This is a genomic window from Clostridium isatidis (genome assembly GCF_002285495.1).
GTDB lineage: Bacteria > Bacillota > Clostridia > Clostridiales > Clostridiaceae > Clostridium > Clostridium isatidis.
Map to the genome: position 1 here is coordinate 2,045,487 of NZ_CP016786.1, position 57,671 is coordinate 2,103,157.

The following is a 57,671-nucleotide window of genomic DNA, read 5'->3' on the forward strand; positions in this document are numbered from 1 at the left end:
TCTAAATTCTATATATTCTTTATTAAAGCCACTGACTTTATATAAATCTTTAATTAAGTTCTCATTGAAAGAAAAATTAAAGTGAATTCCAGAAATTAATTGTTTTTTTCCTCCATATTTCTTTAATAAATGTTTTCTATAGTTACTTGCTTTTTCTCCTTTATAAGCATCTTCTATATCATATTGAGCCAAAGGTATTTTTTTCTCTTCCGGTATATTACAAGGCATTGACTGAGGCCAAAGATATTCATTGTTTAATTCTAAAACTGTCATATCATAAAGGGCACTTAAAAAATTATAGGCTTCATCAACCGTGCTTAATGGAGGAGTTATAAGTTCTATTTGACTTTCTGAAAAATCAGTTGTTATATAAGGATTTGAAATTTTACTTCCAAAAGCCTTTGGATGCATTGTTAAAGCCAAATCTCCCTCTGGAGTTACTCTTAATGTTTCTCGTTCAATACCAAAACTTCCTTTTAATAATTTTTCTTTATAATTAAGAATTTTAATTAATTCTAACATTTTTGTATTTCCTCCATATTTTAAGTTCATATTTCATATAATGTAATTCCTTTCATTAATAATTAAAAATATTTTTACTACATATATTCAATTTTAAACAATAATTATTATGAAAATTAATTAAAAAAATAAGTTCATTAATTTGTTTATTATTCTTTCCCCTTTATTAAAATATCCAAGGCCACAAATACTTTTAATCTACAGTATATGAAATATATTATATGCAAATGATAAAAAGCATCTGCTATAATACTTTATTAATATACTTCTTTATTTACATCTACCTTACAATAATTATACTCATTTAAAAATTATTTTTATTAATATTATTGTTAGTTAATATATAATTAAAAAATCTTTTAACATTACAACAAGTTTCTTCATTTAAACTATAATAAGTTACGGTTTTATCTTTTCTATATTTAACAAGATTACAGTCTATTAAAACCTTCATATGATGTGATAAAGTAGGCTGGGTAAAATTAAACTCTTCAAGGAGCCTGCCTGCACATTTTTCACCAGTAGAAAGTATTCTAATAATTTTAGCCCTATTTATTTCCCCAATTGCTTTAAATATTTTTATATTCTTTTCAAAATCTTTAATAATATCTCCTCCTTATATAGATAATCATCTATATATGACATATTTAAATATAGATGATTACCTATATTTAGTCAATATATTAAAACTTATAAAAATTAAACTCCAAGCAGGAAGCAATAAAGCTCTCTACTTAGAGTTTTTTCATATCTTACGGCCTGTAATTTAACTTCCCCACTAATACTTATTACTTAAATATTGACGGAGCTCTTCTGTAGTTAATTGAGGATTATCTATCAACAAATTTGCAACTTCTCCTGTAACATATGCACAGGAAAAGGAAGTTCCATCAACACGATACATATTACCGTCATTTCCAATCACTTTAATATCTGTCCCTTTAACTAACACATCAACCCTGTTATTTTTTTGTGAAAATTCAGCTATATCTCCATTAATATCTAAAGAACCTACTGATATAACAGTATCATATCCTGCAGGATAATATATTTCTTCATTTCCATCATTCCCAGCACTTGAAATAACTACTACTCTTTTCTCTTCAGCATATTCTACCGCTGCTCTTAAATTTTCTATATCTTCAAGTACTCCTGAACTTATATTAATTATTTTACAGTTATATTTATCAATGGCATCTCTTATTGCTTGAGCTGCTAAAGAAGGAGTATTTTTCATCTCTTTACCATATTCATTAATCCCACTACAAACTAAAGGAATAAGATTTACTTTTTTTGACTTTCCCTTTATTTTTCCATCTTTAGAACCAACTATAAGACTAGATACCATTGTTCCATGACCATCTGGATCCTCAGTATTATCTGAACGAAGTACATAATTCCATCCATCTAAAACAGTATTTTTTCTTAACACTTCTTTATTTATTCCTGTATCTATTACAGCAATTCTAATTAAATCAGTATTATTTTTACAAGCTGTAAATAGATTTAATAGTATAAAAATTAATATAAATACTCTCAATTTCTTCATAAGTTCCTCCTTATAGAAGGAAAAGCCATGGATATTTCTACCCAGGCTTATTATCCTTTATTCAAAACTTACTGTAATAATTTTTGTCCATTTTGAAGTTTCATTAGTTGCAGAACGTTCTGGGAACTTAAGAGTTACTTCAATATTAGTACTTGTAACACCATCATTTTCCATAACTTCTTTTAAATTAGCTAAATTTATAGAAATGCTGTTAATTGTATAATCTAAATATTGATTATATTTATCTTTATCAGCTTCTATATACATTGATGGCGCATCATAGTGATCATAAGCATCATATGCATATTCTATATAACTATTTTCTCCATCAATAATTACTACTGGTAATGCATATTGATCTCTAACCTTTCCATTATACGTAAAAGTATAAACTTCGGCTAAATTTTCATTGTTTAAATTAATATTGGTTAGAATTCCATCTTCTCCTGTTGAACTGAAATTTCCAACTTCCTCAATTACTCTTTGGAAACCAGTAACATCATATATAATATTTTGATCACTATTAAACTTCTTATTTACATCAATTTGACTAGCTCTTATTCTTTGATCATTATATTCAACTAAAGGTTTTAAGTTTTCACATCCCCATCCTTGGCCAACAAGATGATCAAATTCTAATCTATACTTGCTAATCATCCAAGGATCATAATTTCCCCAACCTTTAATTGTGTAATAATCATCATCACCCTTTTCAAAATCATTTCCATTTCCGGTAAGCTTAGTTCTACTACTCCAATTTCCATCATAGAAACCATATGTTCCATGAATTGCTCTATCTGTTCCATCAAAAGTCTTTATTTGTATTCTTGGTTCCCACTTTGTATTTCCAGTAATAGAACCTGTAATTGCTGTTGCTACATTGCTTCCAATAGCAGGGGCTGCAAGATAATTTTCCCTCTCTGTTACACGAACAAAAACATAATAATTTGAACCAGACTTAAGATTCATAAAGCTTCTTGATTCTTGCCATCCTTCTGTAGGAATACTGCCTGAAGTTGAAATAGCATACTCTACTGTTCCATCTCCCTTATATATGTCTCTTGGTAATTCCGTTGCAAGAAGGTTCACCTTATATACATCTTTTACAGTTGGCGTCCAGCCTGAAATAGTTCTGCTGGACTTGCTAATTTCAAATACACTTGTAAACACTGCATCAAACTTTTGATAATCATTGCATTCATCTCTTACAAGACGAACATCGTAAATACCAGCACCATGAGCTGTGTCACTCCAATCTGTATCAATATTTTGACGCTTATACATTACTTTAAAGTCCTCAATACCTTCTGCTGAATAACTAATTTCAGGATATTTATCTTCAGCAAAGACAGAGTCTTCTGCACTAATAGTTATCATATCCTTCGTAATAATATCCTTTAAAATCCATTGAGCATAAAGTTTTTGATCTTTATCTAATTTAACAATAGTATCAGATGTAATTACTGTTCCACCTGCTCTTTCTGTAAACCAACCATTAAATCTATAGTTTTCACGGATTGGAGTTGGTAATTCACCATAAACTTCATCATATCTTACTAATTTTGAAGCTTCATTTTCATTTACGCTTCCTTCATTTCCATCAAAGTTTACTGTAAAAGATAAACTACTCCATTTTGCATAAAGAGTTAAATCATTTGAAGGCATTTTATCAAAGATATAAGGAATTTGTAAATTTTTATCTGAATACCAGCCTTCAAAACTATAACCTGTTCTCTTTGGTTGAGTTGGTTCAGTAATAACTGATCCTTCTGCAACAATCTGCTCAGCTATTTCACTTCCACCATTAGTAACGTAACTAATTTTATGTTTTGGTACTGATTTAATTTCACTATTTACTTCATAGCTTGCATCTCCAGTTACCAATCCAAGTTTAGGTGTTATACCTGTAATAATTACTGTATTAGGTGCTACTAGACTATCTAATTCTTCTTGACTTACTAGTTCCAATGGAGATGGGGCTTGACTTCCCTTTTTAACAGTTATCTTTTTATCCTCTAAATTAAGGCCTGGGAACTTATAAGTTATTGTTGCAGCATTATTTACATACTCTGCTTTAACGGCATATCCTTGACTTAAAAGATTTGCAAAGGATTTATCAATTATCTGTGTTAAATCACGTTTCTTATCAGCTTCTACTAAACTTGTAATCCCTTTATATTTTGTAAAGTTAGGTGCTATATTTGTACCTGTATCTTTTAATGAAGAGAAATCAAATCTTTCTCCAAAATGTGCTGATAATTCAACATTAGTTTTTGAACCATCTGAATTTTCTATATCATTTATTGTAATAGTATATTTTTTAGCTTTTGCTTCAATATAATAAGTTTCATCCTTATAAATAGATAAATCTTTTATCTTCATATCTCCATAACTTGGAGTCTTCTCATATTTATATTCATAATTACTTATTAAGCTCTCTTAATTTATCTTCTTCTGGTAAATCAAAAAGTTCATTCTTTCTAACACGCTTGCTCCAAATTGTTTCATATCCTGTTTCTTGAGAACCTACTTTTAAAGTAGCTAAATAAGTTTCATTTAGTTCTGCATCAGAAAGGTTTGTCCAAACAATTGGTACTACTATTTTTATTCCATGTTTTGAGAAAGTTAAACTATCTGGTATCCAATTAATTGTAAGCTCAGCTTCTAAGTACCTTGCATCTTCTGGTACATTTACTGTAATTTCGCCATTTTCATTTATACTAAAATTACTATTACTTATGCTATATGTGAATTTTTCTTCTGGGTAAATATCTTGTCCACGTGCCCCTTCACAAAGATCCATATAAGCCATAGTATAATATGTTTCTGGTAAATCCATAGTGTAACCATTACTTGCATCATTATCTTCGTCTATTATTCTTAAGACTTCATCACTTTCAATATCATAAGCAAAATCATAAACGTTATTTTTAACTCCTGCTGTTAGCAGAGGCCACTTCTTATCAACAAGGGTTGGCTGCCATTCATATAAACCAAATAGCACTTGTGCTTTAAAGTTTACTTCTAAATATAAGCCAAACTCTAAATATATAGCTCCCATCATTTTTTCATCTTTATAGACTATAGTGTTATTTGCTGGGCGATTCTGTGAATATTCATAGATAAAATATCCCCAAAGCTCTAAATAAGGTCCGAATTCTGCAGCTGCCCCTATACTTGCAAGTTTTGTAGAACCAATTCCAAAAGCAAATTCTACTTCAACTCCCATTTTTAATCCTAATTGTCCCATAATATAAAATTGGAAGCCGAATTTTTCATCTAATAAGTCTCTCTCAGATGATCCGCTCTTTTTATTTTTTAAATCAATCCATAAACTGTAGCGTTTACCAACTACATATTCCATATTAGCTCCAATTGCTAAATTTAGATTACCTTTTACTACAAAATTTGTTCCTAATTTAACTGCAAAGATATAAACCATTATATCTTTATCTATTATCTCTTTATTAACAAGCTCAATCCTGTCACTTTCAGTTTCAAGCATCTCACTATATCTATCCATTAAATCTGAAAGGCCTGCATCAATTTCATCATCCGACAAATGAAGTAATTCCCTTAATTGTTTAGATGCAGCTGTTTCGTCTAATTTCTCTCTGATTTCTAAGTATTCTTCATAGCTGACTTTATTTCCATCAAAAATAATTTCTGCTGATTCCCATGCATTCTTTGCATCATTGTAATAAGAGTCAAACAGCGTTTTATCCTCATCACTAAGTTCTGACATTTTTTCTTCAAGCTCAGAAATTTTATCTATAATTTCTGAATACTTGTCCATACCTTTGATGCCCTTTAATTTTTCCCAAAAACTCTTTTCTTCTTTTTCTACTGTATAAAGTTTTACATCAACAGATACAGCTGAATAACTCTTTAAATCTATATCAGTACTTACCCATAGTTCTTTCAAATATGGTATAATTACTTTCCAGCCTATTTTGCAATCACCATTAATCTTTAAACCAACAGATAATTCTTCTGCAAAGGAAGCTTTCAATACAATTTTCAATTCACCAGAATCTTGTACATCAACACTAAATTCTCCTTCTAATTGAATAGCAAATCTTATACCATCATTAAAATAAGTAGAACTTTTATCTAAAGTTACAGTAACCTTAATGTCATCTTCTCCAAAAGTCATTCCTCTCATTAACTTTAATTCTTCTGGAGATAATGGATTACCTTCACTATCAGTTACTGAATATTCTGCTAGGCCTGCCATAGCTGCATAACTTTGTGTATGGCTTGTTGCTTCTGCAAGATAATTAAGAGCATCTTTTGCCCAGCCACTTTCTATAACTTCTTTTTGAACCTGCATTTCCAATTCTTCTGTATCTATATTTTCTAGCAGAACATCTCCTGGTACATCTTGTTCTAAATAAAGATTAAGAGCTTTCTGCATTGCTTCTGCCATAGCTTCTTTAGTAGTCTTTGTAAAAGTTAATTCATCTCCATCTACTTTAGTAACTAAACCATAATATACTTCTGTATCATATGAAATATCATTAAAATCACAGGTATAAAATACTACATAATCACCTACAGAAAACTTTGGTTCTTCAATATTTGACTGCATGCTATTCCATGCATTTACATCATATTCTAAAGCTTTTACTGTTCCAGTTTCTTCAGTTGGAAGTACTTCCACCTTAAATGGAAGTGTATCTGGAAGTAATAATATTTCATCAATATTATCATTATCCAAAGCAGTGAATTTAATTGTGTCACCTTGTACATCTATAACTTTTACATATACTGCTTCATCATCATAATAAGTGTTATTTACATAATCACGATCTTTTGGATGTACATTTTCATAAATACAAAGAACTTCATCTTTTTCAAATTCAAGATCATTATTACTATATTTAAAGGTACCTACAACTGATTCATTGGCATTTTCTCTATCAGCCTCATTTCTTAAAGCTTCTGCTGTTAATACATCGTATGTGATACCGCCAATAGTATAGTTAATTTCCTCTGTATCTTTAATAAATTTTACATCTCCTTGAATTTCTGTCTCATTTACTTCTTCTTTAAATATACTAAAGGAAGCACTTCTAACAGATTCTTCTTTTCCAACAAAGTTATATCCTTCTGCAAGTTCAATATTATATGTCGCCCCCCTTTCAAATCCCTCAGGTGCACTTACCTTATATGTTCCATCCCCATCATCTACTATTGATAATGCAGGAACTTGTTTACCATTATTTGAGGTAACAATAATAGCTTCCTCTGAAGATAATTGTGCTAACTCTGTTCTAACAATATGGAAACTAATATTAGGTTCTTGATCTATTAATGCAAATGAGCTCGGTGTATATTCTTGTTTTACTTCAATTGGTTCGTATCCACTATATACAGTGATATTTCTTTCTATTGGATCATCATAATAAAATACTTCTGTTCCATTACTATCTAAATACCATCCCTTAAATATTTGATTATCTCTTCCTAAAGGATCCGGAAGGCTTCCGCCTCCAAGAACTTCTCCATTTTTAACTGTCCTTCTTGCAACAACTCTATCCCCATCTTTAAAAGTAACAGTGTATATATCATCCTCTTCAGATGGTTCTACATTTTTAGGGATAGCTTCTGATACAACATTATTTTTTGTATCTGTCTTTGTATCTTCTGCAAAAACAGTCTTTGGAATTAGCCCACAAAAAATACAAATACAAAGAATCATACTAATTATTCGATTTCTCATAGCTTATACTCCTATTTCCTCATTATTTTCTTTTCTCTTTTTATTAAAATAAAATTTTGTCCCAACCGCAGCAACAAGGATTAAAACTACAACTATAGCTATCCATACACCTGTAAAACTAGTTTTAACTTCTTTTTCTTCATCTTTGGAACTATCAACTTTTTTATCTTCGCTATTTGTATCTTTATTATCATTTTTATTTTTATCTTCTTTTCCATTTGAAAGTGGATTCTCCTCATCTCCAGCTCCAATTGTATCGCTTACAGAACTATCAGATTTGTTCTCATTTGAATTTTTATTACCTATATTTCCTTTATCTGTTTCATTATCATTTGAGTTGCCGTTATTTTTCTTTCCATCAGTTTCCTTGCCAGAACCTTCTTTACTTGGACTTTCATTAGATGGTTCCTCTTTTCCCGGCTCTTCTTTACTTGGATTTTCCTTTCCTGGTTCTTCTTTAGAAGGCTCTTCATCACCAGGATTTTCATTTCCAGCTTCTTCTTTATTAATTTTTATCAAACCATCAACTAAAGAACACTTTGAATTAAAATAATCACTAAAGAACATTTCTGCCTCTTCCTTAACAATTGTATAACCACTTCCTTCAGCTATTTTTAAACCTTTAGGATTACTATTTTCTGTTGTGATCCAAATCTCTGAATCCTTTAATTCTCCTGTAACTAATACTACTTTGTTATTTCCTACATTATCATTTTGAAGATACACATTATCCTTTATTTTTTTACTTTTATCTGAATTCACGCTATAGTTATCCTTTACAATAACAGTACCTTTAATATTTAACCTTGCATTATCTTGATCTATTATTGTATTTCCATTTTCCTCATAAGGTAAACAACGACCTGAAAGATAAATTCCTGCACCATGTCCCTTAGTATTATTTCCTTGATAATTCCAAACTACATTGTTTATTATACTTCCACCATATAAGTTAAAAGTGCTGTCTTCTGAAAGATATACCCCACCTCCAGAAACATTAGCAAAATTACTAGAAATTAGTCCACCAGTCATATTTACAATTGAACTCTTTGTTCTTATATGTAAGCCACCACCATTATTCCACTGTGAATTGTTCTTTGTAATTGCTCCACCTGCGAAGTTAAATCTTCCTCCTTCTATGTTGACACCGCCTCCGCTTCCACCTAATATTGCAGAGTTATTATGAATATTTCCTGCATTCATAGTAAAGCTAGATTTTTTCCCAACAACACTTACGCCTCCGCCATAGTAACTTACATTATAGGAAATATTTCCTCCATTCATAATAAAGCTGCCGTTGTTTATATAAACTCCACCACCTTTAATGGAATCATTATATCCTCCTGTTATTCTTCCACTTCCATCCTTTGATGAATCTTCTAAAATTAGTGTTCCTGCTACTTCTATAACATATCCATCTGTAAATGGATTATTATAATCTGAATTAGCTTTTCCTAAAAGATTACGATTGATAGTATATCCATTTAAGTCTATAGTTACTGTTTTATCTTTTGGTACCTTTAAAGCTATACTTGCAATTGTAGCAGTTGTACCGGTATAATGTATATCTTTCTTTAACTTTACACTTTCCCCCTTTGCAATGGCTTCTTTTAACTCTTCCCAATTCTTTGGTGACTTCATTTCTAAAGCCATTACTTTATTAACAGGAAGAAAAGTTAGTATAAATAATATTAATAATAGATTTAATAAAAACTTATTATGTTTTATTTTATATTTCATAACACAATCCCCCAATGTGCATATTTTTTATTATTATTACATAAAAGCTCATATCTTTTTTTATTTTGGAGTGAAATGTTATTTTTTAAGGATGAAAAGTTTAGTTTTTTATAAATATTTTGTTTTAGCTAGTACTTTCCAGTTTGTCTTTTATTGAAAAATAATGTTGATTTTTGTATAATGGAATTAAATTCTAATTGAAAGTGGTCTTAGATATGAATATAGCTATTTGTGATGATATGGAAGCTCATTTAACAACTACAAAAGAGATGATAGAAGAATGGAGTAAACTTAATAATATATCAATAAATGCACAATGCTTTAATAATGGTGATGATTTAATTGCTGCCCATCAAGAAAACCCTTCGACCTTATTATTCTTGATATTATCATGCCCCTTCTATCTGGAATTGATATAGCAAAAGAAATTAGAAATATAGATAAAATCACTAATATTATATTTCTTACGTCTTCCCCAGAATTTGCTCTTGCTTCTTATTCCGTAAGGGCCAATAATTATTTATTAAAACCTTTCACAGCTACTGAGCTTTTCAGAATACTAGATGATGTAGCTGAAATAATAATAAACTCTCAAAAATACATTATTGTAAAAGGAATAGATGCAACCTATAAAGTATTTTTAAGAGAAATTGAATATCTAGAAGCTCAAAATAAATATCTAATCATTAATCTATCAAACGGAAGTAATTTAAAAACAAAAGAGCCTTTATACTCTTTTAGCAATAAACTTCTATTGGAAGATGGCTTCTATAAATGCCATCGTAGTTTTTTAATAAATCTAAATAAAATAAAAAGTTTTACATCTAAAGATATTAAAATGCAATCTGGTGCCATTGTTCCTATTGCAAGAAGTGTTTCTAAAGTATTTGTTGATATTTATTTTTCTTTTAGCTTTAAAAATTAGATTGGAGATTCTATAATGACATCTTTTTTAAATTTGTTTTTGTTTGCAGTCCAACTAGTATTTGGAGTATTTGTTTCAGCATCCGTTCTTGATATAAAATTTAATAAAAAAAAATATATTAATACTTTTTATTGTCAGTTTCTTTTTATATGGTATTCAAGGAATTGTTTTTTTCACTTTTGATGGAGTTGCTGTACAACATAGTTATCCTATTATTACTCATCTTCCATTAATTTTATTTTTTGTTATATATTATAAACGTCATTTAATCTATTCTATTACGAGTGTTGCTCTTGCTTATTTTTGTTGCGGAATAGATGAATGGGTAGGAAGGTTCTTTGAAGCTATAACTGGCTCCCCTACCATATTTCTAATTTCTAGAATAATTTGTTCTATAATGGTTGGAATTATTTTTATAAGCTATGCAGGAAAATATGCTGCAAAGCTATTTTTACGCTCCAAAATTTCATCTATTACTTTTGGTATCATACCTATCGTATATTACTTTTTTGATTATATTACAACAACATATACAAACCTACTTTATAGTGGAAATCCTGTAGCTAGTGAATTTATGCCCTTTGTATGCTGTATTGGCTATTTAACCTTTATAATTTTTTATCTAAAAGAATATGAATTAAAATGTGATGCTGAACGTCGTGAGCAAATGATTCATTTTCAATATGAACATACTGCTAGCCAAATTGATGCTATTAGACATTCTGAATATGAAATGCAAATTCTTCGCCATGATCTTCGCCACATGCTGACTAATCTGGCAACATTAATGGACAACTATGACCTTGAAAAAAGCCGTGAATATTTAAATAAAATGCTTGATAAGGTTTCATCCATTAGAGTTCACCGTTATTGTGAAAATGAACTTATTAATGCTGTACTTTCATTTTATAATCATAAATGTAGTGAAACAGGTAATATTTCACTTCATATAGATGTAAAAATACCAAAAGACCTTTCATGTAATGATATGGAGTTTTCTTTTATTCTTTCCAATGGTTTAGAAAATGCTTATAATGCAGCATCTAAAAATGATAGTAAATCTACTATTTCAGTAAAGATATTAGTTGATGAAATGAACCATCTACTATTAACTATTAAAAATCCATTTAAAGAGAAACCTTCCTTTGTAAATAATCTTCCAACTACTTCTGCTCCTGGACATGGAATTGGAAGTCAAAGTATAAAATATTTAACTGAAAAAATGGGCGGTAGATGTCAATTTACTGCAGAAAATAATCTTTTTGTTTTAAGGGTTATAATTTAAAATGAGGCTATGTTTAATAATATTTTTAAATATATTTATCTACTAAAATGCCTCTCCAAATTAGTCTAATAATATAATTATGAACTCTATATTAATGTTTATTAAATATTACTGGATATTTTAATTTCAGTAATATTTTTCTTTATTTTTCTAGCTATCAATAGTTCCACAACAAGCCTTATTTTAGTTACAATGATTTTATACTTATTATTTTATTATATTTTAAAATATTTGCTTTAATACTATAATACCCTTCACCTAAATAGTATCTTTCATAATTCAACCTACTCTGAATTATATTATAATCACAGTTCTCCCAAATATCTTCTCTAAATATCTTAAAAGCATAATTGTAATTTATTATTAAACTTTTTTATTTCAAAAGTTCCTAACTTTAACCCCAAAATTATGTATCCTAATTCATCAATTGTTATATATAGATAAAAGCAATACAAGTCCTAAGATAAAAAAATTATATTACCCCCAACTAACATTATTATTGTACAAATAAAAATATTATAACTACTAAAAGACCTAAACTTAATTTATACTTCCCCAAATATAACTTAATCCATTTTTTAAATTAAATGGAGTGATTGTAAATTATTTTATTTTAATTACAAATATGTTGTTATACTTATTGTTATGCATTATACAATTATTTCTAGAAGAAAAACATCACCCTTGTTTTTTCTTTTTACCTTTCGGTAGTAATTTTATAATTAGATTAATTTATTCTTTCATAATTGCTTACTATACTAATTTTCATCCTTTAACTTCCTCTTCTAATATTGATTGAATTCTAATAATTTTTGATTATTTCCTAATACTATTATTGTATTACTATTTAGGAGGTAATCTTATGAAAAATGATAATAGAAGAACATATACAAAAGAAAATGGGCTAAGACATACAAATAAGACACAAAATCAAAGAGCAAATAATAGCTATAATTTCACTATTAAGGAACCTGAACTTAATGAAAGTGGAATAGAAGCAAAAAAAAGAGGATTTTAAAAAATAGGCTATGTTTTAATTAATATCTATATTAATTATAATAGTTAAATATAAATAAACTTATAAAACATAACCTAAATTTGTATTATGTAAAGCATAGAAAAAAATAAGTATTAGCTCATTTGAGTTAATACTTATTTTAATGCTAACTTATTAAATTATTTCCTTTTACCATTATTCATAGCATTAAGATACATAGCTAAAGATCTTAAATCGTTATTAATTGAATTGTTAGTGTTAGTATAATCTATTCCTGATGAGGTAAGCATACTCATCAATTTATCCATATCTACTGTAGCGCTTTTTCTTTTACTACTTGATTTTTTGCTTTGCTGATTATTAGGTGTATTCATACCACCCATAAACATATTTAGAAGAGGACCTAAACTACTTAATAAATTTCCACCATTCATACCACCCATTCCATTCATAAGAAATGAAAGAGGGTTATTCATCATATTTTGTCCAGCCATTGGATTGTTTTGCATTGGATTATTACCCATTTGTCCATTTCCCATTAGGCTTCCCATTAAATTGCCTAAATTAAGGTTTCCATTCATTGAATTGCCACCCATTTGATTTCCATTCATCTGGTTTCCACTCATTTGATTTCCACCTATCATAGAACTTAATAACATATTAAAAAGTGGATTTCCTCCAGCTTGACCACTCATCTGATTCCCAAAAGCCATATTGGGAATTCCACCATTCATATTAGGCATTCCGCTCCCCATTAAACCCTGGAGCAGCATATTTATCATTTCCATAAGATATCTCCTTTAAATTGTTCTTACTATATACATATTGCTGAAGGATTCTTTTGACACAATAATTTATAATATAAAAAAGGTATTATATAGATAGTAAATATCTATATAATACCTTTTAACTATATTATTTAAGTAATTGAACTATTTCTTCAAGCTTTTTACCACCAAAGTAAACTTTCTCATCATTTATTATTAATGCTGGAACACTCATTATTCTATGTTTATCCTTTATATCCTTAAAGTTTGATAAATCTAACATTTCTGTTTCAATGTTAGGGTTTTCTATAGCTATTCTTTGAGCTGCCATTACTACATCAGGGCAAACATGGCATGAAAGAGATACCCCAACTTTAATGTTAATTTTCTTATCAATTGACCTAATTTCATTTAGTAACTTTTCATCTATTGCTTGACCAGGACCAGCTAAATTATAAATTGCAATTATAAATGAATTTAATTCATGTCCCCCAGGAACTCCATGGAATTTCACTCCACTATAATTATTATCTTTATCTAGTAATGCTGCTACTGGATATTTATCTGCATTGATCTTAGCTTCCATTTCAGGATTTTCTCCCTTTTTATAAATTATTGCAGAAACTTTATCACTTAAGTCTGATATATCTAGAACTAGATCTCTTAATTCAATTGATTTTTTATTACTTTCATCCACTATTGAAACTAGGGAAATATTATTTTCTATCTTAGATAAAATAGCTTTTAATTGATTTCTTAATGCATCATTTAATAAATTGCTTTTTCCTGCTAAAGCTTTATTATCTATATTAACTTCTTCCTTCTTACTTTCTACTAGATTTTCCTCTGCCTCTTCTTCAACTATTCCAAGTCTTTCTTTTTCGGCAGTAATATATCTTTCAGCATCTGTTGCTGCAATGGCACCATCTGCCACTGCTGTTACTACTTGTCTTAATAACTTAGGTCTTAAATCACCGGCAGCATACACACCTTTAATATTAGTTTGCATATTTTCATTAGTTATAATATATCCGTATTGATCCATTTCTACTTTGCCTTTAAATATCTTTGTTTGTGGTTCATAGCCAACAAATACAAATATACCAAAAGTTCCATCTTCTTTAGGAGGGAAATATTCTGAAGTTTCTTTAGTAACATTATTAATTAATTTCACAGATCTTAAAAGATCATCTCCAACTGCTTCTACAACTTCAGTATTAAATCTTATTTCTATCTTTTTATTAGCTTTTACCTTATCACCTATAGATTTTGCACAAGTAAAGTCTGGTTCTCTCGCAATTATAATAACTTTTTTAGCAAATCTAGTTAAAAACATAGCTTCTTCTGCTGCAGCAAAACCCGCTCCTATTACAAGAACTTCTAAATCCTTAAAAAATTCTCCGTCACAAGTTGCACAATAAGCAACCCCTCTACCACCATATTCAATTTCCCCTGGAAAACCTAATTTTCTTGGTGAAGCACCAGTAGCTATAATTACAGCTCTGCTTTGAATCTCTCCCTTATTTGTTTTAATTACCTTTACATCAACAGTAAAATCAACGTCAATTACATCAGCTGTTTGAAACTTTACTCCAAAATTTTCAGCTTGAGTTCTCATAGCTGCTGTTAAATTAGGTCCAGTAGATTTTATAATACCAGGATAGTTTACAATTTCAGCTGTACTATTTATTTGACCACCAGTATGTTCCTTTTCAATTATTAAAGTTTTAAGCTTGGCTCTGCCTGCATATATACCTGCCGATAATCCTGCAGGTCCTCCACCTATTATAACCAAATCATATATCTTATTCATAAATTTCTCCTTTACTCCTAACAATATTATTAACTAATAATTATTATCCATTGCTATTTTTAAAAAAATAGCGAGTTTCCTCGCTATCTTTTGATTTATGTTTTTATATTATAACTTACCAACTAGGTCTAAACTTGGTACTAGAGTTTCTTCACCTGGTGTCCAGTTAGCTGGGCAAACTTGATCACCATGTTCTGCTACAAATTGAGCTGCTTGAACTTTTCTTAATAATTCTTCAGCATTTCTTCCGATGCCGTTTTGATGAACTTCGTAAGCTTGGATTTCTCCTTCTGGGTTAACTATGAATGTTCCTCTTAAAGCTAATCCTTCTTCTTCTATAAGAACATCAAACATTCTTGCTAATCTTCCAGTTGGATCTCCTAACATTGGATATTTAATTTTTGCAATTGTTTCACTTGCATCAGCCCATGCTTTATGAACAAAATGAGTATCTTCTGAAACTGAATATATTTCAGCACCAATCTTTTGGAATTCTTCATAGTGATCAGCTAAATCTCCTAATTCTGTTGGGCAAACAAATGTAAAATCAGCTGGATAGAAGAAGAATATTGACCATTTACCTAAAACATCTTCCTTTGTTACTTCCTTAAAGCTACCATTGTGATAAGCTTGAACTTTAAAATCTTCGATTTTCTTTCCTATTAATGACATAAAATTTCCTCCTTAATTATTAACAATTATTACTATGTATTAATAATAATTATTATTTAATAAAAAGTCAATATCTTTTCTAAAAATAATTGATAAAAATTATCAATTATTTTTACAACAATTGCTAATATTAAGTTATTTTTCTATAAAAAAAGAAGCTGCTAAGCTAACTCCCTTTTCTTATAAACTTATTCTTAATATCTTTTAATTGTTTCTTTGCTTTGGCTAACTATTTCTGTTTTACTAATTCGACATTCTAATAAAAAACTAGACTTTAATGTTTTTTAAGAAAAATATCATGTAGGAAAAACAAATTGGACAATTACTGCTATTCTAGTAATAACTTTTTGTATTATAAATTTTTTTATTTTCAATGGATTTAAAGTCCTAATGGAATTTCAGCAATTTGGATGGCTGAAATTTATTTTTCAACATATTTATTATCTTTTTGAAATTTCACTTGTAACACTTGCCCTAGTATTTTCCCAAAAAGCTGAAGAACTATGATTTAATAATAGAATTCCTTGGGGCGCTATTTCATTAGTATAACATGGGATTATCTCACGTATTTACCCAAGGAAACTTATTAGTGGGATTATATTGTTGCTTACTTGGTCTTCTATTCGGAACTGTATATCTTTTAGTAAAGAAAAATGTTTATGTTGCTTATTTTCTAATCTTTTTGATGTTTATATTGTAAAAAAGCTTGAAATCCCAAAACCTCAAGCTTTTCTACTATAACTGAAATCTGAAACTTGAAAACTGAAAACTGTATTCCGCTCCACACTGAGTTTTAGATTTTGTTTCTATCGCTTTTCTTCTTAAGCAACATATCTGTATTTAAGGTATTTTTCTCAACCTTTGATTTTTTCTCTGTCTTTTTATTCTTAGCAGGCTTCTTCTCTTCCTTTACCTTTTTACTATATTTTTCTTTAACCTCTTCTGTTACAAGAACCTTATCTTTAAGATTGCTTTCATATATTTTTTCTGATTTTTCTTTTTTCACTTTTATATTTTCTTTTCTTTTATTATCCTTATTTATTGTTTTTTTACCTTTAAGCTTTTTAAATAATACTCCAATGTCTAAGTTTAATCTTCTATAGGCTATATCTAACATAAATAGGAATATAGCTATTAATAATAAAGGAGTTGTTAGATTTATATCTTTATAATGTTTTTCTAACTTTCCTGTAAAAACTTCTTCTGGTGAATTTATAAAGGATCCATTTGTATCTTCTACTACTGCATCTAATTTATTTGCATTTAAATTAAACTTGTATTCATCAGAATACTGCATTGCAAATCCACCCTTATAGTTGCTTTTTACTTCTCCATTAAGTTCTTCTCTTATATTAAAGTTATAAAAACCTATTGTTTCTAAAGGTATTTCTGCAGAATATTTTCCCGGCTCAACTTGAGTTAATTCAAATTCTCCTTCCTCTCCATTCTCTCCATTATATATTCCTATAACTCTTCCATCTTTATCTACATTATCATTATAAAATTCTACAACAGCCTTATTGCCTTCTTGATATATATTTAAAGTACCTTCACCCTCATATTTAGGTATTGTATAATAAACCATGTTTTTTATAAGCTGTGGACCATATTCCCAGGTTAAATAATTTCTACTCCACTGTCCATTTATATCAGAAGTAAAACTTACTGTTCTTCCAATACCATATTCCATAGCAGCTAGAACGGGTTCATCATGGTTAGAGCTTAAAATTTCAACAGCATTTTCTTTAATGGAAGTGCCTATATATCCAAGTAAACTTGGTATTCCCTCTGAAGTTTTAACTCCTGATAGAATCTCATGAGCACTTAATATTTTGGGAGTAAATTCTTCGTTTATTATATAAGTTCCAGCTGATAATAAAACTTCCTTTGCAAATATTCTTGGAATATCAGTATATATATCTGTATAATAGCTTCTTCCCTTTCCTATAGAAGCTAAATTATTTAAAAGCTCTGCATTTGCACCTTCTCCAACTGCCACTGTTGATAAGGTAATGTTATCACTATTAAACTTATTTAGTAAATCATAATAATTATCTAAGTTATATCCATCTTGACCGTCTGTTAATAATATTGTATGTTTTATTTTAGCTGAGCTTTGACTCTGAATATTATAGCCCTCTTCTAAAGCTGGATATATTGAAGTTCCTCCCCTTATCTGAATACCCGAAATTAGTCCTTCAACTTCCTCCTTATTTGTAAGCTTTTGAAGGGGAACCACTATATCATAAGTATCATCAAAGGCAATTACTGAAATCTCATCTATTTCCCTTAAATTTTCTAAAGCTTTAATTGCAGCCTCTTTTGCTAAAGTAAGTTTACTTACTCCTCCACCTTCAGCAGACATACTTCCTGATTTGTCTATAATTAAGTTTATACTTATTGAAGGAACTTCATTTTTTCCCCTTTTATCCATATAAACTGGAAGAACTTTTTCTAAATTAGTATCTTTATATCCTCCAAGGGCATAGGCATCTTCTCCTCCAAAGCTAACAACTCCTCCACCATAATCCTTAACATAAGTTTCTAAATTATCTACAAATCCTTTTGCTAAATCATCTATATGAACATTGTTTAAAATTACAGTTTTATATTCTAAAAATTCGTTTAAAGTTGATGGAGCAGAAGCAGGTCCTATTTTCTTTACATTAGCTCCAGACCTTGTAAGTATCTCTTCTATGGCTTGAGAATCTCCATTTATTCCATTAATTAATAAAATATAAGGTTTATCAGTTACATTAGTAAAAGTTATTCCTTCGTTATTTACTTTTATTTGATCATCAGCTGCTTCTATTAATACTCTATAACTTTTGAAGCCTCCAGAATGTTGCTGATCCTTAAAAACAAAGGAATTTGTCCCCTTTTGTATTTTTACATTTTGTTCGCCAACTTTATTTCTTCCAGAAAATAAGGTTAATTTTGCATCTGTTACATAATTTGATTTTATATCTATAGAAACAGAAAATTCCTCTCCTACTGATATATTATCCGGAACAGATATATTATCTACGTAAACTTCATTTCCCTTCTTTTCAGAAATTTTATAAACCTTAAGATCTATATTTTCTTGATTTATAATTGGAATAGATTTTAAAATATCACCTTTATTTTCTTCTCCATCTGTTAATAAGACTATCCTTTTGGCACTACTCTTTTCAAAAATAGCTAAAGCACTTTCTATTGCATTTTCTATATTTGTAGCTGTAACTATTGGTCTTTCCCCAAGGGTCTCATAAATCTTTTTTCTGTTTAAGCCCTTATCTAATTTTGAATTATCTCCAAATAATATAACAGCTGATTTATTACCCTTTGGTATATTTTCTATTGCCTGGGAAATAAAATCTTTTCCTGCCTCTTCAAAGCCCTCTACACTTTCAGAAAGATCAAGTAAAAATACCGTTGATATATTTCTCCCTTTTATGCTTAAAGTTATTTCTCCAAAAGCTAAAATTAACAATATAAAAATTACAATTCTACTAATAAGAACTTTAAATTCATTTTTTGAAAAGGGTCTATATTTTTTATAATTATAGTAAATAAAGGCAAAAATAATTGGTATTAATATTAAAAAGTACAAATTTCCTATTTCTATCTTCATTTTATTGCCTCCTAATTACCTTTCTTATACATAGACCACTCTAAAGCTACTATACCAATTGCCATTAAAATAAATATTGGACTTAAATTAAATCCTTTTTTAAGCTCAATTTCTTTAATCTTATTATTCATTTCACCAATACTTCCTTTACTGGTATCACTTTCGCTTTCAGATGGATAATTTATTGAAAATAGTTCTTTTTCTTTTTCACTTTCTATTTTATAAACACCAAGCTGCATTTTACCCTTTATTTCTTCTCCAGATTTTATTTCAAAAGTTTCCTTATTAGGAGTTATTACAGTCATTTCACTATTTAAATTGTTATTATTAACTATAATTTTTTCTCCATATTTATAATTACTCTTACCAGTCATTCCATTGGAAATTAAATTTTCTCCAAGTTCATAAATCAATATTGGAAATTCTTTTTTTAATACAAAATCACTATTATGAAGATCAAAGGATAAGGCTGCAATATTTCTATTATTTATAGTTCCTTTAAATCCAATTGATACTTCATCTACATTAATAAAACTTCTTCCATAGTAAGGCACATCAATTTCATTGTACTTTGCTAAAGTAAAGGTTACGGCCTCTAAATAATTAGATACTTCTCCCCTTACAGCTTTTGCTTCACTCCCTTGTCCCCCTTCTAATACTTTAAAATATTCATTAGAACTTGGATTAATAAACAATATACTTCCGCTGGAAGGCATTGTAGTAGGAGTTACATTATCAAATACATATAAATCATAATTATCACTGCTGCTTAAATTTGATAAACTGTTTGTTTTATAAACTTCAGAATTTCTAATATTGCTAAGAGCCCTTTCTAAAAATAAGTTTTGTTCTGTTACTAATAAAATTTTATTTAGTTTCTTATTTCCAAGAACATGATAATAAATATTATCTTCTTCTAATAAATCATGCCTTGAAAGCTCTCCCTTTAATACTTCATTATCTATTGCAGGAATATCAAAAGTTAAAGTTTTATTCTCCCCTACATTTAAGTTTAAAGTTTCAACTGCTATAAGCTTATCACCATCATATAAAGAAAAATCTCCTTCGTAAGCTTCACTTCCTCTATTAGTTACTGTTGCTATTACCTTTATTTTATCTTCTAAATATTTATGGGAAATATTATCGATAGATCCGTTTAAACCAGTATTACCTAAAGCTACTACTGTGCCATTTAAATCTCCCAAGGATATTTCCTTATCAGTAAATAAAATAACTTCATAATCTTCTTCTATGCTTTGACCAATTGCCTTTATAAAATTTATAGAATCGCTTATATCTCCTTGATAATAACTCTTTTCTATGCTTTCAATAGACTTTATTATTTTATCCTTGTTAATTTCCTCTTTTTGAAGAATTTTTGGACTGTTATCATAGCTTATTATAAAGGTATTAGTCTCTTCCTTTATAGAATTTATTAATTCCTTAGCTAATCTTTTTGCTTCTTCTAACCTTGTGCTATTACCGTATGTAATATTCATACTGGCAGTATTATCAATTACTAAAATAATATTCTTGTAACTCTTTCCTCCAAAGTTTAAAAAGGGCTTCATTAAAGAGAAAATCAAAGCTAAAATCGCTAATATTTGCAATAAGAGCATAATATTTTTTCTAAACTTTTCCCAAGGTGTATTAGCCCTTGTATTTTTATAAACTTCACTCCAAAGAAGAGTTGAAGAAAATACCTCTTCCCTATACTTCCTTTTTAAAATATAAAGCAGTATTAAAAGAGGAATTGTAATTAATAAAAATAAGGGCCATAAAGCTGTAAATCCCATGAACTCCCTCCTAATACAATACTCTTTTCTTTGAAAGTTCACCTAATATAACTTCTTCAATTTCCATAGATGAATTTACACTAATAAACTTTCCATTATATTTTTTTACTAAATTTTCTATAGATTTTTTATATGAGTAAAGTGTTTTTTCGTATTCCTTAATTAAATTAGGAGTAAGACTTATTTTTATATTTTCATTTGTTTCAGAATCTATCAGGGTTATTTCACCATTTAGTTCCGGCTTTATTTCTTCAAGTGCTAAAACTTGTATTAAAATTATTTCCTGCTTTTTAAATGCTAGATATTTTAAAGCTTCTTCTAAGTCCTTTAATCCTAAATTATCGAGAAAATCGGATACTACAATAGACACTCCCTTATTTTTTATTGGTCTCTTTCTTATACTTTGAGTTAAGCTGGTTGTTCCATCAAAGCTTATATTTTCTAAATCTTTTATTATCCTTTGAAATGCTCTGCTTCCTGAAATTTCCTTTAAAACTTGTATATTTCCACTATCTAAAAGATTAATATTTACCCTATCTAAATTATTTAAGGCCACGTAACTTAATGCTGCCACAATCTTTAGGGCCATATTTTTTTTATTTTCTTTCCCATAGTCCATAGATTTGCTTGTATCTAAGAAAAAATTAAATATTCCTTCCCTCTCCTCCATAAAAACTTTAATAAAGAATTTATCAAATCTTCCATAGGCATTCCAGTCTATTCTTCTAAAGTCATCTCCATGCATATATTCTCTGTAATCAGAAAATTCTACTGAAACTCCCTTTGCTTTTGATTTTCTACCACCTTGAGTTCCTGAGGACAATTTTAAATTAATACTTAAGTTAATTTTGTTTAATTTAGAAAAGAAATCTTCATTAAATATTCTTTCAGCCATGATTACACAACCTTTAACTCTTCTATGACTTTATCTATAATGTCATCTGTACTAAGATTTTCACTAATAGAATCAAAATTTAAAATAAGTCTATGTCTTAAAATAGGCTTTGCAAGAGTTTGTATATCTTCAAAAGCTACATTTAATCTTCCTTCCATAACAGCCCTTACCTTTGAAGCAGCAATTATTCCTTGTCCTGCTCTAGGACTTGCTCCTGCTTCCACATATTTTTTAACTATTTCTGGACTATCATCTAGCTCAGGATGAGTTGCTAAAATTAACTTTAATGCATATTCCTGTACTGAATCTGCTATTTTAACTTCCCTTATTATATTTCTTATTTTTAATATTTCTTCTCCTTCTAAAAGCTTTTCTATAATTGGTGTATTATTAGTTAAAGTTATATTCATAATTTCTTTAAGCTCTTCTAAATTTGGAAAATCTACATAAAGCTTGAATAGAAATCTATCTAACTGAGCTTCTGGAAGGGGATATGTCCCTTCCTGTTCAATAGGGTTTTGAGTTGCTAAAACCATAAAGGGTTTATCCATTTCGTAAGTTGTTTTGCCTACTGTTACTGTTTTTTCTCCCATAGCTTCAAGTAAGGCTGATTGAGTTTTAGGAGTTGCTCTATTTATTTCGTCAGCTAAAAGCAAGTTTGTAAAAACTGGCCCTCTTTCAAATTTAAATAGAGTATTATCTCCCTCTTTAACAATTATATTAGTACCTACTACATCAGCTGGCATTAAATCTGGAGTGAACTGTATTCTTGAGAACTTTAGATTTAAAACCTTAGCTATTGTTTTTACTAATTGAGTTTTACCCATACCAGGCATGCCTTCAAGCAAAACATTGCCATCAGAAAAAATAGCAATTATAACATTTCTGATAATTTCTTTTTGTCCGATTATACCTTTACTTATTTCTTTTTCACATAATCTTATTTTTTCTGAAACTTCTAATATATCTTTTTCATTTATCGTCATAATTCCACCTTCTAATTTAACCCTTCAAAATAATTTTTTATTATATCCTTTAAACTTTCTGGAAGATTACTATTATTCGTTCCTTCTAAAGCACTATTTGTATAATCTCCAATTACTTTTTCATAATCTACTTTACTTCCATCTAAATTAAAACCATTTTTACTTTCAACAGTTTGAGAATTACCATTTTGATTTTTATTTCCAGTTAAATTTTCATCATTTCCGCCCTTTCTTCCTGGTATAAAAACCTTTTCCCCTGTCTTATTATCTATATCATTTTCCTTTCCTTCAGAACTTCCCATATTCCAGCCTTGGCCTCCACCAGAACCTTGCCCTGGTTGTTGTCCATTACCATTACCGTTGCCATTTCCATCTCCTTGGCCTTCACCATCTCCATCTCCATTACCATTTCCCTCGCCTTGACTTTCGCCATTATTTCCTTCATCCCCTTGATTTCCACCCTGATTATTGCTGCCTTCATTCCCTTCATTATCATTACTGCTGCTTCCATCAGCATCTTTTTGAGTATTTTCTATAGCTTCTTTCAAATCATCTTCATCAAGTTCACCATTTAAAACTGATTTTGATGCTTCTTCAAGGGATTTTTTCAAATCTTCATCATCTACTGAGTTAGCTGCTTTGGCCAAGGATTTTGATAAAGCATTTAATTCGCTGCTGCTCATATCCTTTAATGAAGACTTTAAATTTGCAAGAGCCTTTTCTAATTTTTCCTTATCACCAGATAAAATAGCTTCCGATAAATCTTTCATTGCTTTGTTTTTGATAAGCTCATTTGTAAGCCTATTTATATCATTTCTTGCATTTTCTTGTTTTTCTTTATTGTATTCCTCTAATAAATTTTTCCTTGTATTTTTAATAGCTTCCTTACTTTTTTCATTGTCCTTATTTTTTTCAGCTTCTTTAAGCTTTAATTCCATTCTCTCTAAAACTTTATCTAATTCTTTTTTGTCTTTACTATCTTTAATTTCCTTTTTTGCATCTTCTAATATTTTTTTAAGCTCTTCTTTTTCTTCTTTACTTAGTTCTTTTATTTTTTCAATATTCTTTTTTTCTTCCTCAACCTTTTTAACAAAGTCCTCCTGAGTTTTATCAAATTTACGAATTATATCTGCTTCCTTAGCCGCTTCAGTCTTTATTGTTGTAGTTAATAAACATAGACATATAACTCCTAAAACTAATAAAAGCTGTTTTTTATCAATTTTAATTTTAAGCTTTTCTTTTAAATTAAAATTTTTAATATGCTTTAATGTATCTTCTTTTTGAGCTCTAGAAATATTATCATCTTCATTAATAAGCTCTAAAGAAGTTATAAGTCTTTCTTTTAAGCCCTTAGAATCTACGATTAAAGCAACCTTTTTATTATTTGGACTTAAATAAAATCCAACAATTAAAATTGCAATTAAACCAAATAATCCAATAAAAGAACTTACTTTATAAACCCCTGGAAAAATAATGAATAATGATAAAAGAAGTAGACTTAAAACTAAGGATAGCAGATATTTTATAGCTACTAATCCAAAGTTTAATATAAATTCTGCCTTTATCCTTCTAGATGCTTTTTTTATAAAGCTTAAAATTTCTTTATTCAAAGAATTCATTCCTTTACTCCTTTAATTTCTTACTTTTTCTTTTAACTCTTTCTTTTTTTAAAGGATTTAACTTTACAGAAGCAAGATATAAAAATATAGCTGAAAGTACTAATTGTATACCAATAGAAATATATTCTGTATATGATGAAATACCACTATATTGGAAAAAATAAAATATTGTCTCTCTTGCTCCTAATTGATTTGATAATAAACTAATAAAACCTGTAACAGGACTTAAATAGATAATTGGATTTACTTTAATATTGGGATTCATATAATTATTTCTCATTGAAAACATAAATAAAATATAAGCAATTATAAGAATTCCAATATAGATAAATAATACTAAAAAATATGTTATTGTAGTTGAAACCTTTGAGGTTTTTGCATAAGTAGAAATAAGCATTCCTATAGCTCCTACAAAGATTGTATTAACAATGAAAAATCCAGCAAGTTCCAATATATTTACTATGCTTACCCCACCAATCAATGAACATATTCCATAGAGGGGAATAGTACAGATAATTAACATCACTACTTTAAGTGAAGAAGAAAGTAACTTTCCTATTATTATTTGAAATGGAGTTAATTTTGTAGATAACAATATATCTAATGTTTGTTTTTCCCTTTCTGATGATATTGCACTTGATGTTAATGAGGGAACCATAAATATTAAGAATATAGCTTGAACTATAGACATTAAAACATATAAGGTTGTAGTTGACTGCATATACAACCCATTTACATATATTTCGCTGGTAAAGCTTTTATAATATAAAACTACTCCAATTGAAACTACAACTATATAGAAAAATAACATTAAAGTAAATCTTTTGTTTCTTACAGTAATTTTCGCCTCATTTCTAAGAACTGGATTGATTCTCATTATTTTTCCCCTCCTTCACTACTTTTTTCTGTTATTTGTATAAACACATCTTCTAAATTTCCAGCAGCCTTAGTAAAGCTTATTACAGGTATATCTTTAACTACTAAAGATTTCAATAAATTCTTAGCTTCAATATCTCCTCCTATAATACTTACATTTATTTTATTTTCATCTGCTGAGATATTCTTTACATTTGGAGCTTCTTTTATTATTTTTATTGCTCTATCAATTTCATCAATAACAGTTATAGTTACTGGTGCAGAACCTCTTGCTAGTAGACTAACCTCGTCAACTGTACCTTGGCAGACCATCTTGCCATTTTGAATTATTCCCACTTTTGAACATATTTCACCTAATTCAGATAATATATGAGAAGATATTATTATTGTTTTACCCATGGATTTTAAATTTTTTAATATTCCTTTCATTTCATATCTAGACTTTGGATCCATCCCAGAAGCCGGCTCATCTAAAATTAATAGTTCTGGATTGTGAACTAAACATCTTGCTAGACATAACCTTTGCTTCATACCTCTGGATAATCCATCTACATATGCATCATATTTATCTGAAAGATTTACAAGCTCTAATAAATCCATTGATAATTTTTTTGCTTCTTCCCCTACAATTCCATATATAGAAGCATAAAATTCTAAATACTCTATTGCCATTAAGTTATCATATACCCCAAAAAAGTCTGGCATATATCCTATTTTTTCTTTAAGAAGCTTATTTTCCTTTATAGCATCTATTCCATCAACATAAACCTCACCACTATCTGGGGATAAAAGACCTGATACAATCTTCATTGTAGTACTTTTTCCAGCTCCATTTGGACCAATAAAACCAAATATTTCTCCCTTTTCTATCTCTAAATTTACTCCTTTTAATGCTTTAAATTTACCGTAGGATTTTTCAAGGTTCTTTATTACTAACATTATTTTTCCCTCCCCGTTACAGTGATTACAGGCATTCCTGTTTCTCCTTTATTCTCATTTATGGTTAATTTTATCTTTAAAGTATTATTTTCTAAATAATCATTAAGGTTATTTAGTTTTTCTGCTTTTGTACCAATAACAAACTTTTCATATTCACCAGTTTTATGATTGTAAACATAGGAATCTAAAGTACTTTGCATATAATCATAGACCTGAATATTTCTTAGTCCTATTTCTGTAATTTCAAGATTACTATCAATATTATAATTTATAAAAACATCACCAGCACCATAAAAAGAATTAGTTTGATTTTGATAATAAACATTTGAAGTGTAGGAATCCACTATTCCTTTAAAATATCCTTCTGGATAAGAAATAATTCCATCCTTTTTTACTAAATTCAAATCTACATCTTGTACTATTAAAGTGCTATCAAATTTAGAAACTGATTTATTATCAAAATTTAATTCATAGTCTATTGGCATATCTGTAATTCCTATAAGCTTATAGCCCTCAAGATTTAATTCATAAGAAGCAACTTGAAATAATGTAGAATTTCTTATTATATTTTTGAACTCTTCTCCACTTGTATCACCTTTTGAATTAAATCTAGTATTATAATATTTTTCAGCTAAGCTTCCTCCATAACCTTCTAATCCATATGCAACTTTTACGTTTAAATTTTCTATAGTCTTTTCTTCATCTTTTTTTAAGCTTCCAATCTCCCATATGCTATTATTTGATAGGAAAATTAAATTTCTTATATCATAACCAAGGGTATTTTTAATTGTTCCACTTAATTTATTACCATCTACAAAAAGATTATTTTCTATTCTATTAAATACTTGATTATTACTAGTAATTTTAAAAGATTTTATTTCCAATGCACTATTATTGGCTAGTGAAAACTTTTTATTATTTCCCTCATAAACAGTTTTTAACCTTAAAACTTCTTTTTTAGTATCTTCCTCTGGATACATATAATAATCAGTATTTATAGGAGTAAGAGAAAGGTTTAATGGATTATTTATCTCTAAATTATTTCTATACTTAGTTCCTATTCCTAAATATCCTAGCACTGATGATGTACTATCTTTATTTATATGAACTATATTGTTTTGATTTAATACAACATCTTTAACTCTAGTAGAAGAGCCAACAATAAAGATGATTATTGTAAAAACAATTGAAGTAGCTGGCACAAAAATCCATGTTAAATCTCTCTTATTTAACTTTTTTAAAATATAATATAATACAAAACCTATAACAATTGCATATATGGCAACTATAATAACTATTGTTTCAAAACTTACTATTTTTTCAATAGGAACTGTAGTAGTAATTTGACTTGTTCCATAATAACCAGGACCCATTTTGCCATTATTATTTCCAACTAATCTTTTTTCAGACTTTTCTAAAATAACCTTAATAAATTCACTTGCCTTTGATGATGATATAAATGGTTCTAGTCCTAAATCAAAGGAAGTTATTATTATCTCTCCTTTATCCCTCTTAATAGAATAAGCTAATGGAATATTATTAGCTTCAAGTATAACTTCTCCGCCTTCTATTACTAATGTTGAATTAATAAGATTTATGTTTTCTCCAAAAAGATTTATACTTTCCTCTTTATAACCATTAGAGGTTATATTTAAAAATTCTTTATTAATATTTTTTATAGTTTTTCCTTCATTAGCACCTGCAGATATTATTAAGGTACCACCATTGCTTACCCATTTGCTTAATGCATCATAATGCTCTTTTTTGAAATTTCCTAAATTATAATTATTTATCAATATAATATCTAATCCATCTATATTTAAATAATTATCAAAAATAATATTTTCATCTAAATTTACATTTTCAATTGTCGTTGTAAAACCATAAGTTTTCATGTTTCCTTGATATATAACATTACTTATATATCCTAAAGCACTTCTATCTTCACTTAAAATTCCAAGTAAAAAATTATTATCATTGATTCTTCCCTTTGAAACCAATGCGCTTTTGGAAAATACAGTATTCTTCCCCTTGTTTAGATTAACCTTTATCTTAGCAGAATTTTCAGGAACAATAATAGGTATTGTTACCTTTTCACTTTTCCCTTTATTTACTGATATAGATTTAATAAAAGCATCGTATTTTCCAACTTCATTAGTGTCAGTTCTAATTTCAACCTCCCCAACAAAATCCTCCTGTTTACTTGTAACTTCAACTTGAACAGGAATATATTTATTAGCTTTAAACTTTCCATCTATTCCATAACTTATTTTTATTTCAAAACTCTCATCCTTTACATCAGCTTTAATAATATTTATATTTAATAATATTAAAGTTAATATAAATAAAAAAGTAGTTAATATCCTTTTCCTAAATAAATTCCCCATTATTATTCCTCCTCTAAATTTACATATTTTCCTATTTTTATATTGATAGTATACCGAATTCTAATAAATAACATCTTAATAATTTCTTAAGATTATATTATTTTAGAAAAGTTATAAAAAAACTCTTTACTATAAATCATCAAGCCTATAGTAAAGAGTCATTTACAAATCTATATTTATAATTTTCTATTCTCTGTAAATTATCCTAAATTGTACATTTTACATTATGAATTTTGAATTGCGCTATTTATTTACAACACTTTCGCTCTATCTATTATGTTCTTATTATAATCTATAACCTTATGTTCATATTCTTCATCCATATATTTAGAATTTATAATAAAATCCGCAGTAGCAACATTGTTTGCAATTGGAATATCATAAACCTGTGCAATTCTTAACAGTGCTTTTACATCAGGATCATGAGGCTGAGCTAATAATGGATCTGAAAAGAATACTACAAAGTCAATATCTCCTTCAACAATTTTTGCCCCTACTTGTTGATCTCCACCTAAAGGTCCACTGCTATATCCTTTTACATCTAAATTTGTTCTCTCAGATATCATTCTTGCAGTTGTACCTGTTCCACAAAGATTATGCTTTTCTAAAATACTTTTATTTCTATCGCACCATTGTATTATTTCTTCTTTTTTACCATCATGAGCAATTAAAGCTATATTTTTTCTTTTTTTAATTGTTCTCAGCATATAGTTATTTCCCAAATAAATCACCCCTCATATCTATTATACAAGAATAAGCTCCCTAGGACAACGTTTACTATAATAGCAAAAAAAGTTCTTTTCTAAAAATAGAATAGAACTTTTTTAAATAACTTATAAAAGTTATCTTATCAAGATATTACTTTTATATGACTTTTTATCATTTCTTTAATACTAAATCTATTATTTAAAGGCTTTATTTCTCTTAAGTTTCCTTCGTAAATTATCTTTCCATTAACCTTTAATAAATCCTGTGGCTTGACTAGATTTCTTGGCATATTTAAATCTACTATTCCACTTTCCTTCAAAATATAATATACAAATTCTGAGCATAAAAATCTATTTTCTATTGTTACAGGCTTATTTAATAGATTGTATATTAATCCTCTGTAATTATATTTATATTTGTCACTATTATTAATAAAGCCTTCTAATAATGTTTTTGCCTTTTCATACTGCTCCTTTGATACTTCAACTTCAATTATTGTACCAGGCAAAATTTCATTAAATCTATATATTCCTTCATTTATATCTTCCTTTTTAAACCTTCCTATAAAAGGATTATAAGTATTCCTTCTAGCAAAACTATACATATTATCAAGTTCCTTGTCTAAAGAAATTGCTGCATGTGTATATTCATCATTTGTCATCATATGAATAAGATTTGATATTGCAGTATTTGTTCTTGTTAACACTATATATAAATAATTTTTACCCATAATTAATCCCCCGTAGTTATATTATCTAAATATCTGCCCTTATGGCATTAAAGTTTTGTATCCCCTTTGAAGGATAAGTTATTGTTATCTGTCCTTATTTATATACTTATTATGAACTATGGAACTTAAATGCTAATGAAGGAATTCTTAAGAAAATCTTAAAAATTTAATTATTTTCAATAAAATCAAACTTATCATTATGTATCAATAATAATTAAGCATATTCTTTATTCTTTTTCAATATTATTCTACTACTAAATACCCCTATAATAAAGCCTAAAAATGCTGGTAATAGCCAGCCAAATCCATAATTAAAAGCTGGAATATATAAATGAGCAAATTCTATAAGTTCTTTTATAATTGTGTTTCCTTTTAAATTATCTGGTAATGCTTGTAATAAATCAAAAATAGCTGCAATAAAAGTAAATCCAGTTGTCCAACTATAAATATATTTATCTTTACCTATTACTGGATTTAATAAAGCTAATAATATTAAAGTGATTGCTAAAGGATAAAGGAACATTAAAACAGGTATAGATAACTGAATTATATTAGTTAATCCAAAATTAGCAATTGTAAATGAAAATAAAGTAAATATAATTGCATAGCTTCTATAAGAAATTGAATTAGAGAATAATTTACTAAACATTTCAGAACATGAAGTTATTAAACCTATTGCAGTTTTTAAACAAGCAGCTGTTACAATTCCTGCTAGTAATACTTGACCTATGATTCCAAAATAATGATTGCTAACCATAGACAAAATAATCCCACCATTATCTGCACTACTAACACTACCTAAACTTGTTACTCCTAAATATGCTAAGGAAGAATAAATGATTGCCATTCCTACACTAGCAACAATTCCTGATTTACAAGTTTCTAAAGCGATCGAATTAGAATTCTTTATACCTAATTTTTTAACATTTGAAACTATAACTATTGCAAAAGCTAAAGAAGCTAAAGCATCCATTGTATTATAACCATCTAATATACCAGTAAATAATGGCTTAGATATGTAGTTTCCTTGAGCCGCAAAAGAACTTGCTTCTCCCATTGGATTAACAAATACAGCTATTAATAAAATTGATAATAATACTAAAAATATTGGATTAAGATATTTACCAATCCAATCTATAATTCTTCCTGGTCTTAAGGAATAGTAAAGAGTTAATGCAAAAAATATCAAAGAAAATAATAATAATGCTATTTTTATATATTCTTCAGATATAAAAGGGCGAATTCCAACTTCAAAAGCTACAGTAGCTGTACGAGGAATTGCAAATAAAGGTCCAATTGTTAAATATAAGGCACAGGTAAAAAAGGTTGAATACCAAGAACTAACAGGTTTAGCCATATCATATAAACTTTCACTCTTCGATATTGCTGAAGCTATAATTCCTAACATAGGCAGTCCTACCCCTGTTAATAAAAATCCAATTGTTGCTGACAAAGTATTACTTCCAGCTAATTGCCCCATTTGTACTGGAAAAATTAAATTGCCTGCTCCAAAAAATAATCCAAATAGTAAGGATCCTACAAGTAAATTTTGCTTAATTGTTAATTTTTCTCTCATTTTACAGCCTCCTTTGTTATTTTTTACATTATAATATAAATATTTTCTTTAGTAAAATATTTTTTATATATTAAGAATAGAAAAAATAAGGGCTACCCTGAGGAGCCCTTATTTTATCTGTCTTTAATTAAATCTTTTACTTTCATTAATCTAGTTAAGTTTGATCTTTCATTCTCATCAAGCTTCATTCTAATATACCTAATAGTTTCTTCTAAAGAAGGAATTGTCATATATTCTAAAGCATTTACCCTTCTTCTTGTTTTTTCTATTTCATCAGACATTAATTGAGTTGACTTTTCTACTTCTGCCAGTTCTAAAAGTTTTGGTAAGATATTATATAATTTTGCTATAGAATCATCTAGTTCAGATGATGTATTTGCAAAACCATATGGATAAATGCTTCCTTCCTCATCTTCAAGCTGCCTCTTAAAAGTCATTTTAGGAACATTAACACTCATTATGTTCTTTCTTTCAACTTCAACTGATATGCTTTCCTTTGGATAAACAATTGCTTCTTCTAGAAATTCTGAGCTCATTACTGCTCTAGCCATAACAAAATTTTTAAGGGAGGCTTGAAGCTCTGCTTCTACCTCTTTCCTTAATTCATTGTTATACTTTATAAGATTTATAAACTGCCTCATAAGCTCATCTTGCTTATCTTTTAACAGCTTATGCCCTCTTTTGGCAGTTGCCAGTCTCTTCTTTAAACCAGACAACTCCATTCTATTGGGATTGACGTTTAATCTAGCCATGATTATTCATCATCTCCCTTTGGTATATACTTATCAAGATACTCGTCTCTAATTCTCTTAAGTTCTGTTCTTGGAAGTATTTTTAATAATTTCCATCCTAATTCTAATGTTTCTTCAATACTTCTGTTTGCATTAAAGCCTTGATTTACATATTCTTCTTCAAAGGCTTCAGCAAATTTTGCATATAGTTTATCAACATCAGATAAAGCTGACTCACCTAAGATTGCTGACAATTCCCTTGCCTGCTTACCTTGTGCATAAGCAGAAAATAATTGATTCATTGTATCAGCATGATCTTCTCTAGTTTTACCTTTTCCAATTCCCTTATCCTTTAATCTTGATAAAGAAGGTAATACATCTATTGGAGGCATAATACCTTTTTTATACAACTCTCTAGAAAGTATTATTTGTCCTTCTGTAATATATCCAGTTAAGTCTGGGATTGGGTGAGTTTTATCATCTTCTGGCATTGTTAATATTGGAATTTGAGTAATTGACCCTTCTCTTCCCTTAATTCTACCAGCTCTTTCATATAAAGTTGCTAAGTCAGTATATAAGTATCCTGGATATCCTCTTCTACCAGGAACTTCTTTTCTAGCAGCTGATACTTCTCTTAAAGCTTCTGCATAGTTAGTCATATCTGTCATAATAACTAATACATGCATACCTTTTTCAAAAGCTAAATATTCAGCTGTTGTTAAAGCCATTCTTGGTGTAGATATTCTCTCTATAGCTGGATCTGATGCTAAATTCATAAATAATACTGAGTTATCTATAGCACCAGTTCTTGTAAATTCATCGATAAAGAATTGCGATTCTTCAAAGGTTATACCTATAGCAGCAAATACAACTGCAAATTGTGCATCAGAATTTAAAACTGTTGCCTGTCTTGCAATTTGTGCTGCTAATTGAGCATGAGGAAGTCCTGAGCCTGAGAATACAGGCAGCTTTTGTCCTCTAACTAATGTATTTAAACCATCTATTGCAGAAACACCTGTTTGAATAAATTCTGATGGATAATTTCTAGATACGGGATTTATTGGTTCTCCATTTATATCTAATCTTTTTTCAGGTATTATATTTGGACCTCCATCAATAGGATTACCAAGACCATCAAAGACTCTTCCTAGCATATCTATTGAAACTCCGATATCTTGTGGTCTTCCTAAGAATCTTGCCTTAGTACCTTTTAAGTTAATTCCAGTTGAACCTTCAAATAATTGTACCATTGCTCTAGAACCATTTACTTCTAGAACCTTTCCTCTTCTTCTTTCTCCATTTTGAAGTTCAACTTCTACCAGTTCATCATATTTAACACCTTCAACGCCTTCAACAATCATCAAAGGGCCAACAACTTCTTTAACTGTTTTGTACTCCTTAAGCATTTAGAACCCCTCCCTTCTCTTTAATTAATTCATCTATTGTAGCTGTAACTTCTGCTGCAATGCCATCTATCTTGCTTAGTTCACCTTCTGTAATATATTTACTTCTTGCTATTTTATCTCTTAATTCTGCTAAATTTAGAATTTCATTTATATATACGCCTGCTTCTAAAGCCTTTTCTGCTTCTTTTCTAAAGAATAGTATTAATTTTAGCATCTTATATTGTTTATTAAGTGAAGTATATGTATCTACTTCATGGAATGCATTTTGTTGAAGATAGTCTTCTCTAATTGATTTGGCTATTTCCAATTTTAATCTATCTTTTTCTGATAAAGCATCTATACCTACTAAGCTTACTATTTCTTGAAGTGATGATTCTTCTTGAAGAAGAGCCATTGCTTCTTTTCTTAAAGCAGACCAATCTTCTGCTACTTCTTTGTTCATCCAATTATCTACTGTTTCTTCATATAAAGAGTAAGAATTTAACCAGTTAATTGATGGGAAATGTCTCTTATATGCAAGCTGTGCATCTAATCCCCAGAAAACCTTAACTATTCTTAAAGTAGCTTGAGATACTGGTTCTGATATATCTCCTCCTGGAGGTGAAACAGCCCCAATGGCTGTAATTGTTCCAATTCTTCCCTCTTTACCAAGACATACAGCCTTACCAGCTCTTTCATAGTAATCTGCTAATCTTGAGCCTAAATAAGCAGGATAACCTTCGTCCCCTGGCATTTCTTCAAGTCTTCCTGACATTTCTCTTAAAGCTTCTGCCCATCTTGAAGTTGAATCTGCCATAATTGAAACAGAGTATCCCATATCTCTAAAGTATTCAGCAATAGTTATTCCTGTATAAATTGATGCCTCTCTTGCTGCAACCGGCATATCTGATGTATTTGCTATAAGTACAGTTCTCTTCATTAAGCTTTCGCCAGTTTTAGGATCCTTTAGTTCTGGGAATTCATTTAAAACATCTGTCATTTCGTTACCACGTTCACCGCAGCCAACATAAACAACTATTTCTGTATCTCCCCATTTAGCTACTTGGTGTTGAACAACCGTTTTACCAGCTCCAAAAGGTCCTGGTACAGCAGCTGCTCCACCCTTTGCTACAGGGAAGAAGGTATCTATTACTCTTTGTCCTGTAACCATTGGTCCTTCTGGCTTTAACTTTCTTGCAACAGGTCTTCCCTTTCTTGCAGGCCACTTTTGCATTAAAGTTAATTCTTTATCGCCTTTTTCTGTTTCTACTATACAAACAGTGTCTGTTACTCTGAAGTCTCCTGATTTTATTTCTTTTATAATTCCTTTTATTCCATATGGAACCATAATCTTATGTAAAACTACCGCAGTCTCTTGGACAGTACCTATAACATCTCCTGCTTCTACTTCAACACCAACTTCTAAAACAGGATTAAATGTCCATAATTTTTCTCTATTTAATGAATTAACAGCTATCCCCTTTTTCAAGAAAGGCGAATCTGCTCTTTCTGCAAAAGCTTCTAATGGTCTTTGTATTCCATCAAACATTGATTCAATAAGACCTGGTCCCAATTCAATACTTAAAGGCTCTCCAGTTGATATTACTGGATCCCCTGGTCCTATACCAGTAGTTTGTTCGTAAACTTGGATAGAAGCCCTATCTTCTCTCATTTCAATTATTTCCCCGATAAGACCATTTTCTCCAACCTTAACCATATCGTGTATATTTGCATGTTCCATTCCTTCAGCAACTACTAAAGGACCTGAAACCTTAATTATTCTTCCGGTCTTCAACTTGCCTAACCTACCTTCCTATAAAATATTAACGCCAACAGCTTTTTCCACACTATCACTAATCCTTTGTAGTCCAATATTTAAGGTACCTTGATTACTTGGAATTAATATTACAGCTGGAAGTATTTTATCATTGTAACGACTAATTGTTTCTTCAATTTTTTCTGCAATTTGTTCTGTTACAAAAATTACTGCGTAATTGTTTTTAGCACAGTTATCAACTGCTCTTCTAGCTTCATCAGCTTCAACTACTGGGAATACATCTATTCCTATTGCCTTAAATGCTAAAATTGAATCTTTATCCCCCACAACAGCAATCTTTCTATCCATATATATCACGCAGCCTTTCCCTTAATACTTCCTCAGCAATATTATTTAGCTTGGCAACCATTATTATTCTTATAACTTTAATTTCTGTTTCCTTTGCATAGATATAGGATATTATTTTTTCTGGTCCAAAAGTAACTAATTTTGATTTTTTCATTAATTCCATAATATAATTATCGCTTAGCTTCTCTAATAAGCCTGCTGAGTTTGTTTTAATATATCCTTCAAAACCTTCTTCTATTAGATCAGAATATATTGTAGTCTTTAGCTTACTCATAATATTTTCTGGTGTTTCATTTAATAATGAAATCAATTTATTTTTTTCAATTGCACCACCATCAAATATTACTTCTTCAGCAAAATCTCTATTCTTATTCTGTTTCTTTAGTCTAAGTAAGGTTCTAATATTAGTAGAATCTATAATAGCCTTTACTAAATTATCGATAAATTTATAGTTTAAGCTCTTATTTATTTCTAATAATTCCTTAAACATATACTTATCAATAATTACATCTATCTTTTGTGGATCCTTAGTCTGACCAAAGGCTTCTAAAGCTTCTATTACACCTTTTCCTATATTTCCACTTAAAGTTTTATAATTATCTCCATTTATCTTGTTTTTAATTTCTTTTAGATCTAAATCCCCTAAATTTATCAACATATGAGATAAATCTTGATTAAGAACTTTTTCCTTTAAAAGAACTTTTATATTATGATAGTCATATTTTAAACTGAAAATTTTAACTATATCTTTAACTGGAGATAACTCATATACTAAATTATATACTCTACTTAATTCTGAACTTAACATTTCTTCATAGTCTTCTGGTCTTTTGACATTTACTAAGAAATTAGCATATTCTGTATCATTCAGAATTTTTAGCACTTCCTCTGCTGAAACAGCTTCTATCATTCTCTCTATTTTAGCCTTATCAAGGAGTCTTTTTTCTAAGACCCATATTCTTGATACAGCTTGGGTAAACTTCATTGTATCCATATCTTACCCTCCTTAATTAAATAATACTTTCGCCACTTCATACTCCAATTCATCTCTTAATGAATCTACTAAGGCCTCAAAAGTATTATTTATCTCTATACCATTACTTTCTAAAATAAATCCACCTTTAAAGCTTCCAGCTTCAGTGCTTAGTTTTATGTTACCTTTTTCCCCTAAAGCTTGATTTAAATCATATATAAAAGTTAAATCAACTTGTTCTAATCCATCTTTATTTAATATAAGTTTTTGCTCTCCTATTTCTCCAAGAGATAAAATTGAATTTTTAATAAATCTTAAAAAATCATCTCCCTTTATAGAGGATAATATTTCAACACTTTCTTCAAAAACCTTTTTTATAACTTCCTGTTTTGCTGCTAATTTATCATTTCTAACTTTAAGAGTCGCAGAAGAAATAATTTTTTCTTTTCTTCTTTTAGCTTCCGCCTCTGCCTTTTTTATCATTTCCTTTTCCAGCTTTCTGGCTTCAGCAGTTTTTTTAGAAAGAATAGCTTCTTTCTCTTCATTTGCTTCTGCTAATATGACTTCCTTTCTTTCTTCAGCATCCCTAAGGATTTTTGAAGTTATATTACTAATATCTGCCATAGTCGCCTCTCCAATCCTAGAATGTTTTTGTTACTAACATGAATGAAATAACGAAACCTAATAATGCATATGTTTCTACCATTGCTGATAAAATAATACCTTTTGTATTATGTTCTTCATTTTTAGCCAATATTTGAATACCTGATGCAGCAACTCTACCTTGAGCAATACCTGACCAAAGTCCTGAAAGTCCCATTACTAAACCTGCAATCATTAAATATAAACCTTGGGCAACTCCCATATCTGCAGTAAGTTTAGTAAATATCATAAATCCAATAACGAAACCATATAAACCTTGAGTACCTGGAATTAATTGAAGAACTAATGCTTTACCAAACTTTTCTGGCTCTTCTACAACTAAACCAGTCGCAGCCTCACCAACAGTACCAACACCCTTAGCAGAACCTATACCTGCTAAACCAACAGCTAAAGCAATTCCTATTGCTGCTAAAAATATTCCTCCATTATTTTCTAATAAATATTGTAACCATGTCATTTCCATTTTTAATTCCTCCTAATTTCTTCTTATTTTTACATACTTCTCTGAACTTTTAAAGGCTTTAAAAGGCTTTCCTCCGCCTTCATAGAACTTACCAAAATATTCAACGTATTGTAATCTTGCTGTATGAACATAAGCACCAAGTAATGATAATGCAAGATTAAATATATGCATAAGGACAAATAATAAAGGTCCAAATAGTAATCCCGCTATACCTGGTACTGTATTTATTAATAGATTAAAAGCACCAGCAATTGAGCCACCTGATAAGCCTAAAGCCATAAGCCTTGTGTAGGAAACTAAGTCTCCAATATATCCTGATATTCCATATAATGCATAAGCTCCTGATGCAATTTGCCCAGGCTTTGTCTTTGCATCTCTACCATTAGTTAATATTATTGTTGCCATTCCAGCAAACATAGTTATCATAAAGAATGTGCCTAAGAAGTTTGGCCAATTTAACAACTTGGCTCCTGCTACTCCCCCGATTGAAACCAAAGTTACTATCCAGGAAATCGCATCATAAAAAGCTTCCTTAATTAATCCCATTTTAATTAAAGAATAAGCCTTTATTCCAAGACCACATAAAATCTGTATAACTCCTAAAGTTAATGACAATACAATAATTGTCATAATATCATTGTTAGTATCTATAATTTTGGTTGGAAGTACTATAAAGTCACCAAAGAAGGAACCATATATTGCTCCAACAAAAATTGTAGGAAAACTTAAATAGAAGAAAAACTTCATAAAGTTTTTCATACCTTCTTCAAGCTTAAAGAACTTTAAAGCAATAGCAGTACCTAAAAGCATAAGTAATCCATATCCTGCATCTGCAATCATTAAACCAAAGAATATTAAGTAAAATGGTGTTAGAAGCGGTGTAGGATCAATCTCGTTATATTTAGGATAACTATACATACCAGTTACACTTTCAAAGGCTTGAACTAATTCTCCATTTTTAAGCTTAATAGGAACATCATTTATTTCATCTTCTTTAACTTCTTCAAATTCTAAATAATAATTTTCTTTAAGAACTTCATCGCAAACTTTTTTAAGTTTATCTTTATCTTCATCAGCAATCCAGCCTTGAATTGTTGATACGTTTTTAGTTCTTAAGAAATTATTTGAAGCTAAAGCTCTTTCAACTTTATTTGCATAATAATCATAAGCTAATTGTAGAATTTTTTGATCTTCTTCATAACTAGCTAGTTCTTCTTTAACAAAAAATTTTTTTGCCTGTAACTCTTCTATTTGATGTCTTGAATCTAAAATAAGCTTCATTGGAACATCATTATATTCGGTTTTAAATTCACTAAAACCAATTGTCCTTAAAACTTCTAGTGTTTTATCTTTGTTTTCATTATTTGTTATAATTAGAACATTAACATCATTTTGTTTTCTTGAAACAACTTCCACATAGGAAGCTTGCAGCTCATTAATTAAAGTTTCTTCATAATTCTTATCAACAGTACCTATAAAGCACTGAACTTTTGTAAGTTCTTTAATTTCTTGGAAAGAAACATCTAGGCCTTCCCAAGGCGTTAAAGCTTCAATTTCACTTTTTAACTTTTTTATTTCAGTATCTATTTTTAAAATTTTATCTTCTTGAGCTTTAATTTTATTATAGCTTTCTATCCATCTAGAATTTTCAACTTTATTTTCTAATTCATCTAATGTTAGTTCTAATTTTCCTTCCCTTAAAGCCTTTATCATAGGCTTTTTAGGCATATATACATTTAGAAATTCTAAGGCTGATTTAGCTTTAGATAAAGCTTCCTGATACTTTGCATACTCTGAATCTATATCGTATGTTAATAAGTCCTTAAATTCCTTACTTTTATCAATTATTTTCTCATCTTGTAGATTAATTAATTGAACATTCGATAGCTTATGTAATTCTCTTATTATCTTTTTTCTATCTGATTCAAAAGCAAGCAAAGTAAATTTTTTCATCTTTACTATTGCCATGACTTCACTATCCTCTCAACAATTAAATTAATAGCGTCTTTTCTTTTTTCCTCAGAAATATTTTTAATTTCAACTACCTCTTCCTCACCTTTTTTAAGTAAAGGTTCAGCTATTGAATTGCCTTCATCCTCAGCTTTTTTTAGAATTTCTATTTTCTTAGAATTTGCATCATTAATGATTTTATTATATGTTGTTTCTGCTTCTGCTTTTGCATTATTAATTATTTCTTTTGAAGCATTCATTGCTTTTTGAATAATTTCTTCTGCTTCTGCTTCTGCTTTTTTAAGTTTGCTTATTGCTTCTAATGCCAAATTCTCACCACCTTTTTGTATTATAAATTAATATTTTATGTAGTATAAATTAACCTTTATATTTAATTATACACATTTTTATATTACTTTCAATGTTTTTAATCTTTTTTTAACACAACTATAAATTTTGCTTTATTTTATTATTTTTTTCTATCTCATACTTTTTTATGTACTATTGAATTTATATTTTCTATTATAATATATATTTCAAAATTAATTTAAATTATTATTAATATTATTTATATAAAAATAAAAAAGGTAAATACCTTTACCTTTTTTATAATATTATTTAAATTTTTACGGCCTTAATAAAATGAATATCTTCCCAAAGCTTTCTTTCTTCTATCTTATAATATTTTTGAAGCAGTCTCTCATTTAATTCTAAAGAAGATTTGGACAAAGGATTTAAATTTTTAAAATTAAATTCTTTTATCTTTCCTGAAGGAAGGACAGCCATTATCTTATTATTAACAATTTGCTTAGGCTCCTTATTAATATCCCATATATAAATTTTCCCCCCAACTTTTAAATACTTTGTTATTTCTTCTAAAAGCTTTGCCTTGCTAAAACTACTCCACAAACTGCTTAAATAAAAAAACATTGTACATGTATCATAATCATTTTCTATAATATTAGTCTTATTATCTGAAGCAGCATAATCCACCGCTATTTCTCCAAAGATGTCTTTTGAAATATTATATATAACTCCAAAGCTTTCCCCTACATCAATAATATTCCCTTCTAACTTTGTATCTCTTAGGTTTAATATTAATGTTTTACTCATCCCCACTTTACCTCCCTTTAACATAACTTTCGTTTATATAATTATATTTACTTAACTTTCTTTTCATTCCTTTTATTTTTAATTAATATTACTGAAATTAATATAATTATAAAAGTTATAATAAAGGCCCATATTACATAAGGTAAATTAAATTTCTTATTAAAATTACTATTGTTTAATGTATATAATGATCCAAAACCACTATCTAATATATAAAATCCTTCATCACAGAACTTAATTTTCTCTATTTTACTTTCATCTCCTAAATTTACTATGGCTATTAAATTCCCTTTTGGGCTCATGGAATATAAATCTCCTGATTTATTGTCTGAAACTATTAAAGTATCTTTTTCAAAATATTTTCCTTCTTTATCAATAGCCAAGCCATTTAAAGCTGCCACATCTTTATATTGATATATTGGAGCATCTGGATTATTACTTATATGATTTTTTATTAAAAACTTATGGGGTTCTCCATCAGTAAATCTTGGAGAGCTTATTGGATCTCCTCCACTATAATCAGGCCAGCCATACCACCTGTCTCCATTAATTTCATATATATAATCTTTATCATTTTTTATTCCTCTTACTGTTGTATCCAACATTCCTCCTACTATGGCAATTATTTTGTCTTCACTGCTAATATCCCATCCAGCAATATTTCTTATTCCATGAGAAAACAATGAAAGCTCTTCTGTTTTTAAATCATAAGTTATTATAGCAGCATTTCCTAAAACCTTTCCTTCAACAGTTTGTCCTTTTTCACTACTGATTGAATAAGGCGAAAAAGCACCTGTTTTTGCTTCTCCATAATTATCTCCAACTAAGATCCAATTATTTGTTGGAATTTCAAAGGCTTCTCCCTTTTTATTTACTATGCCATCATTTGTATTGCTGCCAATTGCAAAATATAATTTATCATCCTTTAATAATAAATTTACCTTTTTATTCATTCCTTGATTTGGGATATTTATTACTATTTCCTTATAATTATTTGTTGTTAAATCATACTCTAATATTCTGTTATCAGTTGCTATGTATAATTTATTCTTATAATACAATATATCTAATATATCAAATTTACTATCTTTAATAATTACATCATTATTTCCATTTTTATTAATTATTTTTAATGTATCTTCAAAGGCTATATATAAATTTCCTTCATCATCAAAATCAAAACTTCTAGCATCTTTTAATCCTTTTACCTTTATTGATAAATTAATATCTTTATTAATAATCTTAAAATCATAACTATTTTTAAATTTATATATTCCAAAAGATATAGAAACTATAATTAATGCAGCCAATAAAAATTTAATAAATCTTTTCACAAAATACCCCTCCAATAAAAAACAAATAAAAAATGTGTTATTATGTTTAATTTATATTTATAAATAAATAAATTATTACTTCTTAATACTATAAATTTACATTTTGATTCTTATTAAAAGTATTTATCTAATGTCATATTCTCTTTAAAAATAGAATAGATATAAATGTATTAAGGGGGGTATTACAGTGAAAAACAGCAGTTTCTTTAAAAATTCTTTTGTATTAACATTATCTAATATCACAACTGGAATTTTGGGTTTTATATTTTCAATTTACTTATCAAACCTTATTGGTCCTGAGGGAATGGGGCTATATGGCCTTGTAATGCCAGTATACAACTTATTTATATGTTTAATGACGGCAGGTATAATTGCGGCTATTTCTCAAACTTCAGCCATATATAAATCAAAAGGAGAATATAATAACATACATAAAACCATTAATACAGTTGCAAGTTTTAATATTATTTGGTCAATATTTATAGGTATTTTAGTATTCTTTCTTGCCCCTTATATTAGTAAATATGGCATTCATGACATTAGAACAGTTAATGCTATTAGAGTTACTACCCCTGCCATGGTATTTATTGCTTTGTCAAATATATTAAAAGGGTATTTTTATGGCGTTTCAAAAATAACAGTTCCTTCTATTATTGATATTTCTGAAAAAGCCATGAGAATTATTGTAATTACCTTGCTTATATATTTTTTTAAAGCTAAAACCATTACTTCCTTAGTAACATTAGCCTATGTTTCTTTAGCTATTGGTGAATTACAAAGTTTATTATTATTATATATTTACTATAAATATCTAAAAAACAAAACACCAATAAACAGCTTAAAATCAGAAAGAAGATCTCAACTTTTATTTAATGTTTTAGTTATTGCTCTGCCTTTATGTTTAAATGGTTTTTTAGGAAACTTATTTTCAACCTTTTCAACACTATTAATTCCAAGAAGATTAGTTCATGCTGGTTTTGATAGTACAACAGCTTTAGGCTTAATAGGTAAATTTAATGGTATGGCCCTAAATATAGTTGCCTTTCCATTAATAGTTGTGGTCTCAATAAACTCACTTATAGTTCCTGATCTCTCTGAAACCTTAAGTAAGGGAGATTATTATAATGCAGCTGTAAGAATAAAAAAAGTTATGAAAATAGCTTTTTTACTGGGCTTAGCTACAACTGTTACCTGCAATATAATTCCTGATTCCCTTGGTAAAATGTTTTATTCAAGAGATGACCTAGGTAATTATATTAAAATAATATCTCTTAGTGCACCCATATTCTTTACTGCAAATACAATGTTTGGGATTTTAAACGGATTAAGCAAACAAGGTGTGATATTAAAAAATTCATTAATAATTTCTATTTTAGAAATTATTTGCTTATACTTCTTAATTGGAATTACAAAAATAAATATTGTGGGGTACGGAATTACAATTTTTATAACTTCCTCTTTAAGCTTATTTATTAATCTTAGGGAAGTAAAAAAGCATATGGATTTACCTCTTTCCGTAACAAATATAATAATATATCTTTTATTAACAATATTAATTTTTATAGTTTATAACATGTTTACTAATTTATTTTTAAGAAATCTATTTATCATTAAAAACATAGTTGTAGCTGTCTTAACATTCTTAACTTTTGCCGGCCTAAGTTTCTTTGGAGTGGAAGAAGATTAATTCAGTTGAGAGTTCACAGTACATGGTTTAGATTAATTTTCAGATTGTCTAAAATCTAGAAACATAATGCAGAATTTACAATATAGGATGAATATATTTTGCTATGTAAAACTTAAAATAAAAAATCTCTGTTGTAAAAACAGAGATTTTTTATTTCCATACTTCCCTATTATATGAGTTGCTTTCTTAATCTTCTAGGTAGGTATCTAATTATTCTTGGTGAAATTAAATCTAAGTCTCTTTTTCTAATTCCACCTAGATATATCATAAGTACAAGGTATATACTTCCCCCTATAGTTATTAACACTAAAGTTATAATTGCCATTATAACTTTTCCTCCACCAAGGTTTTCTGCTATTTTAATTATTGGAAATTTACAAATATATATTACTATTGTCATTATAATTGAACATATTAATGGAACTATAGCTTGCCTTATCATTGGAACTTTAACTCTAAAGGAGCGTTCTATTTTTCTATGATTTATTATAGCTGGTATTAAATAGGATACAAAAGTTGCTATTGCAGCTCCAGCCACATTTAAAAACGGAATTGGTATTAAAATAATATTTAAAATAATTTTTACTAATAGCCCTGCTGAAACAGATGCTATTATTACATAAAGCTTGTTTATTCCTTGAAGAATAACATTTTGTATTGTTGTTATTGACATTAATATAAGCAATGTAGAACCGTAAGTAACTAATTCATGTCCTGGTGAACCATTAAACATAAAGGCATATATTTCTTTACTTAATATAGCTAAACCAAAAGTTGCTGGAATTACTATAATGTAAGAAATTCTAAAAGAATAGGAGGTTTGCCTTCTAAGATCTTTCCTATCTTTACGGATGAAAGCTTCAATTATTTTAGGAAAAATTGATGTTCCAAGAGCAGTTACTATTGCAAGAGGTACATAAATTAAAGTTTTATAATATGAAAGGACTGCTGATAAATTATCAACTTCTGAACCTAAACCAGCCTTTTTTAATAAAACTCCAAGAGTAATAGTATCTATTACTCCTGCAAAATTTTGTACACCTGCTACTATACATATGGGTATAGCATAAGAAAAAAGTTTCTTAACTATTTTTTTACTATGTATTCTCTTTACAGCTGAATCATGTTTTTTCTCAACTTCTTCTTTATAATTTCTTTTTTCAAATATATATATTATATATATTATAGCAACAACTGCGCCTAAGGATGTACCTATTGTTCCTCCAGCACTTCCCCATCTTAAATCCTTTGTTATAAAATATAGAATCGCAGCAAAAACCAAGCTTATTATTACATTTATAAACTGCTCTATTAGTTGAGATATAGCTAGAGGTTCCATATCTTCCATTCCCTGCATATATCCTCTATAAGCCGCTATAATAGCCGCAAATATGAGAGCCGGAGTCAAAAATATAAAGGTTAATGTAGAATTTTCTCTATTGATTATTTTTGCTACAGGAACAATTATAATTAAAAATATTGCTGATATAGCTATAGCAATTAAAGTAAAATATTTTCTTGCTAATTTCATAGCTTTCAAAGAATCTTTATAATTTCCAAGGGTTCTATATTCGGTAACTACCTTAGTTACTGCAGGCTGGATGCCTAAGCTTGTAACTGCTATTAAGAATACAAAAATATCGTATCCAGCAGTATAAATTCCATAGCCTGTATCAGTAAGTACATAAGTTAATAATGGTACATATATAGCTGATAATAATTTCCCTAAAATACTGGCAACTGATAATATTAAGAACCCATTTCCAGTTGACTTTTTATCCATTCCCAATCTCACCTTTTTATATTATAAATTTAAAAACATCTTTCTTTATCTTCTTTAAAACAGGTGGTAGACTTTCAGTTACTGTTTTATTGGTAAGATAATTCAATTTATCTGGTGCATTTCTAAATATAAGCTTATATGCATACAAATATTGATAAGTTAAACCAAATTTATTTGCAAAAAATGAATTAAGCTTCTTATCTCCATACTTGTTATCTCCTATTATAGGTGTTCCAAGATGAGCCAAATGAGCCCTAATTTGATGACTTCTTCCTGTAATTAAATTAATTTCAAGTAATGAATAGGCTCCGTTTGTTTGAAGCGTTTTTACTTCCATTGCTATTTCTTTAGTATCTTTAATTTTTTTATCATATACTTTTGATATATTTTCCTCTTCATTTTTACTTATGTAACCTTTGTATAATCCATCCTTTATTTTCCCCTTAACTAAAGTAGTATAATATTTTTCAACTTTCCCCTCTCTTATCATTTCATTCATAGTTCTTAAGGCTTCAAAATTCTTACCGAATATTACTATACCTGATGTATTTCTATCTAATCTATTACATGGGGCAGGAGTAAAAGTTATCTCCTTCTCCGGAATATAATCTCCCTTATCATTTAAATAAGATAATACATAATCAGTTAGACTGGCTTCCCTTCCCTTTTGATCTGGATGAACCAAAATATTAGGCCATTTTTCCACTATTAGAATATTAGCATCCTCATATGTTACCTTAATTCCTTTAGCATCGACTTTAATAAAATTATCTTCTTTTTTCTCTTTTGTACTTTGAATATATCTAATTTCTACTAGATCATCAATTTCTAAAGTATAGTTTTCTTTTTGTTTTTTACCATTTACTCTAATATCACCTTTTCTTAAGGCTTTAAATATTCTACTTAATGGCACATCTTTTAGTAGTTTTCTTAAAAATTTGTCAAGTCTTTGACCGGCCTCATTTGTACCTATTTCTATTCTCAAACTAATCACTCCTAGTTTTTTCGTATATTAGTTATTTTTCTCATTGTTATAGAATAATATTAATTTAGTTTCTTGTCAAATAATCAAAAGCCATTTGACACTGTATTGCCACTCCAATTGGAAGACATTCCTCATCTATATCAAATAAATTACTATGAGCAGGATGAACTATATTCTTTTCTTTATTAGCACAACCTAAAAAATAAAAAACTGATGGTACTTCATTTGCAAAGTATGCAAAGCTTTCTACACCCATTTTAGGATACTTTTGTAATAGAATATTTTCCTTTCCTATTATTTTTTCTGCTGATGAAATAAAAAAATTCTTAGTTTTTTCATCATTATATAAATTTGGATAAGAATCCTCTATTTTTATGTCTGCTTTAGCTCTATAGCTATTACATATTCCATTAACTATATTTATTATTCTTTCTTTAACAAAAGCTCTATCTTCTTTGCTCATAGTTCTTATAATACCAGATATTTTAACTTCCTCTGGTATAACATTTGGAGCTGTTCCTCCATGAATACTTCCAACAGTTATAACTGCTGGATTCATAGTATTAATTTCTCTACTTCTTATTGTTTGCATTGCAATAATAACATGACTTGAGATTATTATTGGATCTACTGTAATATGAGGATAAGCTCCATGTCCACCGAAACCCTTTATAGTTATTTCAAAAGCATTAGATGCAGCATTTACTACTCCTGACTTTAGCATTATAGTACCGCATTCTATAGTTTCATCTACATGCAATCCCGAAATACAATCTACCTTTGGATTTTCTAAGACTCCCTCTTCTATCATAAATCTTGCTCCACCTATAGTCTCTTCAGCCGGTTCAAAAATAAGCTTTATATTACCACTAAAATGATGCTTATTTTTATTTAATATCTTTGCCGCTCCAAGTAAAATTGTCATATGTGCATCATGACCACATGCATGCATTCTTCCCTTTATTTTTGAAGAATAATTACAACTCTTTTCATCTTGTAAAGGTAAACCATCGATATCTGCTCTTAAAGCTATTGTTTTTATATTATTAGACGAAGCTTTTGTTCCTCTTATTATTCCACATACCCCAGTTTTTGCATATTCTTTGTATTCAATGTTTTCTTCCATTAAAAACTTCTTAATATATTTTGAAGTTTCATATTCTTCCATCCCTATTTCAGGATATTGATGAAGTCTTCTTCTTATACTAATTAATTCATCTTTAATTCTTAATGCTTCATCTTTAAAATTCATTAATTTACCCCCAAATAAATTAATTGATACAAAGCTCAATAACATCTCCGTCTTTTATCTTTGCTGTATAACCAACATTTTCACCATTTAAAGTTAAATTAACCTTCCCCTTTACATTTGAAAGGTCATAATCTACGTAATTAAATACATCTATAATTATATAGTCTTTTTTGTGAGAAAGTGTTAATTTTTTGTTATTAAATATTACATTAATTATTTTTTTATCTATTTCTTCATTTTTCATTGTTGGTTTATCTTTATTTTCTTCATTAATTGTGACCATGTTATCACTAATAGCTTTAATTATATTTAATCTTTCTCCTTCTACCACTATATAATCATCTTCTAATTTTATACCATTTTTCCCTATTTCAACTTTTTCTTTTAATACATACTCTTTAATATCTTTAATGGTTTTAGGAAGAATAAAGCTTATTTCATCATTTTCTTTTATTTCATAATCTAAAGTTTCTTTTTTATGATTTACTATAATTATTGGTTCTAAATTTATAAGTTTATCATCCAAAAATATTCCTATAGTATTTAATTCTCTTATAACATCCTTAATTTGAACTTTTGCATCTTTTCCTTCTTTTGCATAATCTATTTCTATAATATCTCCATATTTTATATGCTTATCTAAACTTTCAATATTATTATTGACTCTAATTACTGGGTATTTTCCCTTTTCTCCAAAAGCAATACGTTTTACTCCATTTAATTTATATCTTAAATTCTTACCATTCTTAACAATTAACATATTAGGATTAATTCCTGCATGAATAATCACATCCATTACCGTAAGCTCATGGGAATTAAACATGCTTACCGTAGAACCGTTTAATATTACATCAATAAAATTTTTATTTTCATTTTTTAAAGCCACTAAGGCTATTCCTAAAACTGTTACTCCTGCTGAGCCTAAATCATTTTTACTAATACATTCTATTACTGATTTTCTATCTTTAATTGCTATTCTTTGAACTGGCATATTTAACTTTTCACTAAGCTCTTCTATTATGCCAGGAGTATGAGCTCCTCCTCCAACTAAAAATAAAGCGCTTGGAGACTTATTGCCATTTAACTCTATTATTTTTGTTGAAATACCTTCTGCTATTTTTGATACTATAGGTTTAATAACTTTTCTTACATCATCAGCCTGTATTGTATTTTCTAATCCCAAAACATCTATATATGTAATTTCTTTTCCTAGATTTATCTGCCTTTTAATATTTTCTGCAGTATTAAAGTCAACTAAATACTCTTGTACTATAGCTTCAGTAACTTCATCCCCTGCTTGAGGTACCATTCCGTAAGAAGAAACTGTATCCTTTGAACTTATAGCTATATCTGATGTACCTGCTCCAATATCTACTAAAGCTATATTTAATAACCTTAAATTTTTAGGTACGACTGCTTCTATTGCTGCAATAGGCTCTAAAGTTAAATTACTGACACTTAAGCCTACTTTATTCATTACTGTATATAAGGAATCAACTACAGACCTTGGTAAAAATGTTGCAATAACATCTACAGAAGCATTTTCCCCTTTATGTCCTTGTAAATTAGAAATAATATATCCATTTAAATAATAATTTTTAACGGAATATCCAACACAATATAGCTTTCCTCCGGTACTTTTATTAATTTCTTTTTCAGCTTCCTTTAAGGCTATAAGCTCTAACTTTCTTATATCTTCCTTATTGATTTCCTCATCTTCATTTAATTCTGTAAATCCACTTGCATTAACAGTTCTTAAAAATCTACCTGCTGCTGCTATTGATACAGTTGACGGCTTAATATTAACTTCCTTTTCTATTTCATCAACTATTTTTTTTACACTTTTTGCAACTAAATCTATATCATGAATTTGTCCATCTATCATTGCTCTTTCTTCATGCTCTACATATTTTTCAAAAATAACATGAAATTTATTTTCCCTAACTACTCCTACAGTACCAATAATTGAACGAGTTCCTACATCCAGAGCAAATTTAATATCCTTTGAATTTATATTCTCCATTCTACCACCCCTTAAAACAATCGATAATTGACAATTGGACAGTTGACAATTGATAGAATTTTTACTTTTTCATAAAAATTTGTAATATCTTTCACTATATTAAATTATACAGTCTTTATATTTATTAGTGAATAGCTTAATTCATCATAGATAATATATTATTTTCCATGAGCACCTTTATAGAAAAACTTCTATATTCTTTATCCTCAAAGACTATTTTAACCGCATCTCCTTTTATTTCGCTAATATATCCCTTTCCATAAGTCTTATGATACACCATATTTCCTACTTTTAGACCATAATCTTCCCTGCTTTCTATTTCCCTAAATTCTCCTTCTAAAATAAATCTTGAGACTTCTCTAAATCGTCCCTGCTGTTTTTTAGGGGAATATATGTATAAATTTTCTATCGCCCTTGTAACTCCTACATAAAAAAGCCTTCTTTCCTCTTCAAGATTATTTTCTATAGAGGACTTATGAGGAATTGTTTCTTCTACTGCATTTATAATAAAGACATTTTTAAACTCCATTCCTTTAACTCCATGGATAGTACTTAATATAACTCCTTCTTTAACTCCCTTGCTTATCTCTAATTCTTCCCTTACCCTCTCAATATGCGTTAAAAATTCAACTATTGTTTTAAAGTCGTTAGCTAAAGTTTTAAATTCCTCTAATATTACTTCAAATTCTTCTAAATTTTGTTTATATCTTTCTGCATACTCCTTTAAATAATCAATATATTTTAAATCTGATATTATATACTGAATAGCTGTTCCTAAAGATATTTTGTTTAAATATAATATCTCATTTCTTAATTCCTCAAGTTTTTTACATTGATAAGGAACCATATCATTTTTATCTATTAATATATCAAAGGCAGATTTATCTTCATAGGACTTTCTTATATAATCTAAATTGGCCTTGCTGATATATCTGAAGGGTTTATTAATTATTGATAAAAAACTTTCCCTGTCATTTATGTTAATAGCAAGCCTTAAATAGGAAATAATATCCTTGCAAATAAAATGATCATAGAAATTATAACCCTTATCTAAAAGAACAAAGGGGATATTCCTTCTTATAAAGGTATTTATCAAACTCATAGCTTCCATATTAGTTCTATATAAAATTGCATTATCACTTAAACTTCCTTTAGTTTTTTCTAAAACCTTTGAAATTTCTTCCCCTTGAATACTTTCATCAAAGGGTGTCGAAAATTTTATTATTCCATTACTCTTCTTAACAGCCTCTATTTTCTTCTTATTTCTACTTTTATTATTAGAAATTATTTTCTTTGAAACTTCAACAATATTTTTGCTGCTTCTATAATTAATAGATAAATAAACCTTTTTTCCCCCCTTAAAAATTTTATCAAAGGCTACCATATATTCCGGCTTAGAACCCCTAAAGCTATAAATGCACTGATCTTCATCTCCCACTGCAAAAATCGAATTATCTTTATTAATTAATTTTAAAAACTCCATTTGTAATTCATCACAGTCTTGAAATTCATCTACTAAAACATACATAAATAATTTTCTATATCTATAAAGTATATCTTTATTTTCTTTAAACAAATTTATAATTTTTATAGATAAATCATCAAAATCCCATAATCCATTATTAGACTTATATTCTTCATATTCCTTTAAACACTCTTCAAAAATATCCCTAGGCATAGTTGGACTATATTCTTCTATTTTCTTTAAGGATGTTTTAAAAAGGGATATATTATTTAAAACTTCTTTTATTTTATCTTCACTTACATCATCTGAATATTTTGTAAGAACAGACATTATTATCTTATAACAATTAGCTCCATTAATAATTTTGACATTATAGCCCTCTCTTAAGAGTATCTTATAAAACAGTCCATGAAAAGTTCCAAAAAAGGGAGCCTTTTCCCTGTTAAATAAATTTTTATATCTGCTTCTCATATTATCAGCAGCTGCTCTTGTAAAGGTAATTACTATTATATTAGCTATATTAATATTTAAATCTACAACTAAATGATTTACCCTATTTATAATTACGGTAGTTTTTCCTGAACCAGGAGCAGCAACTACAAGTACATTTCTATTTTTTATGTAAACTGCTTCTTTTTGATATTTGTCTAACTTAATAATAACAATCTCTCCTTCTGCCTTTAATTATTACCCTTATTATAAAATTAATTACTATATTGTAATAATTTCTTTATCATTGTAAAATATTATTATTGTATTTGTATATTCATTAGATTATTTTATATAATCATTTTAATATAAAAGGAGAATAAAATGGAAAACTTAATTAGATTTGATGTCACTAACGAACGTAATCTTACTATGTTAGTAGACTTCTATGAGCTTACAATGGGAAACGGATATTTTAATAAAGGTGTTCAAGATAAAATAGCATACTTTGATATGTTTTTCAGAAAAATTCCTGATGATGGCGGATATTGTATTATGGCAGGCGTTGAACAGCTAATACAATATTTAAATAACTTAAATTTTACTAATTCAGATATAGAATTTTTAAAAAGTAAAAATTTATTTTCTGAAGAATTTTTAGAATATTTAAGAAACTTTAAATTTGAATGCGATGTTTGGGCAATTCCAGAAGGTAATTTTGTTTTTCCTTATCAACCTTTAGTTACAGTTAGAGGCCCTGTTGTACAGGCTCAATTTATTGAAACCATGCTTTTACTTACAATAAATCATCAAACTCTTATTGCAACTAAAGCAAACAGAATTTGCAGAGCTGCTGCTGGCAGGACGGTAATGGAATTTGGTTCCCGTAGAGCTCAAGGCTATGATGGAGCAATTTATGGTTCAAGAGCTGCCATAATAGGCGGATGTGATTCTACTGCTTGTACAATATCAGATAAATACTTTAATGTTCCTGCTGTTGGAACTATGGCTCATAGCTGGGTTCAATTATTTGATTCTGAATATGAAGCCTTTAAAGCATGGGCAGAAAGTTATCCTGATAACTGTTCACTTTTAATAGATACTTACAATGTTTTAAAATCTGGATTACCAAATGCAATTAAGGTTTTTGACGAAGTATTAAAACCTTTAGGAAAGAGACCTAATAGTATTAGAATAGATTCTGGTGACATTGCCTATCTAACCAAGAAATGCAGAAAAATATTAGATGATGCTGGTTATAAGGATTGTAGAATATTAGTTTCTAACTCCTTAGACGAACATATAATTAGAGATGTATTAAATCAAGGAGCATGTATCGATGCCTTTGGAGTTGGCGAAAGATTAATAACAGCAAAATCTGAACCTGTATTTGGTGGTGTTTATAAATTAGTTGCAGTTGAAAATGATGATAAAATAGTACCAAAAATTAAAATTAGCGAAAATACAGAAAAAATTACTAATCCAGGCTTTAAGAAAATTTATAGAATATTTGATAAAGATACTGATAATGCTATCGCTGATCTTATAACTCTTCATGATGAAGTAATCGATGAAACTAAGCCATTAGAAATCTTTCATCCTATTGAAACTTGGAAGAGAAAGAGAATTACTAACTTCTATGCTAAAGAATTGATGGTCAAGATTTTTGACAAAGGTAATTTAGTTTATAAGAGTCCTTCAGTACTAGAAATAAAAGAATTTTCTAAAAAAGAAAGTAAAAAAATGTGGCCTGAAATTTTAAGATTTGAAAATCCTCATACCTATTATGTTGATTTATCTCAAAAGTTATGGGACTTAAAGCAAGAATTACTTCATAGGGGTAGCTACTAATAATAAAGAATTTTAAGTAATAAAAAAGATATGTTTTCATATAAAAATAACAGTTAAGAGTAATTTCTAAATAAATTGAAACTTTCTTAACTGTTATTTTTATTATGTTAATTTTATCTTAATAATTTATAACCTTTTCACTACTAGTAAAATTTAAATATTCACTTTGTGAATAGTATTCATCTTCTAATTCAAATAATAAAGCATCATTATTTTTCAACTCATTATTATTTGATAAAAATTCCCTAAAGGGACAAATTTCATGTCCAACTTCCTCTGAATATAATGGGCATGTATTATAACAGCTTACTTTTTCTTTCTTTGTTGACCAAAATGGACATATGCTCAAATTTCTCACCCCATTGCGATATTTTTATATAACCTTTTTACACCATTATAGTATATATATTTAGAAAAATAAAGTAATTTAACCTTTTTTAGAAAAATTTAATATTTAATGGGCAATTTTTTTACTCCAATCTAAAGAATAAAAATATAAATCCCAAAGTTTTCCTTCATCTACTCCAATTATATTGCATAGTTTTTTTATTTTATCTTCTTCAACTTTTTCATAGGCTAAGACTAAATCAAGAATATTTCTAAGAATACTTTCCTCCCCTAACAATGCTTCCTTAATATTATTGTTTATAGGCAAATCCTTAAGAAGATTTTTTAAATCCTTATCCATCATTAAATGGAGATTAGAAAATAATCCTACTAAAAATGCATCTTCTTTCTTTTCATATTCTATTAATTCTGCAATTCTTTCACAGAATTTTGCCCTTATTACCGTATTAGAAGTATGTTCATCATTACCATTAGAGGAAAGCTCTATAACAGATAATACAGATAACCACTTCATTAACTCTTCCTTACCAATAAGCATAATAGCTTCTTTTATAGAACTTATTTTTTCAATAAAATTAAAATAAGAAGAATTTATAAATTTAAAGAATTTATAGGTTAAGGCAACATCTCTTTTTATCATATTTTCTATCTTTTCAAAGTTACTATCTTCCTTTATTAATTCTGCTAAAATTAGAAAGATACTGCTATTTTTTATTTTTATATCCTTACTCAAAAATATAGAAGGTTTACTATAATAATAACCCTGAAAATAACGAAATCCCAATTCCTTTGCTTCATTTAAAGCTTCAAGGTTTTCTATTTTTTCTGCTAACATTTTTATATTATGCTTCTTACATAGCTCTGCTATTTTTATTCTTGCTTCCTTTGTTGATAATAAAAAATCTACTTTTACAAAATCCACAAGATTAACAAATTTTTTAATATCCTCTTCATTTTCAACATCATCTAAAGCTAGGGAATAGCCTTGCTTCTTTAAGTTATTCAAATTTTTTATTACTTCTTCAGTAGGATTTACATTTTCTAATATTTCTATTACTACCTTATCCTTTGGCAGCAATGTAGCTATATTCTTATTGATTAATTTTTCTGGAAAATTTACAAAACCTATCTTATTATTTGTTAAATTATCTATACCAAAAGAATTTATATTTTCTATCACTTGATAAGTTGCTAATTCATCTTCTATTTCTGAATTAAAACTATTTATTGTTGAATTCCTATATAATAATTCATATGCAACAACTTTTTCTTCACAATCATATATTCCTTGTCTTGCTATAAAAATATCCATAGTCTCATCCTCGTATTACTTCCTTATAATTATGTGTTAATTATACAATATTTAGCAGAAACTTGAAATATATTTAATATTTTTATATTTTTATTTTCAAATTTTTTATAATCTATTGAAAGTCTGACAAGGATTGTTTAAAATAATGTTATTATAATTGAAAGTACGAGCATTTAATTAATATTAATTATCTTTTAAAATATAATATTAATAAGTAAGTAATATTGACTTTTAATTACTATTCATATATAATGAAACTAAAATATATAAGGGATGGTGCACTATGGAAAATATTACTTCTATTTTCAAAGAGAAGAAACTTAAACTGACTCCTCAAAGACTAGCAGTTTATAAATATTTAATGAGCACACACGATCATCCTTCTGCAGAAATTATATATAAAGCTCTTCAGCCTGAATATCCTACTATGAGCTTAGCTACTGTCTATAAAGCTCTAAAGACTTTAGTGGAAGTTAACTTAGTACAAGAAATTAATGTTGGTGAAGGAAACTTTAGATATGATGCAAACTCAACAGAACATGCACATATTCAATGTATAAACTGTGGTAAGGTAACTGATTTAGAAAACATTTCGTTTTCAGCTCTAAATAAAACAGCTGAGGAGAATTCCGAATATAAAATTTTATCAAATAAAATTTTCTTCTACGGATTATGTACAGATTGTAATAAATAAAGTTAGGGATTTATCTCTAGCTTTTTTTTATTTACAATAATTTGAATATTAATATTTATCTCTCATATAATTAAATGAGGTGATATAATGACTAAACTTATTATAATAAAGAAAAAAGATGTTCTTTATTACATATTAGCTGTATTGCTTTTATTAACTTTATTATTTATGATTTCCTTATATTTCAACAATAATAACCATATGATTGAAGATGCAATAAATGTGTTTACTCCAATAAACACTAAAAATCATTCTGATTTTGATTTAACTGGTGACGGAATTAATGACGAAGTAGAAATTACAAAAGAAAATAATAAATATCTTGTAAATATAAAATCTAACAATAAAGAATACTCCTTAATTAATAAAGAAGGCTCTAGATATCTTGGAGACTGCGTAAACAAATGGCCAATTAAAATAGAAGTATTTGATTTATCAAGAGATAATATTCCTGAAATAATTGTAAGAACTTCCGTAGATAATCTTCCAATAAACTACATTTTTAATTGGAATGGAGAAACATTTACAAATATATTAACAACAAATGATAATTTAGTTGGAATATTAGATTCTACTAATAATAAAAGCAGCAAATTTTTCTCTTTATCTTCAAAAAAAGGAGATAGTTCTTCCAAGGGTTTTATTTTATTAGATGATCAGCTTAAAGATATTTCTTTTTCAAATACTAAAATTCCGGCACTTTCTCATATTCAAAAATTTATTGATATAATTGAAGCACCTTATGATTTACTAACTCCTCCTGATATTTTTTCATCTGATATAAATAGTTCAGAATTAGCAATCTTATGGAATTTAAATAAAGATAACTATAGATACGCCTTTCAAAATGGCTATTTTATGGACTATGAATGGAACAAAGAAGGAGAAGTACACAGCCTTAGCTGGCTTTTATCCTTTGAAGAGGTAAACCATAAAGATGATACAGTTATTCCTAAGGAGCTGCTCATTTACTTAGATATTA

General features: G+C 28.4%; 46 protein-coding genes (2 of these 46 cut by a window edge). 8 read left to right on the forward strand and 38 right to left on the reverse strand.

Features of this window, described 5'->3' with window-relative positions:
- The 6 genes from gshAB to BEN51_RS14110 all read right to left on the reverse strand — a co-directional run.
- Positions 1 to 522, reverse strand: the 5' portion of a protein-coding gene (gene gshAB, locus BEN51_RS09690) for a bifunctional glutamate--cysteine ligase GshA/glutathione synthetase GshB (protein WP_119865866.1). The gene continues 1,788 nt to the left of window position 1, outside the view; only the first 522 of its 2,310 coding nucleotides appear in the window; the start codon lies at positions 520 to 522; its stop codon lies off the left edge, out of view.
- Between the two features lie 304 nt (positions 523 to 826).
- The gene (locus BEN51_RS09695) at positions 827 to 1,129 is read right to left on the reverse strand and encodes an ArsR/SmtB family transcription factor (RefSeq protein ID WP_119865867.1); all 303 of its coding nucleotides are present in this window, start codon (positions 1,127 to 1,129) and stop codon (positions 827 to 829) included.
- A gap of 171 nt (positions 1,130 to 1,300) precedes the next feature.
- Entirely contained in the window at positions 1,301 to 2,071 is a 771-nt protein-coding gene (locus BEN51_RS09700) for a S8 family peptidase (protein WP_119865868.1), read from the reverse strand.
- A 57-nt stretch (positions 2,072 to 2,128) separates the two neighbouring features.
- Entirely contained in the window at positions 2,129 to 4,453 is a 2,325-nt protein-coding gene (locus BEN51_RS09705; protein WP_119865869.1) for an InlB B-repeat-containing protein, read from the reverse strand.
- Positions 4,454 to 4,493: 40 nt separating this feature from the next.
- Positions 4,494 to 7,796, reverse strand: coding sequence for an InlB B-repeat-containing protein (locus BEN51_RS09710; protein ID WP_119865870.1), 3,303 nt, complete (start codon positions 7,794 to 7,796; stop codon positions 4,494 to 4,496).
- Positions 7,797 to 7,799: 3 nt separating this feature from the next.
- Positions 7,800 to 9,536, reverse strand: coding sequence for an ICP22 family protein (locus BEN51_RS14110; protein WP_119865871.1), 1,737 nt, complete (start codon positions 9,534 to 9,536; stop codon positions 7,800 to 7,802).
- Between the two features lie 215 nt (positions 9,537 to 9,751).
- Here BEN51_RS14110 and BEN51_RS09720 point away from each other — a divergent pair, with 215 nt between their 5' ends.
- The 4 genes from BEN51_RS09720 to BEN51_RS13845 all read left to right on the forward strand — a co-directional run bounded on the left by BEN51_RS09720 (position 9,752) and on the right by BEN51_RS13845 (position 12,764).
- A complete protein-coding gene (locus BEN51_RS09720; protein WP_119865872.1) occupies positions 9,752 to 9,955 on the forward strand; it encodes a response regulator in 204 nt (67 codons plus the stop codon).
- On the forward strand, positions 9,928 to 10,461 hold the full coding sequence (locus BEN51_RS09725; RefSeq protein ID WP_119865873.1) for a LytR/AlgR family response regulator transcription factor: 534 nt from the start codon (positions 9,928 to 9,930) through the stop codon (positions 10,459 to 10,461). The genes BEN51_RS09720 and BEN51_RS09725 overlap by 28 nt, the downstream gene beginning before the upstream one ends.
- 397 nt (positions 10,462 to 10,858) lie before the next feature.
- Positions 10,859 to 11,746 (forward strand): sensor histidine kinase, encoded by an 888-nt coding sequence (locus BEN51_RS09730; RefSeq protein ID WP_119865874.1) that lies wholly within the window; start codon positions 10,859 to 10,861, stop codon positions 11,744 to 11,746.
- Between the two features lie 862 nt (positions 11,747 to 12,608).
- On the forward strand, positions 12,609 to 12,764 hold the full coding sequence (locus BEN51_RS13845; protein ID WP_164704103.1) for a hypothetical protein: 156 nt from the start codon (positions 12,609 to 12,611) through the stop codon (positions 12,762 to 12,764).
- Between the two features lie 158 nt (positions 12,765 to 12,922).
- Here BEN51_RS13845 and BEN51_RS09735 read toward each other — a convergent pair whose 3' ends face one another.
- From BEN51_RS09735 to BEN51_RS09855, 25 genes are all read right to left on the reverse strand, one after another.
- On the reverse strand, positions 12,923 to 13,531 hold the full coding sequence (locus BEN51_RS09735; protein ID WP_207652766.1) for a hypothetical protein: 609 nt from the start codon (positions 13,529 to 13,531) through the stop codon (positions 12,923 to 12,925).
- A 127-nt stretch (positions 13,532 to 13,658) separates the two neighbouring features.
- Positions 13,659 to 15,323: an FAD-dependent oxidoreductase gene (locus tag BEN51_RS09740; protein ID WP_119865875.1), complete on the reverse strand. Its 1,665-nt coding sequence runs from the start codon at positions 15,321 to 15,323 to the stop codon at positions 13,659 to 13,661.
- A gap of 108 nt (positions 15,324 to 15,431) precedes the next feature.
- Entirely contained in the window at positions 15,432 to 15,995 is a 564-nt protein-coding gene (gene ahpC, locus BEN51_RS09745) for an alkyl hydroperoxide reductase subunit C (protein ID WP_119865876.1), read from the reverse strand.
- Positions 15,996 to 16,788: 793 nt separating this feature from the next.
- On the reverse strand, positions 16,789 to 19,611 hold the full coding sequence (locus tag BEN51_RS09750) for a VWA domain-containing protein (protein WP_119865877.1): 2,823 nt from the start codon (positions 19,609 to 19,611) through the stop codon (positions 16,789 to 16,791).
- A gap of 11 nt (positions 19,612 to 19,622) precedes the next feature.
- Positions 19,623 to 21,407, reverse strand: a complete 1,785-nt coding sequence (locus BEN51_RS09755; protein WP_119865878.1) for a vWA domain-containing protein — start codon at positions 21,405 to 21,407, stop codon at positions 19,623 to 19,625.
- Positions 21,408 to 21,417: 10 nt separating this feature from the next.
- Positions 21,418 to 22,302 carry a DUF58 domain-containing protein gene (locus BEN51_RS09760; RefSeq protein WP_119865879.1) on the reverse strand — a complete coding sequence of 295 codons (885 nt, stop codon included), beginning with the start codon at positions 22,300 to 22,302 and terminating at the stop codon, positions 21,418 to 21,420.
- Positions 22,303 to 22,304: 2 nt separating this feature from the next.
- Complete coding sequence (locus BEN51_RS09765) at positions 22,305 to 23,288, reverse strand: AAA family ATPase (RefSeq protein WP_119865880.1); 984 nt, start codon at positions 23,286 to 23,288, stop codon at positions 22,305 to 22,307.
- 11 nt (positions 23,289 to 23,299) lie between these two features.
- On the reverse strand, positions 23,300 to 24,907 hold the full coding sequence (locus BEN51_RS13925; RefSeq protein ID WP_119865881.1) for a pectinesterase: 1,608 nt from the start codon (positions 24,905 to 24,907) through the stop codon (positions 23,300 to 23,302).
- 4 nt (positions 24,908 to 24,911) lie between these two features.
- Positions 24,912 to 25,784, reverse strand: coding sequence for an ABC transporter permease (locus BEN51_RS09775; protein ID WP_119865882.1), 873 nt, complete (start codon positions 25,782 to 25,784; stop codon positions 24,912 to 24,914).
- Positions 25,784 to 26,722, reverse strand: coding sequence for an ABC transporter ATP-binding protein (locus BEN51_RS09780; RefSeq protein ID WP_119865883.1), 939 nt, complete (start codon positions 26,720 to 26,722; stop codon positions 25,784 to 25,786). The genes BEN51_RS09775 and BEN51_RS09780 overlap by 1 nt, the downstream gene beginning before the upstream one ends.
- Positions 26,722 to 29,109 carry a hypothetical protein gene (locus tag BEN51_RS09785; RefSeq protein WP_119865884.1) on the reverse strand — a complete coding sequence of 796 codons (2,388 nt, stop codon included), beginning with the start codon at positions 29,107 to 29,109 and terminating at the stop codon, positions 26,722 to 26,724. Before BEN51_RS09785 ends, BEN51_RS09780 begins: the two co-directional genes overlap by 1 nt.
- A gap of 251 nt (positions 29,110 to 29,360) precedes the next feature.
- Positions 29,361 to 29,816 carry a methylglyoxal synthase gene (locus BEN51_RS09790; RefSeq protein ID WP_119866610.1) on the reverse strand — a complete coding sequence of 152 codons (456 nt, stop codon included), beginning with the start codon at positions 29,814 to 29,816 and terminating at the stop codon, positions 29,361 to 29,363.
- Positions 29,817 to 29,959: 143 nt separating this feature from the next.
- Positions 29,960 to 30,547 carry a hypothetical protein gene (locus BEN51_RS09795; RefSeq protein ID WP_119865885.1) on the reverse strand — a complete coding sequence of 196 codons (588 nt, stop codon included), beginning with the start codon at positions 30,545 to 30,547 and terminating at the stop codon, positions 29,960 to 29,962.
- A gap of 214 nt (positions 30,548 to 30,761) precedes the next feature.
- The gene (gene brnQ / locus BEN51_RS09800; protein ID WP_119865886.1) at positions 30,762 to 32,123 is read right to left on the reverse strand and encodes a branched-chain amino acid transport system II carrier protein; all 1,362 of its coding nucleotides are present in this window, start codon (positions 32,121 to 32,123) and stop codon (positions 30,762 to 30,764) included.
- A gap of 113 nt (positions 32,124 to 32,236) precedes the next feature.
- Positions 32,237 to 32,875: a V-type ATP synthase subunit D gene (locus BEN51_RS09805; RefSeq protein ID WP_119865887.1), complete on the reverse strand. Its 639-nt coding sequence runs from the start codon at positions 32,873 to 32,875 to the stop codon at positions 32,237 to 32,239.
- Positions 32,876 to 32,877: 2 nt separating this feature from the next.
- Positions 32,878 to 34,260: a V-type ATP synthase subunit B gene (locus BEN51_RS09810; RefSeq protein ID WP_119865888.1), complete on the reverse strand. Its 1,383-nt coding sequence runs from the start codon at positions 34,258 to 34,260 to the stop codon at positions 32,878 to 32,880.
- A complete protein-coding gene (locus tag BEN51_RS09815) occupies positions 34,253 to 36,034 on the reverse strand; it encodes a V-type ATP synthase subunit A (RefSeq protein WP_119865889.1) in 1,782 nt (593 codons plus the stop codon). Before BEN51_RS09815 ends, BEN51_RS09810 begins: the two co-directional genes overlap by 8 nt.
- A gap of 18 nt (positions 36,035 to 36,052) precedes the next feature.
- Positions 36,053 to 36,364, reverse strand: a complete 312-nt coding sequence (locus BEN51_RS09820; protein ID WP_164704104.1) for a V-type ATP synthase subunit F — start codon at positions 36,362 to 36,364, stop codon at positions 36,053 to 36,055.
- Complete coding sequence (locus BEN51_RS09825; RefSeq protein ID WP_119865891.1) at positions 36,357 to 37,358, reverse strand: V-type ATP synthase subunit C; 1,002 nt, start codon at positions 37,356 to 37,358, stop codon at positions 36,357 to 36,359. The genes BEN51_RS09820 and BEN51_RS09825 overlap by 8 nt, the downstream gene beginning before the upstream one ends.
- A 12-nt stretch (positions 37,359 to 37,370) precedes the next feature.
- Entirely contained in the window at positions 37,371 to 37,961 is a 591-nt protein-coding gene (locus BEN51_RS09830) for a V-type ATP synthase subunit E (RefSeq protein ID WP_119865892.1), read from the reverse strand.
- A gap of 16 nt (positions 37,962 to 37,977) precedes the next feature.
- Positions 37,978 to 38,463, reverse strand: coding sequence for a V-type ATP synthase subunit K (locus BEN51_RS09835; RefSeq protein ID WP_119865893.1), 486 nt, complete (start codon positions 38,461 to 38,463; stop codon positions 37,978 to 37,980).
- A 12-nt stretch (positions 38,464 to 38,475) separates the two neighbouring features.
- A complete protein-coding gene (locus BEN51_RS09840) occupies positions 38,476 to 40,431 on the reverse strand; it encodes a V-type ATP synthase subunit I (protein ID WP_119865894.1) in 1,956 nt (651 codons plus the stop codon).
- On the reverse strand, positions 40,422 to 40,742 hold the full coding sequence (locus tag BEN51_RS09845; protein ID WP_236906201.1) for an ATPase: 321 nt from the start codon (positions 40,740 to 40,742) through the stop codon (positions 40,422 to 40,424). The genes BEN51_RS09840 and BEN51_RS09845 overlap by 10 nt, the downstream gene beginning before the upstream one ends.
- A 289-nt stretch (positions 40,743 to 41,031) precedes the next feature.
- Complete coding sequence (locus BEN51_RS09850) at positions 41,032 to 41,526, reverse strand: hypothetical protein (RefSeq protein ID WP_119865895.1); 495 nt, start codon at positions 41,524 to 41,526, stop codon at positions 41,032 to 41,034.
- Positions 41,527 to 41,573: 47 nt separating this feature from the next.
- A complete protein-coding gene (locus BEN51_RS09855; protein ID WP_119865896.1) occupies positions 41,574 to 42,860 on the reverse strand; it encodes a PQQ-dependent sugar dehydrogenase family protein in 1,287 nt (428 codons plus the stop codon).
- 187 nt (positions 42,861 to 43,047) lie between these two features.
- Between BEN51_RS09855 and spoVB the strand changes: the two genes are divergently transcribed.
- The gene (gene spoVB / locus BEN51_RS09860; protein WP_119865897.1) at positions 43,048 to 44,547 is read left to right on the forward strand and encodes a stage V sporulation protein B; all 1,500 of its coding nucleotides are present in this window, start codon (positions 43,048 to 43,050) and stop codon (positions 44,545 to 44,547) included.
- A gap of 169 nt (positions 44,548 to 44,716) precedes the next feature.
- Here the strand turns inward: spoVB and BEN51_RS09865 are convergent, their stop codons facing one another.
- The 5 genes from BEN51_RS09865 to BEN51_RS09885 form a co-directional block, all read right to left on the reverse strand.
- A complete protein-coding gene (locus tag BEN51_RS09865; RefSeq protein ID WP_119865898.1) occupies positions 44,717 to 46,330 on the reverse strand; it encodes a putative polysaccharide biosynthesis protein in 1,614 nt (537 codons plus the stop codon).
- 16 nt (positions 46,331 to 46,346) lie between these two features.
- The gene (locus tag BEN51_RS09870; RefSeq protein ID WP_119865899.1) at positions 46,347 to 47,315 is read right to left on the reverse strand and encodes an RluA family pseudouridine synthase; all 969 of its coding nucleotides are present in this window, start codon (positions 47,313 to 47,315) and stop codon (positions 46,347 to 46,349) included.
- Positions 47,316 to 47,379: 64 nt separating this feature from the next.
- Positions 47,380 to 48,567, reverse strand: coding sequence for a M20 metallopeptidase family protein (locus tag BEN51_RS09875; RefSeq protein ID WP_119865900.1), 1,188 nt, complete (start codon positions 48,565 to 48,567; stop codon positions 47,380 to 47,382).
- 19 nt (positions 48,568 to 48,586) lie between these two features.
- Positions 48,587 to 50,590 (reverse strand): cell division protein FtsA, encoded by a 2,004-nt coding sequence (locus BEN51_RS09880; RefSeq protein ID WP_119865901.1) that lies wholly within the window; start codon positions 50,588 to 50,590, stop codon positions 48,587 to 48,589.
- Positions 50,591 to 50,726: 136 nt separating this feature from the next.
- Entirely contained in the window at positions 50,727 to 52,715 is a 1,989-nt protein-coding gene (locus tag BEN51_RS09885; RefSeq protein ID WP_119865902.1) for an ATP-dependent helicase, read from the reverse strand.
- A gap of 153 nt (positions 52,716 to 52,868) precedes the next feature.
- On the opposite strand from BEN51_RS09885, the gene BEN51_RS09890 reads away from it, so the two are divergent.
- Entirely contained in the window at positions 52,869 to 54,335 is a 1,467-nt protein-coding gene (locus BEN51_RS09890; protein ID WP_119865903.1) for a nicotinate phosphoribosyltransferase, read from the forward strand.
- A gap of 118 nt (positions 54,336 to 54,453) precedes the next feature.
- Here BEN51_RS09890 and BEN51_RS09895 read toward each other — a convergent pair whose 3' ends face one another.
- Both BEN51_RS09895 and BEN51_RS09900 read right to left on the reverse strand, forming a co-directional pair.
- Entirely contained in the window at positions 54,454 to 54,684 is a 231-nt protein-coding gene (locus BEN51_RS09895; protein ID WP_119865904.1) for a hypothetical protein, read from the reverse strand.
- A gap of 105 nt (positions 54,685 to 54,789) precedes the next feature.
- A complete protein-coding gene (locus BEN51_RS09900) occupies positions 54,790 to 55,995 on the reverse strand; it encodes an EAL and HDOD domain-containing protein (RefSeq protein WP_119865905.1) in 1,206 nt (401 codons plus the stop codon).
- A 283-nt stretch (positions 55,996 to 56,278) separates the two neighbouring features.
- On the opposite strand from BEN51_RS09900, the gene perR reads away from it, so the two are divergent.
- Both perR and BEN51_RS09910 read left to right on the forward strand, forming a co-directional pair.
- Positions 56,279 to 56,689, forward strand: coding sequence for a transcriptional regulator PerR (gene perR / locus BEN51_RS09905; protein ID WP_119865906.1), 411 nt, complete (start codon positions 56,279 to 56,281; stop codon positions 56,687 to 56,689).
- An 87-nt stretch (positions 56,690 to 56,776) separates the two neighbouring features.
- Positions 56,777 to 57,671, forward strand: the 5' portion of a protein-coding gene (locus tag BEN51_RS09910; protein WP_119865907.1) for a hypothetical protein. It continues 50 nt past the right edge of the window; only the first 895 of its 945 coding nucleotides appear in the window; its start codon is at positions 56,777 to 56,779; its stop codon lies off the right edge, out of view.

Excerpts from the sequence above, each read along its gene's own strand:
- BEN51_RS09700 (WP_119865868.1), bottom strand. The coding sequence starts at position 2,071 with ATGAAGAAATTGAGAGTATTTATATTAATTTTTATACTATTAAATCTA.
- BEN51_RS09705 (WP_119865869.1), bottom strand. The coding sequence starts at position 4,453 with ATGAAGATAAAAGATTTATCTATTTATAAGGATGAAACTTATTATATT.
- BEN51_RS09710 (WP_119865870.1), bottom strand. The coding sequence starts at position 7,796 with ATGAGAAATCGAATAATTAGTATGATTCTTTGTATTTGTATTTTTTGT.
- BEN51_RS14110 (WP_119865871.1), bottom strand. The coding sequence starts at position 9,536 with ATGAAATATAAAATAAAACATAATAAGTTTTTATTAAATCTATTATTA.
- BEN51_RS09720 (WP_119865872.1), top strand. The coding sequence starts at position 9,752 with ATGAATATAGCTATTTGTGATGATATGGAAGCTCATTTAACAACTACA.
- BEN51_RS09725 (WP_119865873.1), top strand. The coding sequence starts at position 9,928 with ATGCCCCTTCTATCTGGAATTGATATAGCAAAAGAAATTAGAAATATA.
- BEN51_RS09730 (WP_119865874.1), top strand. The coding sequence starts at position 10,859 with ATGGTTGGAATTATTTTTATAAGCTATGCAGGAAAATATGCTGCAAAG.
- BEN51_RS13845 (WP_164704103.1), top strand. The coding sequence starts at position 12,609 with ATGAAAAATGATAATAGAAGAACATATACAAAAGAAAATGGGCTAAGA.
- BEN51_RS09735 (WP_207652766.1), bottom strand. The coding sequence starts at position 13,531 with ATGGAAATGATAAATATGCTGCTCCAGGGTTTAATGGGGAGCGGAATG.
- BEN51_RS09740 (WP_119865875.1), bottom strand. The coding sequence starts at position 15,323 with ATGAATAAGATATATGATTTGGTTATAATAGGTGGAGGACCTGCAGGA.
- ahpC (WP_119865876.1), bottom strand. The coding sequence starts at position 15,995 with ATGTCATTAATAGGAAAGAAAATCGAAGATTTTAAAGTTCAAGCTTAT.
- BEN51_RS09750 (WP_119865877.1), bottom strand. The coding sequence starts at position 19,611 with ATGAAGATAGAAATAGGAAATTTGTACTTTTTAATATTAATACCAATT.
- BEN51_RS09755 (WP_119865878.1), bottom strand. The coding sequence starts at position 21,407 with ATGGGATTTACAGCTTTATGGCCCTTATTTTTATTAATTACAATTCCT.
- BEN51_RS09760 (WP_119865879.1), bottom strand. The coding sequence starts at position 22,302 with ATGGCTGAAAGAATATTTAATGAAGATTTCTTTTCTAAATTAAACAAA.
- BEN51_RS09765 (WP_119865880.1), bottom strand. The coding sequence starts at position 23,288 with ATGACGATAAATGAAAAAGATATATTAGAAGTTTCAGAAAAAATAAGA.
- BEN51_RS13925 (WP_119865881.1), bottom strand. The coding sequence starts at position 24,907 with ATGAATTCTTTGAATAAAGAAATTTTAAGCTTTATAAAAAAAGCATCT.
- BEN51_RS09775 (WP_119865882.1), bottom strand. The coding sequence starts at position 25,784 with ATGAGAATCAATCCAGTTCTTAGAAATGAGGCGAAAATTACTGTAAGA.
- BEN51_RS09780 (WP_119865883.1), bottom strand. The coding sequence starts at position 26,722 with ATGTTAGTAATAAAGAACCTTGAAAAATCCTACGGTAAATTTAAAGCA.
- BEN51_RS09785 (WP_119865884.1), bottom strand. The coding sequence starts at position 29,109 with ATGGGGAATTTATTTAGGAAAAGGATATTAACTACTTTTTTATTTATA.
- BEN51_RS09790 (WP_119866610.1), bottom strand. The coding sequence starts at position 29,816 with ATGCTGAGAACAATTAAAAAAAGAAAAAATATAGCTTTAATTGCTCAT.
- BEN51_RS09795 (WP_119865885.1), bottom strand. The coding sequence starts at position 30,547 with ATGGGTAAAAATTATTTATATATAGTGTTAACAAGAACAAATACTGCA.
- brnQ (WP_119865886.1), bottom strand. The coding sequence starts at position 32,123 with ATGAGAGAAAAATTAACAATTAAGCAAAATTTACTTGTAGGATCCTTA.
- BEN51_RS09805 (WP_119865887.1), bottom strand. The coding sequence starts at position 32,875 with ATGGCTAGATTAAACGTCAATCCCAATAGAATGGAGTTGTCTGGTTTA.
- BEN51_RS09810 (WP_119865888.1), bottom strand. The coding sequence starts at position 34,260 with ATGCTTAAGGAGTACAAAACAGTTAAAGAAGTTGTTGGCCCTTTGATG.
- BEN51_RS09820 (WP_164704104.1), bottom strand. The coding sequence starts at position 36,364 with ATGGATAGAAAGATTGCTGTTGTGGGGGATAAAGATTCAATTTTAGCA.
- BEN51_RS09825 (WP_119865891.1), bottom strand. The coding sequence starts at position 37,358 with ATGGATACAATGAAGTTTACCCAAGCTGTATCAAGAATATGGGTCTTA.
- BEN51_RS09830 (WP_119865892.1), bottom strand. The coding sequence starts at position 37,961 with ATGGCAGATATTAGTAATATAACTTCAAAAATCCTTAGGGATGCTGAA.
- BEN51_RS09835 (WP_119865893.1), bottom strand. The coding sequence starts at position 38,463 with ATGGAAATGACATGGTTACAATATTTATTAGAAAATAATGGAGGAATA.
- BEN51_RS09840 (WP_119865894.1), bottom strand. The coding sequence starts at position 40,431 with ATGGCAATAGTAAAGATGAAAAAATTTACTTTGCTTGCTTTTGAATCA.
- BEN51_RS09850 (WP_119865895.1), bottom strand. The coding sequence starts at position 41,526 with ATGAGTAAAACATTAATATTAAACCTAAGAGATACAAAGTTAGAAGGG.
- BEN51_RS09865 (WP_119865898.1), bottom strand. The coding sequence starts at position 46,330 with ATGGATAAAAAGTCAACTGGAAATGGGTTCTTAATATTATCAGTTGCC.
- BEN51_RS09875 (WP_119865900.1), bottom strand. The coding sequence starts at position 48,567 with ATGAATTTTAAAGATGAAGCATTAAGAATTAAAGATGAATTAATTAGT.
- BEN51_RS09880 (WP_119865901.1), bottom strand. The coding sequence starts at position 50,590 with ATGGAGAATATAAATTCAAAGGATATTAAATTTGCTCTGGATGTAGGA.
- BEN51_RS09890 (WP_119865903.1), top strand. The coding sequence starts at position 52,869 with ATGGAAAACTTAATTAGATTTGATGTCACTAACGAACGTAATCTTACT.
- BEN51_RS09900 (WP_119865905.1), bottom strand. The coding sequence starts at position 55,995 with ATGGATATTTTTATAGCAAGACAAGGAATATATGATTGTGAAGAAAAA.
- perR (WP_119865906.1), top strand. The coding sequence starts at position 56,279 with ATGGAAAATATTACTTCTATTTTCAAAGAGAAGAAACTTAAACTGACT.